The sequence below is a fragment of the Fluviicoccus keumensis genome (genome assembly GCF_004217445.1).
Classification (GTDB): Bacteria; Pseudomonadota; Gammaproteobacteria; order Pseudomonadales; family Moraxellaceae; genus Fluviicoccus; species Fluviicoccus keumensis.
Genome location: NZ_SHKX01000002.1, coordinates 1 through 46,693, shown reverse-complemented (window position 1 = coordinate 46,693; position 46,693 = coordinate 1). Strand labels below are relative to the sequence as shown.

33 protein-coding genes and 1 tRNA gene are annotated in these 46,693 nt (G+C 61.3%); 14 read left to right on the top strand and 20 right to left on the bottom strand.

Translation table 11 applies throughout. From position 1 onward, the window contains the following. The first annotated feature begins 163 nt into the window (after positions 1-163). Positions 164-862 carry a transposase gene (locus EV700_RS00555; RefSeq protein WP_130410416.1) on the top strand — a complete coding sequence of 233 codons (699 nt, stop codon included), beginning with the start codon at positions 164-166 and terminating at the stop codon, positions 860-862. Positions 863-1,019: 157 nt separating this feature from the next. Next, a complete protein-coding gene (locus EV700_RS00550) occupies positions 1,020-3,098 on the top strand; it encodes a hypothetical protein (protein ID WP_130410415.1) in 2,079 nt (692 codons plus the stop codon). Between the two features lie 126 nt (positions 3,099-3,224). Here the strand turns inward: EV700_RS00550 and EV700_RS00545 are convergent, their stop codons facing one another. From EV700_RS00545 to EV700_RS00535, 3 genes are read right to left on the bottom strand one after another with little or no spacing between them, the layout of a single operon-like run. Further along, on the bottom strand, positions 3,225-4,304 hold the full coding sequence (locus tag EV700_RS00545; protein WP_130410414.1) for a hypothetical protein: 1,080 nt from the start codon (positions 4,302-4,304) through the stop codon (positions 3,225-3,227). 13 nt (positions 4,305-4,317) lie between these two features. Then, entirely contained in the window at positions 4,318-4,764 is a 447-nt protein-coding gene (locus EV700_RS00540; RefSeq protein WP_130410413.1) for an SRPBCC family protein, read from the bottom strand. 48 nt (positions 4,765-4,812) lie between these two features. Then, on the bottom strand, positions 4,813-5,298 hold the full coding sequence (locus EV700_RS00535) for an SRPBCC domain-containing protein (RefSeq protein ID WP_207224534.1): 486 nt from the start codon (positions 5,296-5,298) through the stop codon (positions 4,813-4,815). A 146-nt stretch (positions 5,299-5,444) separates the two neighbouring features. On the opposite strand from EV700_RS00535, the gene ilvD reads away from it, so the two are divergent. Next, a complete protein-coding gene (ilvD, locus tag EV700_RS00530; RefSeq protein WP_130410412.1) occupies positions 5,445-7,298 on the top strand; it encodes a dihydroxy-acid dehydratase in 1,854 nt (617 codons plus the stop codon). 64 nt (positions 7,299-7,362) lie between these two features. Here the strand turns inward: ilvD and EV700_RS00525 are convergent, their stop codons facing one another. Together EV700_RS00525 and EV700_RS00520 are read right to left on the bottom strand one after the other, a co-directional pair. Further along, positions 7,363-8,070: an START domain-containing protein gene (locus EV700_RS00525; RefSeq protein ID WP_130410411.1), complete on the bottom strand. Its 708-nt coding sequence runs from the start codon at positions 8,068-8,070 to the stop codon at positions 7,363-7,365. 138 nt (positions 8,071-8,208) lie between these two features. Next, the gene (locus tag EV700_RS00520; RefSeq protein ID WP_165391279.1) at positions 8,209-8,823 is read right to left on the bottom strand and encodes a TetR/AcrR family transcriptional regulator; all 615 of its coding nucleotides are present in this window, start codon (positions 8,821-8,823) and stop codon (positions 8,209-8,211) included. 381 nt (positions 8,824-9,204) lie between these two features. Here EV700_RS00520 and EV700_RS00515 point away from each other — a divergent pair, with 381 nt between their 5' ends. The 10 genes from EV700_RS00515 (at position 9,205) to EV700_RS00470 (ending at position 24,156) form a co-directional block, all read left to right on the top strand. Beyond that, entirely contained in the window at positions 9,205-9,969 is a 765-nt protein-coding gene (locus tag EV700_RS00515) for an outer membrane lipoprotein-sorting protein (RefSeq protein ID WP_130410409.1), read from the top strand. Beyond that, entirely contained in the window at positions 9,969-11,225 is a 1,257-nt protein-coding gene (locus tag EV700_RS00510) for a hypothetical protein (protein WP_130410408.1), read from the top strand. Before EV700_RS00515 ends, EV700_RS00510 begins: the two co-directional genes overlap by 1 nt. A 12-nt stretch (positions 11,226-11,237) precedes the next feature. Further along, positions 11,238-13,577: an efflux RND transporter permease subunit gene (locus EV700_RS00505; RefSeq protein ID WP_130410407.1), complete on the top strand. Its 2,340-nt coding sequence runs from the start codon at positions 11,238-11,240 to the stop codon at positions 13,575-13,577. 174 nt (positions 13,578-13,751) lie between these two features. Then, positions 13,752-14,702: a UbiA prenyltransferase family protein gene (locus EV700_RS00500; RefSeq protein WP_130410406.1), complete on the top strand. Its 951-nt coding sequence runs from the start codon at positions 13,752-13,754 to the stop codon at positions 14,700-14,702. An 11-nt stretch (positions 14,703-14,713) separates the two neighbouring features. Next, on the top strand, positions 14,714-17,467 hold the full coding sequence (locus EV700_RS00495; RefSeq protein WP_130410405.1) for a phosphotransferase: 2,754 nt from the start codon (positions 14,714-14,716) through the stop codon (positions 17,465-17,467). Then, positions 17,464-20,175, top strand: coding sequence for a phosphoenolpyruvate synthase (locus tag EV700_RS00490; RefSeq protein WP_130410404.1), 2,712 nt, complete (start codon positions 17,464-17,466; stop codon positions 20,173-20,175). Before EV700_RS00495 ends, EV700_RS00490 begins: the two co-directional genes overlap by 4 nt. A 97-nt stretch (positions 20,176-20,272) precedes the next feature. Beyond that, positions 20,273-21,385 (top strand): hypothetical protein, encoded by a 1,113-nt coding sequence (locus EV700_RS00485; RefSeq protein ID WP_130410403.1) that lies wholly within the window; start codon positions 20,273-20,275, stop codon positions 21,383-21,385. Next, the gene (locus tag EV700_RS00480) at positions 21,382-22,995 is read left to right on the top strand and encodes a fatty acid CoA ligase family protein (RefSeq protein WP_130410402.1); all 1,614 of its coding nucleotides are present in this window, start codon (positions 21,382-21,384) and stop codon (positions 22,993-22,995) included. The genes EV700_RS00485 and EV700_RS00480 overlap by 4 nt, the downstream gene beginning before the upstream one ends. After that, complete coding sequence (locus EV700_RS00475) at positions 22,992-23,624, top strand: CDP-alcohol phosphatidyltransferase family protein (protein ID WP_130410401.1); 633 nt, start codon at positions 22,992-22,994, stop codon at positions 23,622-23,624. Before EV700_RS00480 ends, EV700_RS00475 begins: the two co-directional genes overlap by 4 nt. After that, positions 23,617-24,156 carry a CDP-archaeol synthase gene (locus EV700_RS00470; RefSeq protein ID WP_165391278.1) on the top strand — a complete coding sequence of 180 codons (540 nt, stop codon included), beginning with the start codon at positions 23,617-23,619 and terminating at the stop codon, positions 24,154-24,156. The genes EV700_RS00475 and EV700_RS00470 overlap by 8 nt, the downstream gene beginning before the upstream one ends. On the opposite strand, the gene EV700_RS00465 is transcribed toward EV700_RS00470, so the two are convergent. The 13 genes from EV700_RS00465 to EV700_RS00405 form a co-directional block, all read right to left on the bottom strand. Next, the gene (locus tag EV700_RS00465; RefSeq protein WP_130410399.1) at positions 24,153-24,653 is read right to left on the bottom strand and encodes a GDYXXLXY domain-containing protein; all 501 of its coding nucleotides are present in this window, start codon (positions 24,651-24,653) and stop codon (positions 24,153-24,155) included. The genes EV700_RS00470 and EV700_RS00465 overlap by 4 nt on opposite strands. Next, a complete protein-coding gene (locus EV700_RS00460) occupies positions 24,646-25,707 on the bottom strand; it encodes a DUF4401 domain-containing protein (RefSeq protein WP_130410398.1) in 1,062 nt (353 codons plus the stop codon). The genes EV700_RS00465 and EV700_RS00460 overlap by 8 nt, the downstream gene beginning before the upstream one ends. Then, positions 25,700-26,668, bottom strand: coding sequence for a DUF2157 domain-containing protein (locus EV700_RS00455; protein ID WP_130410397.1), 969 nt, complete (start codon positions 26,666-26,668; stop codon positions 25,700-25,702). The genes EV700_RS00460 and EV700_RS00455 overlap by 8 nt, the downstream gene beginning before the upstream one ends. Before the next feature lie 162 nt (positions 26,669-26,830). Further along, positions 26,831-26,907 (bottom strand) — tRNA-Val (locus EV700_RS00450). Between the two features lie 18 nt (positions 26,908-26,925). After that, positions 26,926-28,983: a transglutaminase TgpA family protein gene (locus tag EV700_RS00445; RefSeq protein ID WP_130410396.1), complete on the bottom strand. Its 2,058-nt coding sequence runs from the start codon at positions 28,981-28,983 to the stop codon at positions 26,926-26,928. Continuing rightward, on the bottom strand, positions 28,980-29,969 hold the full coding sequence (locus tag EV700_RS00440; protein WP_130410395.1) for a DUF58 domain-containing protein: 990 nt from the start codon (positions 29,967-29,969) through the stop codon (positions 28,980-28,982). The genes EV700_RS00445 and EV700_RS00440 overlap by 4 nt, the downstream gene beginning before the upstream one ends. After that, the gene (locus EV700_RS00435; RefSeq protein ID WP_130410394.1) at positions 29,956-30,873 is read right to left on the bottom strand and encodes an AAA family ATPase; all 918 of its coding nucleotides are present in this window, start codon (positions 30,871-30,873) and stop codon (positions 29,956-29,958) included. The genes EV700_RS00440 and EV700_RS00435 overlap by 14 nt, the downstream gene beginning before the upstream one ends. Before the next feature lie 199 nt (positions 30,874-31,072). After that, positions 31,073-31,594 carry a pilin gene (locus tag EV700_RS00430; RefSeq protein ID WP_130410393.1) on the bottom strand — a complete coding sequence of 174 codons (522 nt, stop codon included), beginning with the start codon at positions 31,592-31,594 and terminating at the stop codon, positions 31,073-31,075. A 321-nt stretch (positions 31,595-31,915) separates the two neighbouring features. Further along, complete coding sequence (locus tag EV700_RS00425; RefSeq protein ID WP_130410392.1) at positions 31,916-33,130, bottom strand: O-succinylhomoserine sulfhydrylase; 1,215 nt, start codon at positions 33,128-33,130, stop codon at positions 31,916-31,918. A gap of 21 nt (positions 33,131-33,151) precedes the next feature. Further along, the gene (purF, locus tag EV700_RS00420) at positions 33,152-34,696 is read right to left on the bottom strand and encodes an amidophosphoribosyltransferase (protein WP_130410391.1); all 1,545 of its coding nucleotides are present in this window, start codon (positions 34,694-34,696) and stop codon (positions 33,152-33,154) included. 9 nt (positions 34,697-34,705) lie between these two features. Continuing rightward, complete coding sequence (locus EV700_RS00415) at positions 34,706-35,227, bottom strand: CvpA family protein (RefSeq protein WP_130410390.1); 522 nt, start codon at positions 35,225-35,227, stop codon at positions 34,706-34,708. A 75-nt stretch (positions 35,228-35,302) separates the two neighbouring features. Continuing rightward, positions 35,303-36,325: a quinone-dependent dihydroorotate dehydrogenase gene (locus tag EV700_RS00410; RefSeq protein WP_130410389.1), complete on the bottom strand. Its 1,023-nt coding sequence runs from the start codon at positions 36,323-36,325 to the stop codon at positions 35,303-35,305. An 81-nt stretch (positions 36,326-36,406) separates the two neighbouring features. Continuing rightward, the gene (locus EV700_RS00405; protein ID WP_165391277.1) at positions 36,407-41,143 is read right to left on the bottom strand and encodes an NAD-glutamate dehydrogenase domain-containing protein; all 4,737 of its coding nucleotides are present in this window, start codon (positions 41,141-41,143) and stop codon (positions 36,407-36,409) included. A 151-nt stretch (positions 41,144-41,294) separates the two neighbouring features. Here EV700_RS00405 and EV700_RS00400 point away from each other — a divergent pair, with 151 nt between their 5' ends. Continuing rightward, positions 41,295-42,824, top strand: coding sequence for a mechanosensitive ion channel family protein (locus EV700_RS00400; RefSeq protein WP_130410387.1), 1,530 nt, complete (start codon positions 41,295-41,297; stop codon positions 42,822-42,824). Between the two features lie 36 nt (positions 42,825-42,860). Here EV700_RS00400 and pepN read toward each other — a convergent pair whose 3' ends face one another. Both pepN and EV700_RS00390 read right to left on the bottom strand, forming a co-directional pair. Continuing rightward, positions 42,861-45,494, bottom strand: a complete 2,634-nt coding sequence (pepN, locus tag EV700_RS00395) for an aminopeptidase N (protein WP_130410386.1) — start codon at positions 45,492-45,494, stop codon at positions 42,861-42,863. Next, complete coding sequence (locus EV700_RS00390) at positions 45,487-46,314, bottom strand: DUF2797 domain-containing protein (RefSeq protein ID WP_207224533.1); 828 nt, start codon at positions 46,312-46,314, stop codon at positions 45,487-45,489. The genes pepN and EV700_RS00390 overlap by 8 nt, the downstream gene beginning before the upstream one ends. Positions 46,315-46,693: the final 379 nt, after the last annotated feature.

The window sequence follows — 46,693 nt, the reverse complement described above, 5'->3', positions numbered from 1 at the left end:
CAAAACCCTATCCGATGCTGACAAAACCGAGGAAGATTGCGATTGAAGAGATCCGGCGAAATGGCCACCCGAAAAAGCTTAAGTAAGTGCCATTCGGGTCAGACACCTTTATTTTATTAACTCATCAATATAGAATTATGGTTTCAAATTACAAGGAAAGTTTATGGCACGCCTCCCCCGATATATTCTCCCCGGACAACCTCAACATATCATCCAGCGCGGTAATAATCGGCAAGCCATATTTGCCACCGACGCCGACTACCAGTTTTTCCGAGACGCCATCGTCGAAGCCGCCGACAAGCACCAATTGGCCATCCACGCCTACGTCTGGCTGACCAATCACATCCACCTGCTTGCCACTCCCGGCCGCGAAGACAGTATCAGCAAGGTATTCCAATCAGCCTGCAGGCGTTATGTGCAGTATTTCAACCAGACTTACCAACGCACCGGAACCCTCTGGGAAGGACGCTACCGCGCAACAGTGGTTGATAGCGACCGCTACCTGCTTACGCTGATGCGATACATCGAACTTAACCCCGTCAGGGCCGGAATGGTCGTCCAAGCCGCTGACTATTCCTGGAGCAGCCATGCCCGATATGCCGCTGGACAGACAGGCCTGAATGCGGACTGGCTGAAACCGCATCCTTTGTACATCAGCTTGGGAAACACTACGGAGGAACGGCAGGTGGCTTATCGCGCATTGTTCGGAAAACCCGTCGCCGATCAGGAGTTGCAGGATATCCGTGAGGCCACCCACAAGGGATGGGCGCTGGGCGGAGAGCGGTTTCAGGCACAGATTGAAGCGTTGACGCAACGGCAATCAGCCTCCAAGGGACGGGGGAGGCCCAAGGTAAAAGGATAATCGTGTCTGACCCCTTTTCCCTTCATTGTGTTGCCTAATTTTCAAGCGTAGATTGTTCTGGACGGTAGGAACAAAACAAAAAATCAGCGGGAGAACGGCCATGGCGGCGCATGCCGACACAGCTTTATCTGCGGTGGCCGCACGCTACCTCAGACGTATGAGCGTCCTTTGGGTGGTCCTGCTGATGGCAGCCTGCGGCGGCGGCAGTTCTCCGGAAGCCGACCAGACCATCGCCGCCCTGTCCGCCTGCGACCAGCCCGCCGAGCTCGACAAGTTCGGCAATGTGACGGTGCCGCCGGAAGCCACCAATGTCACCGCCCCGACCTACGTTGAAGAAAATCGCGGTTTGCTCACCGATCTTTATCCGGATATCGACACCTCAACGGACGCCTTCTACGCCAATCAGGTATGCGACCCGTCCATCGGCGGCGATGAACCCCCGGCCGAAGTACCGGAAAGCGATGCCGATAAAAGCGCGGAAATCGCCCTGGAGAAGTTTGAACAGAACGAGGTTCCCGCCCTGGTCACCAATGTGGCCGAGCACCCGCTGCCACCCCTGTCCGATTTCCCGGCCATGCCGGATGCCGTATGCTTCACCAAGACCGCCGGAACGGAAGTCAAAACCCCCACCCCCTGCAACAGCAAGATCTTTCTGGACAGCAGCCAGCCTTTTGAGGGCCGCGACATTATCTATGTCCATGGTCTGGCGACCGAGCACCTGACGGCCCGGCTGAATCATCCGCCATCCGCCATGGGACCGGTCTATCCGGCCAACCGGGTGTGGCCGCAGGACGCCTCGGAGTTCCTCAATACCGGCGGCTATTTCCGCACCTATGCCGAGGACTACTGGAAAAGCCATATCGAGGAACATCTGGGGCAAGGCTGGCAATGGACGCCGAACGATGCCGCGCCGGTCTATCAGCCCAAGCACAACCGCTATATGCTGGTGGCTTGGTCATCCAATCAGCGTTTGGCTTATGCGCAGGATGCCCTGATGAACCAGATCAGCCAGGCCATTCTGGCCAACAAGAACGTGGTAACCCCGCCGGGCTATCCCGCCAACTGGGACAAACCCTTCTGCGCCAACGGCTGCATCCTCATTTCCCACTCTACCGGCTCACTGATTGTCAGCACGGCCATGGCCAAGGCTGCCAGTGAGGATTACGGCAAAGGCGGCATCCAGATCGCTGAGCGCATGGCGGCCCATATTTCCTTCAACGGGGCCATCTCGGGAAGTCGCGTCGCAACCGTCGGCCTGGTGCTCGGCATGGCGATTTCCTTGCCGGTGGATGCATCAAACGTGATCTGCGATATGTTTAACGTTTTCCTTGGCATTACGGGTAATTCCACTAACAGTTGCAATGCGGATACCAGCTACCTTGCCAACAGCGTCTTGGTGGATCTGGTGCCGGCGGTAACCCAAACCGTCTGGGGACCGCTGGTCAACAAAACGCCCGTCCCCACCGTGACCTTTGCGGGCGGGCATCCAATTGGGGGTTATGTGGTGACCAGCAGATTTCTACCCGGAGTGGATGACGGCGTGGTCACCATGGATTCGGCCTGCGGCAATCCCAACCCGGTACAGCCCGGATTATTCGCGCCCAGCGGGGTCACGGTCTTCAGCATGATCAAGGCCTTTGACATGACCGGATTCGGGGGACGGCTGGTGCGGAATTCAGGAGTGCTCACGGCGGAAAAGAACCTGAAAGTGCCGTTCCCGACGCCGCTCTATCTGGCGGCAGCGTGCAGCCCCTGGCTGTCGCCGACCGGCATGGTATTGCCCGTTGTCTATGCCTGGGCCAGCACCCCGCACGATCCCCGGAACCGTTATCACAACCATTATTCCTTCGTGCAAAGCATTGCCGAGCACTCGCATGACGGCGGCAAGGCCGACTGGCCCAGCACCTTGGGTGACCCCGCTTCCACCCAGCGCCATTACCTGTTTTTTGGTGACGATAATCTGGAGGAAAGCCGAGCGGTGACCGACAGCACCATTTATACCCGCACGATCGATACTAACGGCACGCATCTGGTGAAGCCGGTTCCGGTGCGCGAATTTGTCCGCGGGCGTCAGGTTGGATTCAACTTGCCGTTCAAAATCAAGGGTTGCCGCCAGGATGGTCTTGCCAACTATTATTGCAAACGCTGGCTGTGGAAGCGGACATACCACCTGCTGGATAATTGGGAACAGAAGCAGAGTAGTCATTACGCCTACGAGTTTGTGGGCAGGCGTTAAGGGGTGAAGGCGCAGATGCGGGGCATTAACCGGCTTCCGCATTTTGCGCGCGGGAGGCGGTTTGCCGATTTACACGAGGGGCCGATTATAAAAGGCCGATTTAAACTAATGGTGGAGCCTGAGATCTTATACTAACGGCTGCACTTCTTCCCGTAAGTATTTAACCAGCTTTAGCCATTCGTCGCCCTTAATGGCGGTTATATTAGCCCCTCCACGTCTGGCCTCCCTAAGATTTACCGTCAACGTCTCAAAATCGGGATTTCCACTTAAGCGCGCAACAATCAGACAATTAGGCGCATATGAGCTATTCTGAATATAATCTCGCAAGTTTGTGTCAAAACAGCCATTCATTACTTGATCTATACCTCTAATATCACATGCTATATCCAAGAGAGGAAAGATCACTTTCTCTATAAAACCCAATCGCTCAAGAGCCAAATCATAATCAGAAATCATACTTCCTAGCTGCGCCGAATTTCCATAAACCGAATAAGCATCCAAATACAATGCGGGTAATCTCTGAAGGAAATTAAATCTATCATATATTTTGCTAACATCACGATTTATCACATAAAATCCAACAGGCAAAAAATAATCTCCACCACCACCCTGATAAACTATATTAATATATTGACCACCTCCCAACTGTTGACGTAAATAGCAATACTCGCCATCCAATGGATCCTTCACCTTCTTATTAAAGCCATGCCTTGCCAGCATCTCCTCAAACTTCGGATTGAACCACTTCTTGAACTCACTCAACCGCTTCGGAAACCCCGGCGCCTCCATCTCCCGCAAGGCCCCTTCCCAGACCTTCCGCATGTTCTCCGGCACCACCTGCCCGTCCGGCAGAAACGCCATCCCCAACTCATCATCCAGCATCACCAGACGTAACGCCCTTGCCTCCTCCGCCATGACCTTCAGCGCGGGTACCCAATCGTCCGATGGCAAATCCAGCGACAAGATGGCCTTCTCGTTTGCCAGCGCATCTTCTCCCAGCGTGCCGTAGTAGTTCTGGTAATCCTCGTTATCCGGATCTTCCGCCAACAAGCGTTCGCCCACCTTCCGAGCAAACACCAGCAGCTTCTCATTCGGCGCAGATACCTTCACTCCCAACAAGCGGTGAAAATCCGCCGAAACAGCGGCACGATCTTGCGGTTCAGCTCCAAAGGGTTGCGGGTCCCAGACCAACAGGGCGCGGATCATGTTATCTCCTTTTTTACCCGCAAACCTGCGCCTCAACCAGCTGCGCCAGCAAACACAGCGAATCCTGCCAGCCCAGATAGCACATTTCCACCGGAATGGCCTCGGGAATTCCCTCCTGTACCACTGTAATCTCGGTGCCGCCGGTCACCTCACGCAAATCCACCGTGGTCATCATCGACCCCGGCAGATTGGGGTCATCAAAGGTATCGGTATAACGCAGGCGCTGACCGGGAACCAGTTCCAGATAGGTGCCGCCAAAAGCATGGCTCCCGCCATTGCCGAAATTGGTGAACGACATGCGGAAACCGCCTCCAACCGTGGCGTCCAGATGATGCACCGTACAGGTAAATCCATTGGGCGGCAGCCATTTGGCCACGGCGGCCTCCGTGATGAAAGCGCGATAGATACGCTCGGCGGGAGCACGCAAAACGCGATGCAGGCGAACGGTTCCGGTCGTCATGGTTTTTTCTCCTTGGGGATGGCAAACATCATCTGCAGCGAGGCCGTCTCAAGACGGCTCCTGCGTCACCTCCACGGTCAAACGATCCAGGTTCTGCTCGTTGGCCGGTGTCACAATATGCTCGATCTGCCGCGCCAGATCGGCGCTTTCAAAGACCTGCTCCCAATCCACCCGGGTGGCCCAGTCCGACAACGGCGTCAGGGTCACCGTCAAGCGGAAACGGGGTTCGGAGACATGGTCGATGGTAATTCGGCGATCCGGTTCAATATCGGCGAAACGGCTGCGGTTCGGGTAATTCGCGCCATCAGGGCCGTGCATGACAAAAACCCAGTCGCCGCCCGGCCTGAAATCGCAAAGCTCGAAAGTATTGGTGAAGCCCGCCGGACCCCACCAGCGCGCCAGACGCCGGGCATCGGCAAAGGCCGCAAAGACGGCGGCGGGTGTGGCCGGAATGGCGCGGGTGGTTTCGAATTTCATCAAGGGCTCCTGGTCAGCGGCGTGCGCTTCCTGACGGTTCATCAAGGGTTGGGGCATGGTCTTGCCGGGACTAATTTGGCACGGTTGCCAACGCCGGGCAACCGCAAAAACCAGCCTCACCCCGCGCCTGACGTTACCCGCTGTTCCTGTTATTCTATGCGGCTGGTTTTGCGATTTATCCGGCGATCTTTCAGGAGTACATCATGCCCGCTTACCGTTCCAGAACTTCCACCCAAGGCCGCAACATGGCGGGCGCCCGCGCCCTCTGGCGCGCTACCGGCATGAAGGATGAGGACTTCCAGAAGCCGATCATTGCCGTGGCCAATTCCTTCACCCAGTTCGTGCCGGGCCACGTGCACCTGAAGGACCTGGGCCAACTGGTCTGCCGTGAAATCGAGAAAGCGGGCGGCGTGGCGAAAGAGTTCAACACCATCGCCGTGGACGACGGCATCGCCATGGGCCACGACGGCATGCTGTACTCCCTGCCCTCGCGCGAGATCATCGCCGACTCGGTGGAATACATGGTCAACGCTCACTGCGCCGATGCGCTGGTGTGCATTTCCAACTGCGACAAGATCACCCCCGGCATGCTGATGGCCGCGCTGCGCCTGAACATTCCCGTCATCTTCGTTTCCGGCGGTCCGATGGAAGCCGGCAAGACCAAGCTTTCCGACAAGTTCATCAAGCTCGACCTGATCGACGCGATGGTGGCGGCGGTCGATCCCAATGTCAGCGACGAACAGGCCGCCAACTACGAGCGCAGCGCCTGCCCCACCTGCGGTTCCTGCTCCGGCATGTTTACCGCCAACTCCATGAACTGCCTGACCGAAGCGCTGGGCCTGTCGCTGCCCGGCAACGGCACCACGCTGGCCACCCACGCCGACCGCGAGCAGCTGTTCCTGGAAGCGGGCCGTCGCATTGTCGCCATCACCCGCCGTTACTACGAGCAGGACGACGAATCCGTGCTGCCGCGCAACATCGCCAACGTCAAGGCTTTCGAGAACGCCATTTCATTGGACATCGCCATGGGCGGCTCCACCAACACCATCCTGCACCTGATGGCCGCCGCGCAGGAAGGCGAAGTCGATTTCGGCATGAAGGACATTGACCGCCTGTCACGCCGGGTGCCGCAGCTGTGCAAGGTGGCGCCGAACACCCCGAAATACCACATTGAAGACGTGCACCGCGCAGGCGGCATCATGAGCATCCTGGGCGAACTGGCGCGCGGCGGCCTGCTGCACACCGACGTCTCCACCGTGCACGCCCCGACGATGAAGGACGCGCTGGCGCAATGGGACATCAAGGTCACCGACAACCCGGATGTCCATAAATTCTTCCGCGCCGGCCCGGCGGGCATCCCGACGCAGGTGGCGTTCAGCCAGAACTGCCGCTGGGACACGCTGGACGACGACCGCGCCGAAGGCTGCATCCGCTCGGTGGAACACGCTTTCTCGCAGGAAGGCGGTCTGGCCGTGCTGCACGGCAACATCGCCGAGAACGGTTGCGTGGTGAAGACCGCCGGGGTGGACGACAGCATCCTGGTGTTTGAAGGCCCGGCCCGTATTTTTGAAAGCCAGGACGCCGCCGTGAAGGGCATCCTGAACGATGAAGTAAAGCCTGGTGAAGTCGTGGTAATCCGCTATGAAGGCCCGAAGGGCGGCCCCGGCATGCAGGAAATGCTCTACCCGACCAGCTACCTGAAGTCGAAGGGTCTGGGCAAGCAGTGCGCGCTGCTGACCGACGGGCGTTTCTCCGGCGGCACTTCCGGCCTGTCCATCGGCCACGTTTCGCCGGAAGCGGCTTCGGGCGGCGCGATTGCGCTGGTGCAACCGGGCGACCGCATCCGCATCGACATTCCCAACCGCACCATCGACGTGCTGGTAAGTGAGGCCGAACTGGCCGATCGCCGCGCCGCGATGAACGCCAAGGGCAAAGACGGCTGGAAGCCGGAACATCCGCGCGCCCGCAAGGTCAGCACCGCGTTGAAGGCCTATGCGGCCATGGCCACCAGCGCCGATCGCGGCGGCGTGCGTGATCTGTCGCAGCTCGACAAGTAAACCGGCGTCAAAATGACGGCGGCCGGGATATGTCCCGGCCGCCCGACCCTTATCCGAATCGCTCTTATTCACGCACCCTGAACGGCAGCGGCTCCTTGCTGTTCTTGAAACGTTCCGTCTGCACCACCCGCTGCAAGCCCATCACCGTGTAATACGGCGCCTGCCGCTGCACGGCATTGATGGCCCAGGCCGGAATCTTTCCGCCCGGATCAATGTAACCCTCCACTTCCTCGCGCGTGGTGCCATCCGGCTGCGGGGTCCATTTGATGATCATGTCCTCGGCGTTCATCCGCACCAGCGGCGGCCTGGGAGGCATGTAGTCCGGCTTGGCTTCCAGTTTGAACAACGCATAGCCCTTCTTGGCCGTGTAAGGTTCGATTACCGCGTGAATGATGGCGTCGCGGTCCGGCTGGCTGACGGGCGCGCGATGCACCACGTAATAGTAGAACTCGGTATCCGACACCTTTTTCAATATCCGGCTTTCCTGAACTTCCCAGAACCAGCGCGGGTAATACTCGATGTCAAAATAGGCGCGAGCGACCGTTTCCAGCGGCGCATCAATAATCAGGTCGAGCTTGAAGGAACGGTATTTTTTGTCATCGTCGCGCTTGTCCCACGCCTTGATGTTCTTGCGGGTATCGTTCTTGATCAACCGCCATTCATTGCCCAGTCCCGGGCCGCGTAACTCGTCGATATCCTTGTCGGCGAAGGCCTGTTGCGACATCAGGCCGATCAGGGCAGCCAGCGCAACCGCCGTTTTTGTTCTTGTCATGGTCTTCACCTTTGTGCAGGAATGCCTGCATAGCCGGGTGACTATACAGACAAGCCGACAATGTAACCACATTACATATATCAAAACAAGATAGCGGTCACAATCAAGCCTGCAGCGGACACGCCGACAGCAGGCCTGTCAGGCCAATCGCGGCGTTTCCCACTGAAACAGCATATCCAGCAAGCGCCGGAAAATTTCCTGGGTGTTATCCGCTTCAAAAACCTGCTGGCTGACATCCTGCATCGACAACCGGGTGGCGTGCATCAACAGGATCTGCGCCATGATTTCGCGGAACGGGGCATTGGCGGGCATGGGAGGGGTAATATCCTGCTTGACGAAGCGCTCAATCTCCGTCAACAGCGGCATGACGTATTCGAGCACCATCTGCTTGCCCATGCCCGAGGGGCGCAAGAACTCCGCCAGAGTCAGCGACAGCAGCCTCGGGTGGCCTGACCAGACATCAAACACCTGCTGCATGATCAGCGGCAACTTCAGTTCAACCGGCATGTCGCTGTCCAGCGCCCGACGAATTCCCACCCCGATCGGTTCAAACAACTTGGCGCGGATCACTTCGTCAAAAAGGTCTTCCTTGCTGGCGAAGTGATGGAGGATGGTTCGGGCGCTGATGCCGACATCCCGTCCGATATCCGCCAGCGAAGCCTGATGAAAGCCTTGCGCGGCAAAGGCCGTTGCCGCGGCATTCAGGATGTCGGCGCGGGTATTCCGGTTCTCGGATTTGGCGGGTCTGGCCATGGATAAACACAGGGCAAATTCAAAGGTTCCTATCATATCTCCCCTTGCAGACAAGCGGTTGCAGGGGTTTCGCTTATTTTGGCATCGATCGCGTTCAATTGTTTTTTCACGCCAGGCAGATGGCACCAATGGGCAAGATTGTCGGACAACGAACGATCATCCTATGCAAAGGCCATAATAAAATGGCGTTACATTATGCAGGATGCTCAGGAGCCGGATTACCCGGCAGCCCGTTTCGGGCTTCAATGGACGCTCAGGACAGCCACACGGTCAACCAAGCCGTGATTTCCCGAAAGAGATTTGACCCGTTCCGCCCAGCATCTACGCTGAGTTAAGGACGTGGGCAACATCATCATAACAATCCTTAAAAAGGTGGAAATCATGCGCACCGCCCTCATCGCCTCCGCGTTGGCCTTCGCCCTTACCAGTCCCTGCTTCGCCGACCAGGCCGACACCATCGCCCAGGAAGCCGACAAGCGCCTGCACGGCTTCGGCGACAGCGCCGCCACCCTGAAGATGACGCTGGTCAACCCGTCCGGCCAGACCGCCGAGCGCGCCCTGCGCGTGCAGAACCTGGAAACCGGCGACGGCGACCGCAGCCTGATGATCTTCGATACCCCGCGCGACGTGGCCGGTACCGCCCTGCTGACCCATACCCAGCCCGGCAGCGACGACCTGCAATGGCTGTACCTGCCCGCCATCAGCCGCGTCAAGCAGATTGCCGCCGGCAACAAGAGCGGTCCGTTCATGGGCTCCGAGTTCGCCTTTGAAGACATCGTGACGCCGTACTGGCAGAAGTTCAGCTACAGCTTTGTGCGCGAAGAAAAGTGCGAAGCTCTGACTTGCTTCGTCATCGAGCGCAAGCCCAAGGACGCCAATTCCGGCTATACCCGCCAGCAGGTCTGGATTGACAAGCAGGATTACCTGATCCGCCGCATCGACTTCTATGACCGCCGCAATACCTTGCTGAAAACCTATACCGCCACGGGATTCCAGAAGGTGCAGGGCTACTGGCGGCCCGCCTCGATGCTGATGGTGAATACCCAGAACTGCAAGCAGACCCGGCTGGACTGGTCGGAGTTCAAGTTCAAGACCGGGCTGAAAAAGGATGACTTCACCGAGAACGCGTTGAAGCGGGCACGCTGATGCGTACCGTCACTTATGGCGCGCTGGCCGCGCTGGGCCTGACAGCCACAGCGTACGCCGCTCCTGCGTTGAAGGCGGAAGTGGGTCTGGAGGCTACCGCCTATTTCCAGGATGGCACGCAGGATCAATCTTCAAAACAAGCGTCGTTGCGCCTGTTGGGTGATGCGCGTTGGGACTGGAACGGCCGCGATGACAGCTTCACGCTGAAGCCCTTCGCCCGCCTTGACAGCCAGGATCGTGAGCGCAGCCATGCCGATGTGCGCGAGGCCCTGTGGCTGCATGCGCGCGGCCCGTGGCAGACGCGCGTTGGCATCGGCCAGACTTTCTGGGGCGTCACCGAAGGCGCGCATGTGGTGGATATCGTCAACCAGACCGACACGCTGGAAACCCCGGAAGGCGATGCCCGGCTGGGCCAACCGATGCTGAATGTCGGCTGGGAACGGGAGGCGCATCTGGTTGATGTGTTCGTGCTGCCGGGCTTCCGTGAACGGCCGTTTGCCGGATCGGACGGACGCCTGCGCCTGCCCTGGGTGGTGAATACCGATGCCGCGACTTATGAATCCGGCGCGGGCAGGAATCATGTCGATCTCGCCGCCCGCTACCAGTTCAGCGCCAACGGCCTGCGGCTGGGCCTCAGCGGCTTCCGTGGCACTTCCCGCGAACCGGAACTGCAGCCGGTGGTGGACATGACGAAGGTGGGTCCGGGCTTTTTCGCTCCCGGCTACCAGCCGGAACTCCAACCGTACTACCCGCAAATCACGCAATGGGGCGTGGACCTGCAACTGACGCGCGGCGACTGGTTGTGGAAACTGGAAGCGATCGACCGCGACGGTTTCGGACCAAAACGCTTCCACACGGCCGACGCCGGGTTGGAATACACGCAGGTGGGTGTTTTCGGCAGCCGCTGTGACCTGGGCTGGCTGCTGGAAGGCATGTACGACAGCCGTCAGGAGCAGGCCACCCATCCTTTTGAACACGACGTGCTGCTGGGCTGGCGGCTGGCTTTCAACGACGAGGCGTCCAGCGACCTGCTGCTGGCCGTATTGCGCGATACCGAACATCCGGAAACCTATGTGCGCCTGAAGGGCAGCACCCGCCTCAACGACCGGCTGAAGCTGGCGGTGGAAGCGCGCGTGCTGGCCACCCGCGACCCGCAAACACCGTTCGCCGTACTGGCTTCACCTGATCTCGATTACAAGCTGCGCAGTTTTGGCGATGACAGCCATCTCCGCGCCGAACTGACCTGGTTTTATTAAGGAACACCGTGAATGACGACTTCCACACCTTCCAAGACTGACGCCTTCTGGCAGGCCCTGGCCTGCTGGATCGTGACGCATCCGTGGACCAGCATTCTGGTGTCGCTGCTGGTGACGCTGGCTGTCTCGGCCGGTAGCGCCGGTTATATCTATTCCACCGACCATCGCGCCTTTTTCGGTAAGGACAATCCGCAACTGCTGGCTTTCGAGAAGCTGCAGGAAGACTACACCAAGACCGATACCGTGCTGATCGCGGTGGCGCCGAAGGACGGGAAAGTCTTCAGCCGCGAGTTCCTGGCCATCCTGCAAGCACTGACCAAGGAAAGCTGGCAGGTACCCTATTCCCAGCGCGTCGAGTCCCTGACCAATTTCCAGCATGTGAAAGTGGATGGCGACAGCATCGCTACGGAAGATTTGGTGACCGATGCCGCGGCACTGAATGACGCGACGCTGGCGGACGTGAAGCAGGCCGCGCTGGCGGAACCGTTCCTGGTCAATTCGCTGGTCAATCCGCAAGGCACTGTCGCCGGGGTGCGCATCACCCTGAACATGCCGGGCAAGGAACCGCTGAAGGAAATCCCCGCCGTGGTCGACCAGGTGCGGAAGATGACGGCGGATATGGCCAAGGCGCATCCGGGACTGGACTTCCATCTGGCCGGGCAGCCCATCGCCAACAAAGCCTATCCGGAAGAGTCGCAAGCCGATGGCGTGCGGGTGTGGCCGTGGTTCCTGCTGACCATGATGGTGATGCTGACGGTGCTGTTCCGCAGCCTGAAGGCGATGCTGATCACGCTGGCAGCCTGTCTGCTGGCGGTGTTCGGCGGTGCGGGCTTTGTCGGTTTCTTCAAATTCGTGGTCAACGACGGCGTGATCGTGGCGCCGGTTATGATCCTTTCGATGGCCTTTGCCGACGGCATCCACGTGGTGGTGAACTGGATCCAGGCCGTCAACAACGGCATGAACAAACGCGACGCCATGGCGGAAAGCCTGGCGCTGAACATGGGCCCGATGACTGTTACCTCGGTGATGACCGCTGTCGGCTTCCTGACGCTGCTGTTCAACGATTCCCCGCCCTTCCAGGTGATGGGTCTGATTGTCTCCGCCGGGGTGGTGTTCGCGCTGCTGCTGACCTTCTTCTTCACCGCGCCGTTGCTGGCGGTGCTGCCGGGCGAACCGCCGCGCAAGATCTCGCCGCTGATGCGCGAGGATTCGCCTGCGGTGGCCCGCTTTGCCGACTTCCTGATTGCCAACCACAAGGTGATCCTGACGATCTGCCTGGTGCTGGCCGCCACCCTCAGCCTGTTCAGCCTGAAAAACCAGATCAACGACGACATCGTCAAGTACTACACCCCGCAGGCCAAGTTCCGGCAGGACATGGAGTTCGTCAACGCCAACCTGACCGGCATCGCCGAAGTGAACTACTCCCTGCCCGCCGGCGGTCCGGACGACATCGCCGATCCCGCTTACCTGAAGCAGGTGGACACCTTCAGCCAGTGGCTGAAGACCCGGCCGGATGTGACGCAGGTGAACTCGGTGGTGGATATCGTCAAGCGCATCAACCAGGTGATGCACGGCAACGACCCGGCCTTCTACCGCATTCCCGACAGCCGCCAGGAAATCGCCCAGTACCTGCTGCAGTACGAACTGTCGCTGCCGCAAGGGGCCGACCTCAACTACCTGATCCGTTTCGACCGTTCGGAAAGCCGGGTGCGGGTGGCGGTGGGTACGTCCAGCGGGCAGAAGATCATTGCGCTGGATGAAAGCGCCCAGCAGTGGCTGAAGGCCAACGCGCCGAAGGCGATGCAGGTGCAGGGCAGTTCGTTGAACCTGATGTTTGCCAACATCGGCGCCCGCTCCATCAACGGCATGTTCGGCGGCATGCTGGGCTCGCTGATGGCGGAGTCGCTGTTCGTGATGCTGGTGTTCCGCGCCTTCCGCCTGGGCCTCACCAGCTTCATCGGCAACCTGATTCCCATCGGCGCCGCCTTCGGTTTCTGGGGCATCCTCAACGGCAACATCGACGTCGGCCTGACCGTGGTGCTGGGTATCTCCTTCAGCGTGGTGGTGGACGACACAATCCATTTCATCGCCAAGTACGAACGCGCCCGGCAGGTGGAAGGCAAGGATCCCGCCGATGCGGTGCGCTACGCCTTCAGCCATGTCGGCTTCGCGCTGCTGTCGACCACGGCGGTGCTGGGAACGGGTTATGCGTGGCTGGCCAATTCCGCGATCCAGCTGACGGTGAATACGGCCATCGTGACCTGCGCCACCATCCTGATCGCGCTGGTGATTGATGTGTTCCTGCTGCCGTGTTTGTTCCTGGTGATGGACAAGCGGCAGGTGAAAGCGTAGCGATTTTCCCTCTCCCAAGGTCTGGGAGAGGGTGGCGCGCGGCGCCGGGAGAGGGTTCGGCGGTGGTGGCTTGAAGGTGTGTGTTCAGGCTGAGTATGTCCCCCTCTCCCTAGCCCTCTCCCCCCTGGGGAGAGGGAATTTTACTTAACAATTTACTTTTGAGAATGACTGCAAATGACTGACCTGAATATCAATTCTCCCTGGCCTGCCCGCTTCATGGCCTGGGTGCACCAGCGCTTCGCACTGCCGAACGCGCTGCTGTTCTTCATCCTCTACATCACCGCCGCCGTGGTGGCGCGCGCCGCTGCCGGGGGCGAAATCGCGCTGGGCGGACTGGACGTGCTGGCCTGCGTGGTGACCTGGTCCTTCTTCCTGCTGCTGCGCGTGTTTGACGAGCACAAGGATTACGAACTGGATTGCAAGAACCACCCGACCCGCGTGCTGCAAAGCGGCCTGATTACCCTCGACCATCTGAAGATCGTCGGCGGTGTGACGCTAGTGCTGCAGCTGGGTTTCTCGCTGGCGCGCGACGGCGGTTTCGGGCCGACGATGATTGCCTGGTCGGCGATGTTCGCCTGGACCTGCCTGATGGGAAAGGAGTTCTTTATCGAGGAATGGCTGAACAAGCACCTGACCTGGTATGCCGTGTCACACATGCTGGTGATGCCGCTGATCGTGTGGTGGCTGGCCAACATGGCCGTGCCGGGCGTGACGCTGACGCCGCAACTGGAGGCGCTGATGCTGCTGGCCTTCATCAGCGGCTTCTGTTTCGAGATTACCCGTAAGACCAAGGGGCCGGAAGAAGAACGCGACACGATCGAGTCCTATTCGCGGATTTTCGGCACTCAGGGCTCGGCGATGGTGGTGATGGGCCTGGTGACGGCGATGGTCGTTAACCAGATCTGGTTGATCAACCTGCTGTCCCCTGAGAAGTTCCCGATCTGGTCGGGCGTAGTGCTGGGCCTGTTCTGGTTGATGGGCATGAAGCAACTGCTGGCCTTTACCAAGGCCCCCTCGACCGAAGGCCGGGAAAAGAATGAAAAGTCGGTGGCGCTAACGCTGCTGGCGGGTTACGCCGTGGTGATCGGCGTGGTGTTGTCGCTGCACGGTGCGGTTCTGGTATGAGGAGCATGGAAATGTCAAACGTTCGTCCCTACGCGTTTACCCCCCACTACCTGTTCGGTGAAGAACACGCCGGGCTTTGCCAGTTCCAGCGTGAAGGCGTGGCCTATAGCGCCAATCCGGTGGATGTCTCCCGCGAGCACCTGTGCGTGGCCATTGACGAGTCGCTGACGCCGCCGGAAGTCGGGGAAACCATTCCCGATATCCGCATCCGCGTCCTGGATCGTGATTTCACTTTCCCCTGCCTGACCGTCAAGGCGGTGCGCCAGGAACCGTGGTGCCCTACCGAAATCGATTTCTGCACGCTGCATTGCGAGAACAGCATCCAGTACCTGTGGGAAATCAGCTACCTGCTGCGCAGCGCCCCGGCCCTGTCCAGCGATGTCAGCTATGACGACATCAGCCTGCCGAAGGTGCCCGCGCGTGGCCTGTACACTGAGGAAGCGCGGCAGGCGCGGCTGGAGTTCGTGCGCGAGGAAACCGGCGCGGCCATGGAAGAGGTGTCGCAAATCCGCCTTGACCCGCGCAAGCTGGTCAGCAACATCGAGGCGCTGATCGGTTCCGTGGAAGTGCCGGTGGGTGTCGCCGGGCCGCTGCACATCAAGGGCAGCCATGCGGGCGGCCTGTTCTACGCGCCGCTGGCCACCTCTGAAGGCGCGCTGGTGGCCTCGGCCACGCGCGGCGCCACCGCCCTCTCCCGTTCTGGCGGCGTCACCACCCGCGTGCTGGGTCAGCGGATGATGCGCGTGCCGGTGTTCGTCTTCGAAACGATGGCGAACTCGCTGTTCTTCGCCGAATGGATCAAGGACCACTACCGCGAACTGGCGGATGAAGTCGGCAAGTATTCCAACTACGCCTCGCTGGAAGAAGTGCAGCCCTATGTGCTGGGGCGCGCCGTGCACGTGCACTTCATTTACGAAACCGGTGATGCCGCCGGCCAGAACATGACCACGACCTGCACCTGGCAGGCCTGCCAGTGGATCCTCAAGCACATCAAGCGTTTTGAAGGGTTGCGCATCGAGAACTTCCTGATCGAGGCCAACCTGTCCAATGACAAGAAGGTGACTTACCAGACCTTCCTGAAGGGCCGCGGCGTGCGCGTGGTGGCGGAAGCGCTGCTGACCAAGGACACCTGCGAACGCATCCTCAAGATCAAGCCGCGGCAAATGGTGGCGGCCTACCAGTACATCGCCTCCGGTTCCATCGCGGCGGGCATGATCGGCATGAACATCAACGTCGCCAACATCATCGCCGCCATGTTTACGGCGCTGGGCCAGGACATCGCCTGCGTGCACGAGTCGTCGCTGGCGCACCTGCATATGGAACTGACCGACGACGACGACGTCTATTGCACCATGATGCTGCCGTCGCTGGTGATCGGCACCGTCGGCGGCGGCACCAACCTGCCGCAGCAGCGCGAATGCCTGGAAATGATCGGTTGCGCGGGTCCCGGCAAGGCGCACAAGCTGGCGGAAGTGATTGCCGCCTACTGCCTGGCGCTGGACATTTCGACGCTGTCCGCCGTGGCGTCCGACCAGTTCGCCCGCGCCCACGAGAAGCTGGGCCGCAACCGTCCGGTCAACTACCTGAAGATCGGCGACCTCAACCCCGAGTTCGTCAACCTGGCCGTGGCCAAGACCGGCCTGGCGAAGTTCCAGGTCAGCGAGATGACGGCGCTGAGCAAGAACATGGGCGGCTCCAGCATCATCACCGAACTGACCGCGCACAAGATCAACAAGCTGGTCGGCCACTTCCCCTTCCGCCTCGATACCGATCAGGGCGTGAAGGAAGTGATGATCAAGGTCAAGCCGCTGGATGCGGAAGTGATCCTGATGGTCAACAGCATGGCCAGCATGTGCAACCCGCGTCTGGCGCAGGAGTTCAACAACTTCCGCGACCACGTCGGTTTCAAGGGCTGCCACGTGCGCGAACTGGCGGTGATGAGCCAGGCCGACCCGCGCTTCACCCGGCACGCCCCGACCACCTACGGCGTGGTCAACGATCCGGAACGCGAGGCCTACATCATCATCCAGGAGAAGCTGAGCGGCATGGAGCACATGGACTCCGCCGACAACACTTCCGGCTGGACGCGTGAGCACATCGAGGCCGCCATCAAGGGCATCGCCGAAGTGCACAGCATCTGGCTGGGCCGCGAGGAAGAACTGAAGCAGCAGCCGTGGCTGGTGGATTACCCGACCACACAAAACATGAAGGAAAAGCTGCGGCTGTGGGAATTGCTGGGCGTGCATTCGCGCGAGGAGTTTCCGGAATGGTTCTCGGAGCAGGATCTGGCTTATTACCGCGACATCGTGCACAGCATCGGCGACTGGTGGTCGCTGATTGAAATGATGCCGCGCACGCTGATCCACAACGACTTCAACCCGCGCAACATCGCTTTCCGCCGCGACGCCGACGGCAAGCTCTGCCTGTGCGCCTATGACTGGGAACTGGCCACGCTGCACCTGCCGCAACACGACCTGGTCGAACTGATCGGCTTCACGCTGTACGACCCGCTGGATCCGGCCGAGGTGGAACATTACATCGAACTGCACCGCACCGAGCTGGAACGCCACAGCGGCATGACGCTGGACTCGGTGATGTGGAAGCGCGGTTATGTGCTGGCGCTGATGGACATGCTGGTGAACCGCCTGCCGATGTACATGATGGCGCACACCTTCCGCCACTACGAGTTCATGGAGCGCGTCTACCGCACCTTCCGCGCCATGCTGGACATTGAACAGGTCGGCCAGCCGGGAGTGAAGCCATGAGCCGCTGCCTGTATGCGCAGGAAGAGGCGCTCTTCCTGAACCCGGAACTGCTGGGCGGCAAGGCGGCCAACCTCGCCTGGCTCAGCCGCGAGGGCTTGCCGGTGCCGCGCTGGTGGGTGGTGACGACCGATATCTTCACCCGCTTGCTGCGCGAAAACGGTCTCAGCGAGATGGTCGTCCGGGAACTGGCCGGTATCGGCCCGGACACGGACCCGGCGGCGATTGAACCGATTGCGTCACGCATCCAGACGGAAGTCCTGCGCGCCAAGCTGTCCGGCGACCTGCTGCAGGCCATCGGCGAGCTGGTGAAAGGTCGCGAGGAACAGTTCTTCGCCGTGCGCTCCTCGGTGCTGGGAGAAGATGCCCAAGGCGCGTCCTTCGCCGGGCAGATGGACAGTTACCTGTTCCAGCGCGGCCGGGCCGATATCGGCGCCAGCCTGCTGCGCGTCGCCGCCTCCGCCTTCAACGCCCGCGCCCTGCAGTACCGCATCGCCAAGGGCATCGCGCTGGATGATATCCGCGCCGCCGTCATCATTCAGGAAATGATCGAGGGCGAAGTTTCGGGCGTGATGTTCACCGCCCATCCGCTGACCGGCAGCCGCCGCCATGCGCTGATTTCCGCCGCCTGGGGCGTGGGTGAAGGCATCGTCGCCGGCATCTGCAACACCGACGAGTTCAGCGTCGGCCTCTTCGATAACACCATCGACAAGCAGCTGGCCGACAAGGACCAGGCCGTGGTCTTCGACCGCGAAGCCGGACGGGGCACCAAGGAAATCCATCTGGACGGCGAACAGCGGCACATCGCCTGCCTGTCCGACGCACACATTCTCAAGCTGCGCGACATCGGCCTGAAGATCGCCACGCTGCAACATTTCCCGCAGGACATTGAATGGGCCATCCGTCAGGATCAGGTCTACATCCTGCAAACCCGGCCGGTGACCCGCCTGCCGGAGCCGAAGGAGCCGGTCGGCCGCCGCATCGTCTTCGACAATTCCAACATCCAGGAATCGTACTGCGGCGTCACCACCCCGCTGACCTTCAGCTTCGCCAACCGCGCCTACGCCACCGTCTACGAACAGACGATGCGCGTGCTGGGCGTCAGCGAAAAGCGTATCGCCGAGCACCGCGATATGCTCGACAACATGCTGGGGCTGGTGCATGGCCGGGTCTACTACAACATCAACAACTGGTATCGCGGCCTGTTGCTGCTGCCCGCCTTCAAGACCAACAAGGCGGACATGGAGCGGATGATGGGTCTCACCGATCCGGTCGATCTGGTGCAGGACCGCGAGTTCAGCTTCGGCGAGAAACTGCTGCGCCTTCCGCAGGTATTGCGCGCGCTGTTCAACCTGCTACGCGGCTTCCGCCAGATGGGACAGCGCGTCACCGAGTTCCGCGCCCTGTTCGAGAACGCCTACCGCAGCATCGACCGCGACCACCTGCACACCCGCACCCCTGGTGAGCTGATTGATGAAGCGCGCCGCCTCGACCGCGACCTGCTGCAACGCTGGACTTCGCCGATCATCAACGACTTCTACGTGATGATGATGAACGGCAAGGTGCACCGCACGCTGGTCGACGCCGGCTTCACCGAACCGGCGGTGTTGCAGAACAACCTGCTGTCCGGCGAGGAAGGCATCGAAAGCACCGAACCGACCAAGATGCTGCTGCGCATGTGCGCCTACATCCGCACCAACCCCGCCTTGCGCGCGCTGGTCGAGAGCGGCGACAACCACACCCTGCTCGCCCGCGTGCAGGTGCAGGATGCTGACTTTTATGCCCAGTGTCTGGATTACATCGAGCGTTACGGCGACCGCACCATCGGCGAGTTGAAGCTGGAGTCGGTGACGCTGCGCCAGGACACCGCCTTCCTGTTTGCCGTGCTGAAGAACTACCTGACCCGCAACGACCTGACGCCGGAAACGCTGGCCGCCAAGGAAGCGCAGTTCCGCGACTCCGCCGAGGAAGAAGCCTTCACCGCCATCCGCAACAAGCTGGGCAGCCGCGCGCTGGCTAACTTCAAGAAGAACCTCGACAAGCTGCGCGACGCCATCCGCAACCGCGAGAACATGCGCCTGGCCCGCACCCGCGTCTTCGGCTTGTACCGCGACCTGTTCCTGGAAATCGGCAGCCAGTTCGCCTTCAGCGGCCTGCTGGACGACAAGCGCGACGTGTTCTATCTCTCCGTGGATGAACTGTACGCCATGCAAGACGGCCGCGCCGTGCAACTCAGCCTGAAGGCGCTGGTGGCCGGGCGCAAGGCCGAGTTCGCCGAATACCAGAAGGCCGATTTGCCGCACCACTTCTGGACGCACGGCATGGTGTATTACCAGAATAGTTACCGCTATCCCTTTGAAGTGGAAGAAGAAGCCACCGGTAATGAATTGAAGGGAACCGGCTGCTATCCAGGCGTGGTGGAAGAGAAAATCCGCTTGATTTTCAGCCCGGACGACGAGTTGTCGCTGAACGGCCAGATCCTCTGTACCGTACGCACCGATCCGGGTTGGGCGCCGCTGTTCCCGACGGCGGGCGGTATTCTGGTCGAACGCGGCTCAACGCTGTCTCACTCGGCGGTGGTGGCGCGTGAACTGGGCATTCCGGCGATTGTCGGTATTCCCGGCATTACCCAGAAGTTGCAGGATGGGGAGAAGGTGCGCATGGACGGGGCGAAAGGGACGATTGTGCGGTTGGATAGCCAAGAGCTTTGATAGTTCGTAGGGGCGCACGGCGTGCACCCTTTTGAATCAAACAGATATTGTGTTCGTTGACGAGGGCGCACGCAGTGCGCCCCTACGGTGACTCGAAATGACCGGCATCATGACTTCGTGGAATCCTTCCGCTGTGCTCCCCGACGCCTTCCTCGACCTGCCCGCGCGGATCTACGCCAACGACCCGTTCTGGCTGGGCGAGGACCCGGCTTCGGTGCGGCAGCAATTCAGTGCCCTTAATCCGTGGTTCGACGAGGGCCAGGCCTGGGTCGGCGTGGTTCCCGGTAAGGCGCGGCTGGCGGGGTTCGTGGTGCCGGGCCAGCTGGTGGATGGCGAACAGGCCGCTTTCTTCGGTTTCTGGGAAACAATCAATGAGTTGGAAGCCAATCTTCAACTTTTTGACGAACTGAAGTCCTGGGCGCGCGTGCACGGCGCGACCCGCCTGTATGGTCCGATCAACTTCACCACCTTCGGCGCGAACCGGGTACGGCTGGACGGTTTTGAGCACGGTGCGTTTCCCGGCGAGCCGTGGAACCCCGATTACTACCCGGTGTTGCTGGAACAACTCGGGCTGGATATCCGCTACCGTTATATTTCCACTTTCGCCAAGGTGGACGAGATCATCCCGCCGGTAAAGCGGGACTACCTGCGCGTCAAACCGCAGCTGGAACAGGCCATCCGCTTCAAGCCGATGACCGCCGACTACTGGGTTGATCACCTGGACGAGCTGTACGGTTTTGTCGGTCAGGTATTCGGGGCCAACTTCGCCTATACCCCGATTTCCCTGGAAACCTTCCGGCAGGTTTGCGGACCCGACTTTGCCCGCAAGTTCTGTCCGCAAACCTCGGTGCTGGCGGAAAGCCTGGACGGACGCATCGCCGGGTTCTTCCTGGTTTATCCGGATTACGGGCCGCTGATGCGCCAAACATTGCCTGCCCCCCTTCCCACCGCGCTCGTTGACTACGATTCCTGCGCCGCGCTGCTGCCGCAACCGCGTCTGGCGCTGGCGAAAACCGGCGGCGTCCATCCCGATTTCCGGACGTTCGGTCTTTTTACCGCCATGAGTTGCGAACTGACGTTGAGGGCGGAAGGTGTGTATGATGAAATAGCCGGCGCGCTGGTGCGCGAGGATAACGCCTCGCTCAACTTTGCCGCGCGACACGGGACTGCCCGGCATCATCATTATGCGTTGTTTGGAACCCCTTTATGAGCGGAAGCAATCTCGTCCAGCCCCTCTTCGCCGCCTGGGATACCCATCCCGACAAATCCGCCCTGCGGATTCCGCGCATGCGCGGGGTGGAATGCCTGTCCGAGCAGCACCTGACCTTCGGCCAATTGAAAGACGAAGTCGGCCGCTATCAGCGCGCCCTGGACGCCCTTGACCTGAAGAAAGGCGACCGCGTCCTGGTGCTGTCCCGGGTGCGCGCCGAACTGTATGTCCTCATGGTGGCGTTGCTGGGACTGGGGCTGGTGCCGGTACTGATTGACCGCGGCATGAGCGCGGGCCGCATCCGCGCCGCCATCCGCCTGAGCGGCGCGCAGGTCGCCATCGGTGAAAGCGATATCCTGCGTTACTGGTGGTTCTTCCCGCCGATGTGGTGGATGAAACGCCTGGCGCTGGACGGCAAGACCCTGGGGGTCGAGGATTTCAACACCTGGCTTCCCACCCACTTCGAACCCCGCATCGAATTGCTCGCCAAAGACGCCCATGGCCTGATCACCTACACTTCCGGCAGCACCGGTGTCCCCAAGGGGGCCGACCGCACCCATGACAGCCTGATCGCCCAGCATCACGCCATCCGCGAACACTGGCAGGACCAGCCGGATGATATCGACTGCCCCAGCTTCCCGGTGCTGGTGCTGCACAACCTTTGTTGCGGTATCACCACGGTATTGCCGAAGGTCGATCTGGCCACGCCCGGCCGTTTCGACCCTGTGGAACTGGTCAAGCAACTGCAGCAGGAAGGCGTTACCCGTCTGTCCGCTGCGCCCGCCTTCATGCAACATCTTTGCGACTACGCCATTGCCCATCAGGTGCAGCTGCCCGGCATCCGGGCGGTCGCGATCGGCGGTTCGACCTTGCCCTCCCGACTGGTCAACCGGTTATCGGTGGTATTTCCCGCTGCGCATATCGTCGGCGTCTACGGCTCTACCGAGGCGGAACCCATTGCCGATGTGCAGCTGGACGAACTCCTGCGTGAGGGCGACAGCCACGACGGCCATCTGGTCGGTTATCCGGCGCGATCCGCCACCGTCTGCATCGTGCCGATAGGACAGGTGTTGAAAGACGACGCCAAGGTACGGCGCGTCCAGTGTGCGGCGATGACCATCGGTGAAGTGCTGGTTTCCGGCAAGCATGTATTGAAAGGCTATATCGACAATCCGGATGCCACCCGCGAAAGCAAGATTCCCCGCGCCGACGGTACGGTCTGGCACCGCACCGGCGATGCCGGTTATATCGACGAACGCGGCCGCCTGTGGCTGGTGGGGCGCATCAAGGACGGCATCAAGGTGGGCGACCGCATCATCTGGCCCTACCCGCTGGAAAAGGAGCTGGATGACCTGCCCGGCATCCATCGCGCGGCCGCCATTGCCTGGGATGGCCGCCTCCTGCTGGTGCTGGAGTCCGCCTCCGCCACACCGTTGGACATGAGCGCCATTGTTGAACTGATGCGACAATCCGGTATTTTCCGGGTCAGTTGGGCCACGGTTCCCGCGTTGCCGGTCGATGGGCGTCATAACAGCAAGATAGACCGCCTGCTGTTGCGGAAATGGCTGGAGCAAGCCAAGTTGCGGCCTCAGGATCTGGAGCTGTCATGAAACACAGCGATCGTTACATCATCAGGCTGAACCCTGTCGATTGCCTGACGCTCAGCGGCGTTGTCACCAGCCTGGGCGCGCTGGCGCTGGCGCTCAAGGGGCAGTTCTATCTGGCCGCCGCGCTGCTGTTCATCGCCATGCTGGGCGACGCGCTGGACGGCATGCTGGCGCGCAAGTACCGGCTGGAGCGCCCCTTCGGACGCTATCTGGACGGTTTCATGGACGTCCTGATTTACCTGGTCACCCCCGCCTTCATTCTCTACACCCACGGCATGGACGGCTTCTGGTCGATCCCGATCCTGATCATGGTGGCCAGCGGCTGCGTGCGGCTGGCGGTATTCAACGATATCGGCAACATCCAGGAAGAGACCGGCGGACTGGCCTATCTGGGCATGCCGGTGTTCTGGAGCGTACTGTTGCTGGCCGGATTCCTGCTGGCCGACTTTACCCTTCCCGCCCTGTGGCTGAACGGGCTGATGACGCTGGTGCTGCTTTCCTTCAGCCACAACATGCTGCTGCGCCGTCCTTTCTTCAAGTTCACGAAGCTATGGCAAATTCTGGCCATTACGCTCGGCGGCGCCGCCATTTTCCTGGTGCTGCATGTTTCCGGACGCATCCCCCTTGTTTGACGCACTGCTGACCGCCTGGTATCTGCAACTGCCGGTGATTGTCGGCGGGGTGCTGCACATGGTGGTGGTGACACGCAACCTGTGGCCATCTTTGTGCATTCCGGTGCATCAACCGCTGTTTGGCGCGAACAAGACCTGGCGCGGCATCATTGCCGTTCCCCTGCTGACCGCCTTCGGCGCCATCCTGTTATGGCCGCTGGAGTGGCTGTTGCAGGCACGATCGCCGTTGCACGGCAATGCGCTGTGGCTGGCCGGGATCGTGGCCGGGCTGGGGTATGTGCTGGCGGAGCTGCCCAACTCCTTCCTCAAGCGCCGTCTGGGCATCGCGCCGGGCGCCACGCCGAACCGGGCCAAATACCTGTTCATCCTGCTGGATCAACTCGATTCCGGCATTGGCGTAGCGCTGGCCTACCTGTTGTTCCTGCCAACGTCGTGGAGCGTATTCACCGCTTTCGTACTGTCCTTTCCGCTGACCGCACTGCTGGTCAAACGCCTGCTGTTCTGGGCGCGCCTGAAGAAATCGGCGGTCTAGCGCGTTCCCAGCCGCCGATATCCGGCATCGTAAAGCCCCGTCAGCAGCAAGCCGCCGGCTTCATTCACGCGAAACTCCCCGTAACGCGCCGGCTGAAATACCGCCGCCTGTCCTTCAGGAAAGAAATAGGCATTGCTGGCCAGTTTCAACTGACCGCGCCGGACCCGGTATTGCAGGGCCAGCTCGCCCGGACGCAGCGTGTCGGGACGTGTCCGCTCTACCTGTTTCAAGGTCGCCACCGCATGCTCATCCAGCTGCACCAGCAGGAAACCGTCGTCCGTATCACGTTGCGCGCCGGAGCGCGTTTGCATCAGTTCACGTTCCAGCGCATAGCGCAGGCGCATGTAATCTCCCTGCATCAAGGATCGCGGGTCCACCGGCGCCAACGGCAGCAACACCCATGCGCCGTCTCGCAGCTGCCGTTCCTTGTCCAGCACCGCCTGATTCACCAGCAGCAGGATCAATATCCCGAAAACCGCCATCAATCCTCTACGCATGGCGTTCATCCTCCCGGCCCAGCCAGTGCAAGACCGCATAGGCCAGCAGGAACACCAGCCCCCCGCCCCCCAGAATCGCCGACTTGGTCAATAACGGGGTTTGCATCAGGTAGTAGTAGCGAAACAGGAAACCCCAGAACACGGTGGTGCCCAATCCCGCCAGCACCGGGTTTGAACGGGCGAAACCCAGCACCAGCATCAGCCAGGCCACCGTCAACCCCTGGGCCTGCGTCGACCACAGGGCGACTGCCACGATTCCCGCCCAGGCCAATCCGCGCATGCGCGCCGACATCATCGCTGCCCGCTGATGCAGCAACCAACCCGCCGTCCCCATCCAGACCAGCGCCACCAACGCCTCATTCAGGTTGCGCAAGAACACCGTCGGCGGCTGCACCTCCTGATGACGCAGCATTTCCGCCAGCAAGGTCGGCCCCAGCAAAGCCAGACCATACGTCTGCAAAAGCGCAATGGCGATGGCGGCTGTTACCGGGCTCCAGATGGCCGCCTTTGCCATCCGGTGATTTTCCGTGAGCATCACCCAGGCCAACGCCGCCGACAAGCATCCCGACACCAGCCACAGCAGGGGCGTATGGGCGGAAGCGAACGTCAGCGCATAAATCACCGCCATGGCGCTGATGAAACGGTGTACCGGCAAGGGAATCCGGAGCACCAGCACCACCTGCAAACCCGCCCACAACAGCCAGAACACGCTTGTGTCCCAATAATCCTTGAAACCGCCCAGCAGCATCACCTGCCCGGCCAGACTGAATACCAGCCCGAACTGCGCCCGGAAGTCGGAGCCGGATGGCCGATGCAGCAACGCGGCGGCCAGCGCCGTCAGCAAGCCGCCCAACGCCAGCAGCGACCCGGACTGACGGAACAAATCGTGAAACAAGGTTCCCAGAAAAATCAGCAGGCAGACCGCCGCTAGCCAGCCGGACAGGCCCTGCACCGCCCGCACATACCAAGGGGCCGGCCGCTCTTCCGACGGCATCTCGCCTTGAACCACGCCCGCCGCACGCAGGCGCTCCCACAATTCCCGACCGTCATTCATGGGGAACCTCCCGGAAAACCGCCTTCAACCAGCGTACCGCCGCGGCGGAGCACACCATCATCCACAGGCTCATGGTGAGAAACGCGAATAATCCGTCGCCGTGAAACAAGTACTTGCCCAACGCCGATGTGCTGACCACCATCACCGAAAACACCATTCCGGCCAGCATGAACAGATCGTGCAGCCGATAGCGGTAAACGGCCAATATCGCACCCGCCCAGGCCAGATAGACCGTCAGCACCGGCAACAGGCCCATATCCGGATTCAGCACCTTTTCCAGCGTCTGCAGGCTGACCGCCGCTCCACCCGCCAACGCCAGCAAACGGGGGCCGGAACGGCCCGGCAACCAGTCCACTTGGCGGGTTTTCCATTCCCATAACGCCAAACCGGCGTTGTTCAGCAGGAACAGCAACCAGACCGGCTCGTCACCGCGCGCAAACCAGCCCGACAGCACGCCGCCGCTGCCGTAATACAAGGGTACGGCGACATTCACCAGCACCGCCAGCAACAACCATAGCGACGCGGCGCGCCCCAACAGGGCCAGGGGCAGAATCAGGCCCGCCCAGGTTGCAAACAACTGCCAGGTATCCGCACCGGTCTGGTAGGTTTGCCCGAAATAGGCCAACAAGACGCCGGTGAGCACCCCGGCGGCAGTCAGGGCCATTTTCCCGGCGGGCCGGTCAAAGCGCAGCCACGCCGCCGCCAGACTCAGCGCCAGACCCAGTTCAATCAGGCCAAAGCGCGCGAAACGGCCCAAGGCATCCCAGTTGGCGGCAAAAAAGAAAGCGACGCTGGCCAGCAGCAACGCACCGGCATTGAACAGCAGGAAGCGTTCCAGGAAGCGACGCCACTGGGCCGGCGTGGGTTCTATACCGGCAATGCCGAAAGCGGTATCCAGGTGTTCCGGGGGCAGGACGCCGCTTTCCAGCCAGTGACGGAGGCGGGTTTTGTCGAGGCTCATCAGGATATCCGTAATGTCGGGAGTGCTGACAGCATAGGCGCAGAGGGGGTTGCGCCTCTAGCGGATATTGTTTGATTTTGGATGAAGGGGAAATCACGGCGCTGAAATGGTCGCCAAAGAAAAAGCCCCTTGGCTTTTGGGCTCAAGGGGCTTTTCCGAAGATGGTAGACGCAACTGGACTCGAACCAGCGACCCCCACCATGTCAAGGTGGTGCTCTAACCAGCTGAGCTATGCGTCTGTTTCTGTGGGGCGTATATTAGGGGGAATCTTTTCCTTCAGCAACAGAAACTTCAACCAATTGCGTCTTTTGTGGTCGATACGCGGGCCATGTGCGCATTAATTGGGCAAGTTGCCGCACCGACACTGCATCTCCCGCATTCCTGGGGGCATAACGCAGCCGTTCATACTCGGCGGCAAAGGCTTTTGCGTGCGCTTCCCACTGCGGCTGGGCGACGCCGACACGCGCCATCCACGCCAGCACGCCTTCACCCGGATGACGCTGCAAGCCCCGCCGCGCCCAGCGGGCTGAAAGCTTCAACACCAGCGCATCGGCCGGGTCCACCGGACGACGGTGACGCACGATGGTCCACGCGGCCAACAGCAACGCCACGGCCACCAACGCCCCGAACATGACGCCCAGTTGCCGCCACATGGAGGAATTGCCCAGCAGGTGATAGAGAAACTCTTCCTGACTGTGCGTGTCATAACCCACCACATCGCGCTGCCAGCGGTAATTCAGATAGTCCACCATGTTGCGCAGCTTGCCGAGCAGGCGGTAATTGTTGAAACGCACCGCGCTCATGGCGGAATTGCCCCACATCGCCTGGTTATCGGCAACGGCATTCATCCCCTGCTCGATCCGGGTAGGCGCAACCGCAGAGGTCGGATCGAACTGCACCCAGCCACGATCCGGCAGCCAGGCCTCAACCCAGGCATGCGCGTCCATCTGGCGGATTTCCCAGGAGTCGCCGGTCGGGCTGGGTTCGCCGCCCTGATAGCCGGCCACCACGCGCGCCGGAACGCCGCCCGCGCGCAGCAGGAAGGTGAACGACGACGCATAATGCTCGCAGAAACCGCGCTTGGTCCGGAACAGGAAGTCATCAATACGGTTATTACCCAACGGCGGCGGATCCAGCGTATAGGTGAACGGCGAATTGCGGTACCAGCGCAGAATGGCGTTAATGTATTCCCGTTCACTGCCATAGTGCTGACGCCATTGCTTCGCCATCTGCCTTGCTGTCGGGTTTCCCAACGCGGGCAATTGCAGGTTTTCGCGCAGCAACCATTCAGGCAGCACCGGATCCAGCGCCACCACATCATACCGGTCCGCTTCATAGGTCAGCCGCTGGAAGACCGGGTCGCGGCTCAGCAACATGAAATCGCGGGTAAGGCCAATATCCTGCACCCGCCCGGTGGAAACCACCAGCGAATAGAGCCAGGGCTTGTCACTGGCCTCCATGATGACCCGGTAATGCAGCGGGTTCAGGCTGCGGATCTTGATGCTTTCCTGCACCCAGTAGGGGAACTCGACCTGACTCCAGGCGACTGTTCCGCCATTGGCCATGCGGGCATCCGTGCTGGGGCGCCAGGTCTTGCCGTCAAAATGACTGAAGGTCAGGCCGCGCCAGTACATTTCATTCTTGGGCGGCGGATTGTGATCGGGGAACTCCACCCGGAACGCCAGTTCGGTGGAACGCCCCAGGCTGACCATGTCACCGGGAGACATCGAGTCCGACATGCCGATCTTGCCGCTACCCGCGGACAACTTCATCGTCCATAACGGCGGCAGACGGGGAAAGAACATGAACAGGATCAGCATCAGCGGCACGGCCTGTCCCAACATGACCATCGCCTTCCGCAAGCCAACCTGTGCCGGAATGTCGCGCAGGTTATTCACCACCAGCGCCATGGTCACCACCAGCATGGCCAGCAGGCAATACGCGGAAGCAAACAGCCCCTGTTCGAACAGGAAGGCCGTCGCCAGCACAAACAAGGACAGCACCATCAGGATGTAGTAATCGCGGTCGTTGCGGTATTCCAGCAACTTCATCGCCAGGCAGAAGATCAGGAAGGCGACCCCGGCTTCCGGGCCGAACCAGGTATGAAAGGTGGCGCCGATTCCCGCAGTGCCCGCCAGCAGGATCGGGGCCAGCACCCATTTGCCTGGCAGCGGGATGCGCCCCTCCACCATCGGCAATCGCCATAGCAGCGACAAGGCCAGCACGGCGGACAACCACCCCGGCAGGCGGGTCAGGTGCGGCGCCAGGGACACCGTGAGCGCCAGCAGCAGCCAGTAGCGGATGCGTGGATTCATGGCTCGCTTACCTCAAACAGGGCCAACGCCTCCAGACATTCCAGCCGGTGCCGGGGGCCGTGCGCCACCGCAATCTGCCGCCCGGGCAGATGCAGGGCGTAGGCTTGATGCGTTTGATGCAGCTTTTCCACCCACCAGGCCAATCGCGATAACCGCGCTTCACGATCCAGACCCGGCATCGCCATGTAATCCAGCGTGTCGCTGCCGGACACCGGCTCGCTATAGGTCTTGACCTGCATGCCCTGGCCCCGCGCCAGATGCTTCCACGAAACATGCGCCAACGGATCGCCGGGCACAAAGCTGCGCAGGCCTTCAAAATCGTCCTGGCCGGGACGGCGGCGGCGGCTGGATTCCGCTTCATCGGCCTCACCGGCTCCCACCGGCATGGCGTCGGACGCTACCGGCCTGGGATATACCACCGCATCCAGATCCAGATCCAGCCAGGTCCAGGCCCGCAGCAAACCCAAGGGATAGGTAGTGGTAATCTTCAGTCGGGGCGGATGAAAACGGCCGCGCCGCTCGGCGTGCAGGTATAGCGTCACTTCACGCGGCTGATCCACCAGCGACACCATTTCATGCGCATCCGCCCAATCCAGCATCAGGCTGTAATACAGCCTGCCGTTGGGATTGGACAGGCTGATCGAAAACCCCGCCGGTTCTCCGGCAAAAGCGGGCACCGTGCCGCGCGTGGTGATGCGCAGACCCGACAGGTTGGCGAAGGTATGGTGCATGGCGATGACCAGCAGGCTGCCCAGCAGGAAGCACATGCCCAATAACAGGTTGTTGGCGTAATTGATGCCCGCCACGAACAGGGACAACAGCAGCAGCGTGAAAATGCCGCCATGACTGGTCAGGAAAATGAACACCCGCCGCTGGTTGAGCACGATGTCCCGCGTGGGCGGAATGCGGCGGCGCAACCAGGCGTTCCACCGGTTCCGGTATGCGGCTTTGAGGGCGTCGGAAATGGCCATGTCAGGGCAGGACATCCACCGCTTGCATCAGCTGGTGGGTTAATGAATGCACCCGCCCCTGATCTTCGATGCCGCCGCGCAGCCGGTGTTCAGCCACCGGCGGCAGCACGGCCTGGACGTCTTCCGGTTGCACAAACTGGCGCCCTTCAATGAAGGCCCAGGCTTGCGTGGCGCGTTTCAGGGCCAGCAACCCGCGCGGGGACAGACCGTGCGGGAAATCATGGTTCTGGCGGGTATGCGTGACAAGCCGCAGCAGGTAATCCAGCACGGCATCGCTGAGATGCACCTTGTCAATCTGCTGCTGCCAGGCCTCCAGGCGGTCGACATCCACCATCGGTTGCAGCGTGGCCAGAATCTTGCGGCGGTCGGTGCCGGTCAGCAGTTCGCGCTCGGCGCGCAAATCCGGATAACCCAGCTGGATACGCATCAGGAAGCGGTCCAATTGGGATTCGGGCAAGGGAAAGGTTCCCATCTGGCTCATCGGATTCTGGGTCGCAATCACAAAAAACGGTTTCGGCAGCGGACGGGTTACGCCATCCGAGGTCACCTGCCCCTCTTCCATCGCTTCCAGCAAAGCACTTTGCGTCTTCGGCGAGGTCCGGTTGATTTCATCCGCCAGCAGCACCTGACTGAAAATCGGGCCGGGCCGGAACACGAATTCCTGTTCTGACGGGTTGAAGATGGAGACGCCGATAATGTCGGCGGGCAGCATGTCACTGGTGAATTGCAGGCGTTGATAGCTGAGTCCCAGTACACGGGCCAGGGCTTCCGCCAGTGTCGTCTTGCCCATGCCGGGCAGGTCTTCGATCAGCAGATGGCCACGGGCCAACAGACAGGCCAGCGCCAGCTTGATCTGGGTCTGCTTGCCCAGAATGACGGCATTGACGGAGGCCAGGACTTCTTGGACGGGAGAGCTCATGCGCCTTTCCTGAGTTTATTGTTGGCGTCTACCTTAGCGGAGTCGGGCGTGAAGGGGAATGTGTTAAAACGTGAATCTGCGCGGGAGACCGCGCTTTGCAGGCAAACAAGGGAAACACCGCAGGGACAATGCAAACAGAGCAGGGGCAGCACCGGGCCCGTTCGGCGGAGTCTGCTGAACGGGCCCAAGGTGTGAGGACTTAACGGCAGGATGCCGGAGCGAACTTGGCCTGCAAGGTTCCCGGCGTTGCGTTCATGCCCGCTGCCGTCGCTGTCATTTGCGTGTCCGACGCGCACGCCCATTCCACCACACCGGTTTGACCCAGAAACAGCGCGTTGTCCAGGGGAATCGGATTGGTGCTGCCGTCAGGATGGACCCACGGGCGCAGCATCAGGGTGTTTTCAGTGGCGGCGAGACCGATCGCCGTCGGATCATAGGTCACCGTCAGTTCACCGGTCGCGGCGTTCATCGCTACCGACTGCACGAACTTGGTCTTGGTGCCGATAGTGCTCCAGGTCTGCACGACCGACAGCATGTCATCGGTACTGGTGACACCCGCCAGCATGATTTGCGCATTGGCGGCAACGGCCAGACCTTCGGTGACCCGCGAACGGATGGTGTATTCCTGATACGCCGGAACCGCAACGGCTCCGAGAATGCCGATGATGGTAACGACGATCATCAGCTCGATCAGGGTAAATCCCTTTTGCATGGCGTTCATCTTGTAGCTCCCAACGTTCAGGGGTTTGACGTTGTTATTGTTACGACCCGACCGGTCGCCCTGAACGTCATAGAGCAGGAAGCATGCCAACCATGCGATTTTGTGCGCAAGCGTTTGCCGCGCAAGGGAAAGGATCTCTTTGCCACGAAACCGAATCGAGAAGCAGATCACAGAATAATGACAGGAATTGTCATTATCTGCCCGTGGCGGACGACCGTTCTGTCCGGAGCTAACCGGCGCAAAGGCGACAACCACCTGCTGCGCACCCATAAAAAAACGGGGTTAATCGCTTAACCCCGTTTCCTTGAACGCACCGCCTTTTCAGGGCGACAGCAGCGCAACCGCCGCCAGACCGCGTTCGCAGTCGGCGATCAGGTCATCACGCTCTTCCAGACCCACCGCGATACGGATCAAGCCTTCACTGATGCCCGCCAGCGCCTTGGCTTCCGGACTGACGCGGCCGTGCGTGGTGGTGGCCGGATGGGTGATGGTGGTCTTGGTATCGCCCAGGTTGGCGGTAATCGACATGATGCGCGTGGCGTCAATAAAGGCCCATGCGCCCTCGCGACCGCCCTTGACCACAACGGACAACACCCCGCCAAAGGCGCGCTGCTGGCGGGCCGCCAGCGCATGCTGCGGATGTGACTCCAGCCCGGCATAATTGACTTTTTCCACCTGCGGCTGCGCCTCCAGCCAGCGCGCCAGCGCCAGCGCCGAGGCGGAATGGGCCTCCATGCGCAGGCGCAGGGTTTCCAGCCCCTTCAGGAACAGCCAGGCATTGAAGGCGCTCAGGCTGGGACCGCAGGTGCGCACCACGCCCAGCACTTCCTCCATCAGCTTGGCATTGCCGACCACGGCCCCGCCCAGCGCCCGGCCCTGACCGTCCAGATACTTGGTGGCCGAATGGATGATCAGGTCCGCGCCCAGTTTCAGCGGCTGCTGCAAGGCCGGGGTGCAGAAACAGTTATCGACGGCCAGCAGGATGTCATGGCGATGCGCCAGTTCCGCCAGAGCGGCGACATCCGCCACTTCGCACACCGGATTGCTGGGCGTTTCCAGGAAGAACAAACGGGTTGTCGGACGCAGCGCCGCTTCCCATTCCCCCAGATCGGTCAGACTGACAAAGGTGGTGTCGACGCCAAACTTTTTCATGTACTTGTCGAACAAGACATTGGTGGTGCCGAACACCGACCGCGAGCACACCACATGATCGCCCGCCTTGAGGAAGGCCAGACACACGGCCAGAATGGCCGCCATGCCCGAACTGGTGGCGATGCAACGCTCGCCCCCTTCCAGCGCCGCCAGCCGGTCCTCGAAGATACGGACGGTGGGATTGGTGAAACGGGAGTAGATGTTGCCCGGCTCCGTACCGCCGAAGCGCGCGGCGGCCTGCGCGGCGTTCCGGTAGGCAAAGGACGATGTCAGGAACATGGGTTCGCTGTGTTCACCCTCGTTGGTGCGATGGTGACCGGCGCGAACGGCCAGCGTGTCAAACCCGGCTTCCGCCAGGGCGTCTTCCTCGAATTCCGGAATCATCGTCGGTGCTCCTGGGCGGCCCTAGATGGGCAGCTCGACTTGCAGGTCGTTGGGCAGGTCCACAATGGTGGGAGCGCCGCCCTGACCGGGGTTGTTCTTCTTGCGCTGGGCGCTGTCGTTGCGCGAGGCGGCCAGACGGTCCAGATAGTCCTCGTCGATGTCGCCGGTCACGTACTCGCCGTTGAACACCGAGCAATCGAACTCGGTGATCTCGGGGTTGCCTTCACGGGCGGACGCAATCAGGTCGTCCAGATCCTGATAGATCAGGCCATCGGCGCCGATCAGGTCGCAGACTTCCTGTTCGGTGCGGCCGTGGGCGATCAGCTCGGTCTTGGCGGGCATGTCGATGCCATAGACATTCGGATACTTCACGGGGGGCGCGGCCGAGGCGAAATACACCTTCAGCGCACCGGCGTCGCGGGCCATCTGGATGATCTCGCGGCAGGTGGTGCCGCGCACGATGGAGTCGTCCACCAGCAACACGTTCTTGCCCTTGAACTCCAGCTCGATCGGGTTCAGCTTCTGGCGCACCGATTTCTTGCGCTGGCTTTGACCGGGCATGATGAAGGTGCGGCCGATGTAACGGTTCTTCATGAAGCCTTCGCGGTACTTCACGTTCAGCTTGTTCGCCAGCTCGATGGCGGCGGTGCGGCTGGTGTCGGGAATGGGCATCACCACGTCGATGTCGTGGTTCTCGCCCATCACGCGGCGGATCTTGTTCGCCAGCTTCTCGCCCATGCGCATGCGCGCCTTGTAGACGGAGATATTGTCGATGGTGGAGTCCGGACGGGCGAAATACACATATTCGAAAATGCAGGGCGCATATTGCGGATTGTCCGCGCACTGGCGGGTGAACATCTGGCCGTTGTCGTTGATGAAGATGGCCTCACCCGGCGCCAGGTCGCGCACGGTATGGAAGCCAAGGGCGGTAATGGCCACCGACTCGGACGCGATGATGTATTCCTTGCCGTCCGGCGTATCACGCTCGCCAAACGCGACCGGGCGGATGCCGTGCGGATCGCGGAAGCCGACCAAGCCGTAACCGGTAATCATGGCCACCACGCCGTAGGCGCCCTTGCAGCGGCGGTGCACGCCCTGCACGGCCTGGAAGATATCGTCTTCATTGGGACGCAACTTGCCCTGGGCTTGCAACTCATGGGCAAACACATTCAACAGCACTTCCGAATCGGAGTCGGTGTTGATGTGGCGCAGGTCGGTGCGGAACAGGTCTTCAGCGATATCGTTGGCGTTGGTCAGGTTGCCGTTGTGCGCCAGCGTGATGCCGTAGGGCGAATTGACATAGAACGGCTGCGCCTCGGCGGAACTGGACGAACCGGCGGTCGGGTAACGCACATGGCCGATACCGTAGTTGCCGGCCAAGCGCGTCATGTGGCGGGTGTGGAACACGTCGCGCACCATGCCGTTGTCCTTGCGCAGGAACAGGCGGTCGCCCTGACAGGTGACGATGCCGGCGGCGTCCTGGCCGCGGTGCTGAAGGACTGTCAGCGCATCATACAGGCTCTGGTTGACGGCTGACTTGCCGGCGATGCCAACGATACCGCACATGGTTGCACCTCAATGATCGGGATTGGCTGTTTGAATCTGGATTTTGGGCAAATGTTTCATTTCGGCCTTGAGCTTGTCGGTCAGCGACAGGGCTTCAGGCACATAAGGCAAGGCGGCGCGCGGCAATTCGGCCTCGCGCCACCATGGGTCATTCTGGAAAAAGCGTGAGACCAGGCCGACGGACAACAGCACAATCAGCACGCCGCGCGCCAGCCCGAACAGTCCGCCCATCAGGTGGTCGGCCGGGCCCATGGCCAGGGCCGACAACAGGCTGCGCACCAGTTGGCCGATCAGGAAAACCACCGTGACCACGCTCAGGCAAATCAGCACGAACGCGGCGGCCATGCGCAACGACGGGGTTTCAATGAACGGGGCCAGCGCCGGCGCCACGCGCTGATAACTGTTGACCGCCATGATCAGGCCGATGATCCAGCCCGCCAGCGCGATGGCTTCGCGCACCAGTCCGCGGCGGAAACCTTTCCAGATGGAAAAGGCGACTACGGCAAGAATGAGAATGTCTGCCGGATGCATAGGCGTCGGTAATCTCTGGGCGGATGAAAAGGAGGTTTGTGGGGGCGGATTATAGCAAACCGCCCCCACCGGCGGCTATTCCTGAATGGCGGCGATAGCGCGCACGGAATCGGCAATCAGGCCCGGACCGCGATAGATGAAACCGGTATAAACCTGCACCAGGCTGGCCCCGGCGGCGATCTTGTCCGCCGCCGTGGCTCCGTCCAGGATGCCGCCGACGCCGATCACCGGAATGCGGCCGTCCAGCGCCTGCGCCAACCGCGACAGCGTGAAGGTGGAACGCGCCTTCAGCGGCTTGCCGCTGAGGCCGCCGGCTTCTTCGGACACGCTCAGGTTTTCAATGCCGGGACGCGTGATGGTGGTGTTGGTGGCGATCACGGCATCAATGCGGTAATCCAGCAGTTGCGAGGCGATGTCAGCAATTTCATCCTCGTCCAGATCGGGTGCGATCTTGACCGCCAGCGGCACGTAGTGACCCTGCTCCTGCGCCAGGCGGATCTGGGTTTCCTTGAGACGGCCCAGCAACTCGCCCAGCGCATCGCCGGTTTGCAGGCTGCGCAGACCCTTGGTGTTGGGAGAAGAGATATTCACCGTCACATACGAGGCGTGCTCGTAAACCTTTTCGAGGCAGAGTACATAATCGTCGGCGGCGTTTTCCACGGGGGTGTCGAAGTTCTTGCCGATGTTGATGCCGAGCACGCCGTCAAACTTGGCCTTCTTGACCTGCTCCACCAGATGGTCAACGCCCAGGTTGTTGAAGCCCATGCGGTTGATGATGGCTTCCGCCTCGGGAATGCGAAACAGGCGCGGCTGCGGGTTGCCCGGCTGCGGACGCGGGGTGACGGTGCCGATTTCGATGAAGCCGAAGCCCAGCGCCGCCAGCGCGTCGATGTAATCGCCGTTCTTGTCCAGACCGGCGGCCAGCCCCACCGGATTGGGGAAATCGATGCCCATCACCTGAACCGGTTGCTGCGGCGTCCGGAAGCCCATGCTCAGCAAGCCCATGCGCTTGGCCAGCGCCAGGGACTCCAGCGCCAGATGGTGCGAAGTTTCAGGCTTGAAACGGAACAACAGCGAGCGGATCAGGGAATACCACATGAAAAAGTCCTGGCTGGCGTGAAGGGCCGCGATTATACATGGATTGGCGGAGGATGTGGCCAACCCTCCGCCGCCCGTCCGTCAGGCCAGGAGGGCCGCCAGCACGCGGTCAAAGCGCGCGTAATAGACCACAAAGGGGGCATAGCCGGTCATGTCCTCGGGCCGCAGGCGATGACAGAACAGAGACCAGTCATCCAGCGCCGATTGACGGGCCGCCACCCAGCCGTCCAACCAGATGGCCGGGGCGCCGCCTTTCGCCTTCCAGCCGCTCAGGGTCTGGCGACACAGGCGGGCCATGGACTGCTGCAACGAGGCGCGCATGCCGTCACGGGCCTCGGCTTCCCAGACACTGCCCACCGCCAGGGTTTGCAGGGCGCGCTGCATCTGCGTCAGGCATAACAGCGATTCCACCGTGACATAGTAATGCGCCGCCACCGCTACCGGCGCATCCAGCTCACGCGCCAGGGCGCTGATATCCAGCATCGGGACAATCTGGTCCAGCACCGACAGCCGGGCCGCCAGATTTTCAGGCATCCCGGCGGTCATCAGGGCATCGCGACCGGCGGCCCAGTCCTGACGGCGCTGTTCGTTCAACAGGTCCGGCGCCTGCTGCAACAATTCGCCCAACTCGGCCATGGCGGAAATCTGCCGGAACGCCGGCGCATCGCCCTGGGTGTGCAGCAACCATTCGCAGGTGCGGCGGGCGGCGCGCTGCAGCACCACGTACTGTTGCAGCAATTGCGCACCGGGCAACTGACCGGCCATTTCATCCAGACGATCCCACCACTCGTTCAGGTTGAGGATTTGCCGCGTCACCACCCAGGCGCGGGCCAGCCGCAGCACCGTGACGCCGGGCTGGCGGAACAGCCGCATCATCGCTCCCATGCCCAGCCGTTCCGTCAACTCGCCCGCCAGACGGGTGGCCGCCAGGGCCAGCGCCAAGGGATGCTGCCGCAGTTGCTCGTCGAAACGCTCCCGCGCCGAAACAGGGAAGGCGCATTCCATTTCCGCCAGCAGCAGGCTGTCAGTCGCCAGCTCCGGGGTCGCCAGGGAAGACTTCAACCAGTTCTTGGCGTACGCCAGCAACACCGCCAGCTCGGGCCGCGTCAACGGCCGGTTGTCCCGACCGCGCTGTTCCCAACCCCGACTGTCGGGCAGAAACTCCAGCTTGCGGTCCAGTCCGGCATGCTGCTCCAGGAAGTCGGCCAGCTCGCCGTATTCGCGATGACGACGGACGGCCTCATGCGAGGCAATAGCCAGGCAAAGCGTCTGCGCCCGATTGTTGGCCAGCACGCAACTGCCGACTTCGTCCTGCCATTCGCGCAGCACCAGCGCGGCATCCTTTTCGGACAGTCGGCCGCCATGGATTTCGCGATGCAGGAAGATTTTCAGGTTGACCTCATGATCGGAGCAATCCACCCCGCCGGAGTTGTCGATGGCGTCGGTATGGCAAAGCCCGCCGTTCAGGCTGTATTCAATCCGCGCGCGCTGGGTCAAACCCAGATTACCGCCCTCGCAAACGATCCGCGCCTGCAATTCGGACGCATCCACACGCACGGCATCATTGGCACGGTCGGCCGCCTGGGCGTGCGTTTCATCCGAAGCCTTGACATAGGTGCCGATGCCGCCGTTCCACAACACATCCACCGGCAGGCGCAGAATCGCCTTGACCACGGTATCCGGATCTGTTTCGTCTTCAGCAATGCCCAGCAACTGCCGGGCCTGCGGCGACAGGGTTATTACCTTGGCATTACGGGCATAGACGCCGCCCCCCGCCGAAATGCGGTCGCTGCGGTATTGCTCCCAGGAACCGTTGCCGTCGACAAACAGGCGGTGACGCTCCTGATAAGAGGCATCGGGATCCGGCGTCGGATCAAGGAAAACATGACTGTGACTGAAGGCCGCCACCAGCCGGACCGTACGCGACAGCAGCAAGCCATTGCCAAACACGTCGCCGCTCATACTGCCGATACCGGCCATGGTCCAGCTGTCCGTGCGTATGTCGATGCCGCATTGCTGCGCCAGCAGGTTCAGGGCGACAAAAGCGCCACGGGCGGTAATGCCCATCTTTTTATGGTCATAGCCGTTGCTGCCGCCGGAGGCGAAGGCATCGCCCAGCCAGAAGCCGTATTCCGCCGACAGCGCATTCGCCGTATCCGAGAAGGACGCCGTGCCTTTGTCGGCCGCTACCACCAGATAGGCGTCGTCGGGATCATGGCTGACCACGCCCAAGGGTGGCGTCAGCTTGTCCTCGACCCGGTTGTCGGTCAGCTCCAGCAGTCCGCGGATAAAGCTGCGGTAGGCATTGACCCCACGCGCCTGCCGGGTATCGCCGGGACAACTCTCACGCACCACAAAGCCGCCCTTCGAACCGACCGGCACGATCACCGCATTCTTGACCTGTTGCGCCTTCACCAGCCCCAGTACCTCCGTACGGAAATCCTCCGGACGCTCCGACCAGCGGATGCCGCCCCGCGCCACCGGACCGAAGCGCAGGTGCACCCCGGAAACCTCCGGCGCATGCACAAAGATTTCCCGCCACGGGCGCGGCTCGGGCAACTCCTGGATTTCACGCGAAGCCAGCTTGAAGCTGAGGCGGTGATCACGCTGGGCGTCCGGCTGGAAGTACGAGGTGCGCTGCATGGCCAGCAACAGGCTCATGAACAGGCGCAGGATGCGGTCATCCGACGGATTACCCACTTCGGCCAACGCGGTATTCAGCCGCGCCACGGCCTCGGCCTGGCGGATAGCCCGATCGCCATTGACAGCAGGATCAAAGCGGGCGTGGAACAGCTCCAGCAGCATGCGGCCCAACTGCGGATAGCGGGTCAACGCCTCCGCCTGCGCGCGCGGCGACAACGGGAATCCCGCCTGTTGCAGCCAGGCCGACAGCGCCCGGAACAGGTTGGCTTCCCGCCAGCGGCATGGAACCAGGGTCACCAGCCGGTTGAAGATATCCGCCTCGGCATCGCCCCGCCACACCACCTGCATGGCGTCACGCACGCAAGACAAGGCGTGGGCCACAAACTCCCGGGGCAAGCCCTCGGGCAATTCGGTGCGGAAGTCATGCAGCCACAGGCAACTGTCCTGCAACAACAGCGCATAGGATTGCTCATTCAGCACTTTCAGGCCGAAGCTTTCCAGAATGGGCATTACCCGCGACAGCGACAACTGCTGATGCCACTGCAAAAGCTTGAAGCGGGCGGCGCGACCATCGGCGGAAATGACCTCCACCGCCAGCGGCGTATCCGGACGCTGGGTTTCCAGCCAACCGATATCGATAGCGGCGTCCTGCGGCCGGTAAGCCTGCTTGTAGCTGTCCGGGAAAACCATCTGGTAGCGGCGGAACAGCTGGTTGGCCAATACGGCCGGATATTTCGCCATCAGCACCGTCAACAACTCGTCGTCCCAGGTGCGCGCCAGGCGCTTCAGCACCGCCTCGGTTTCCTCCATGTTGATGTGCGGCGGCGACTGGTGGGCGAATACCAGCAGGATGTGCAGGCGGATCCAGCGATGCTCGGAAATGAAAGGCGTGACTTCCACGTCGGTGGCGTTGAAGCGCGCTTGCAGGAACTCGGCGGTGCGACTGACAAAGACATCGTTGTAGATCGGCTTCGGCACATAGATGAACACCGATACGAAGCGGTTCCACGGGTCCTGACGCCAGATGAAGCGCAGTTCGTTGCCGTACTTCTGCTTCACCATCGGCAGGAAGGCGTTCAGCAGATCCTGATCGGAGGCCAGCAGCAATTCGTCGCGGGGATGGGTGCGCAACAGCCGGTCGAAATTGCGGCCTTCATGGCTCAGCTTGCGCAGACCGGAAGTCAGGTCCAGGCTGGACAGCTTGTGGCGCAACACCGGCATGGTCATCGGGTCATGCTGCTGCACGCGGCTGGTGTACAACCCCATGAAACGGTAAACGTCGCCGTTCGGCATCAGCAGGATGATGACATCGGCGTGGCGGTCATGATGAATCGGCGAGCGCGTCAGCGACTTCGAGAAAACAATGCCCTTGTGACCGCGCGGCATCGGCTGATCCACCAGCCAGTCCGGCTCCATGCCCGGCCAGGCCGCCAGGCCGCAGCGCTCGGACGAGCCGTCCGGTTTTTCGTGAACCGCCGCCACGAAGGTGAAATGACCGCGCATCAGCCATTGCAGGAAGGCGTGGCTTTCCATGCGGTTGACCGACTCATCGCCGCTATTGGGAAGGTTTTCGATCAGCTGCTGACCGGCCTCGCGGCATAGCGTCTGCATGCGCGGAAAGGCTTCCACCACCTTTTGCAGCATGCCCAGCGAATTGCGGATGTCGGCGTCCAGCGCGGTCAGGTCGTCACCCTCATACAGTCCGGCCAGCTCGATATGGATCAGCGTGCGGTATTCGGCCGCCTGGGCGTCGCCGGGCGCGGGGATGGACTGGATGCGGTTGTAGCGGTCGCGGCGCAGCGGCAGGTTCAGGTCCATCAGCGTCTGTATTTCGCAGTCGCTGTGCTGCAGCACAATGCGCAGGGTATTCAGCAGGAAGGGCATTTCCCGCGCCACCACTTCCACGACCGTGCCATCGGGACGCCAGCCCACCTGTGTCAGGTCCGGATTGAAAACGCGCACCTCGACTTCCTGCCGCCCTTCCTCGGCAAAGCGCCACAGATCCAGCAGGCAGGCGCTCAGGGAATGGGGGGTATAGCGGCGCAGTTCATCCACCAGCAGGGCCTTGAGGGCAAATTCCCCGAATTGCCGAAAGGCCGGACTTCCGGCGACGGCGCAGGCGTCCAGGCACGCCTGCCGGGTTTGCTGCAGCCAGGCCTCGGTGGTGGTGATCATGAATCCGCTCCTTGTCGGTTGTTGTTTTCGGAATGACGACTGACGAATGGTGCCGATAAATATAGCCCAACTCCATGGGAAAAATCGGGTTATCTTTGTGGACTTGCGCAAGCTTTGCTTTAATGAACGGATAACCAGAACGGACCCGACCATGCCCGACGTATCGCCCCTCAGCTTTGGTGACGCCCTCCTCGCTTCCTGGCATGCCGATTTTGCCAACGCCTTGATTCTGATTGCCATTTCGGTGCTGTTGCTGGCCAAGTTCCGGGCGGAAGGTTGGGGCATCCTCAAGAACTCGCTGATCTTCGCCTCCCTGTGCCTGGTGCTGGGCGTGGCGGGCGGCGTCTGCCGGTTCCTGGGGCTGGAACTGCCGGCGCGCGTGCTGGATGAAATGGCGGTAGTGCTGGTCGGCGTGCTGGCGCTGCGCGTGTTCGGCCTGACCCTGTTCCGCGTCGGCCTGCCGCTGATCCGCATCACCCCGCCGCGCATTCTGGAAGACCTGATCCTGGTGTTCGCCTATATCGCCTGGGGCATGGTGCGGATGAGCCAGGCGGGGGTGAATCTGTCCGGACTGGTCACTACCTCGGCGGTCATCACCGGGATCATCGCGTTTTCGATGCAGGAAACGCTGGGCAACATCCTGGGCGGCATTGCGCTGCAACTGGACAACTCGCTTAGCATCGGCGACTGGATCAAGGTGGACGACCTGAGCGGCCAGGTGGCGGAAGTGCATTGGCGGCATACGGCCGTGCGCACCCGCAACGGCGAGATCGTGGTGCTGCCCAACAGCCTGCTGATGAAGGCGAAGGTCACCATTACCGGCAGCGACGATGTGCCGCAATGGCGGCGCTGGGTCTGGTTTTCGCTGTCCAACCGCATTCCGCCGCAACATGTGATTGATGCCGTGGAAAGATCACTCGCCGACGCCGAGATTCCGCTGGTCAGCCGCCAGCCCCTGCCCAATTGCGTGCTGATGGATTTCAAGGACGGCCTGGCGCAATACGCCGTCCGCTACTGGCTGACCGACGCCCGCATCGACGACCCGACCGATTCCACAGTGCGCGTCCACATCTTTACCGCCCTGCAACGCCACGGTTTCGTCATCGGCACGCCGGTGATGGACGTGAACATGACCGCCGAATCCGCCGAACTGGAAGAGCGCCGACGCAATGCCGACCTCATGATGCGGGTGCATGCGCTGCGCGGCATGGAGCTGTTCTCGACACTGGAAGATGAAGAGCTGAAACACCTGGCCAATACGCTGACCTGGGCGCCGTTCGCCAAGGGCGACGTCATCACCCGTCAGGGGGCGGTGGCGCATTGGCTGTATGTGCTGGTCAGCGGCGAAGTGGATATCTGGTACGAGGTGAACGAGCACGAGCGGCGGTTCCTGACCACCCTGCCCGCCGGACGCGTGTTCGGGGAAATGGGCATGCTGACCGGCGAGCCGCGCCGGGCCACCGTGATCGCGCGCAGCGAGGTCGAGTGCTACCGCATCGACAAGCCCAGTTTTGAATCCATTATCCGTTCACGGCCGGAGCTGGCCGAGGAACTGGCCAAGATCCTGACGGAGCGCAACCAGCAACTGGTGGCGGTGAAGGAAGGCGCGGGCAATCACGCCCAGCATCAGGCGAAAATCCTGGACGGTATCCGCCGCTTCTTCCGTCTGGACGGCAAATGAAACACGCGGGGAGCCGAAGCTCCCCACCCTGCTGTCTCAGCCCAACAACCTGCCCAAGGTTTCCGACGTATCATTGGACAAGGCGCGGCCCGCCAGCCCCTGCAGCACTTCCCGCGCCAGCGCCTGACGACCCGGCTCCAGCCGTTTCCAGCGGCTGAACGCCCCCAGCAAGCGTGAGGCGACCTGCGGATTCAACGCATCCAGTTCGGCAATCTTTTCCCCGATCAGCCGGTAACCGGCGCCATCGGCGCGATGGAACTGCACCGGGTTGGCGTTGGCGAACTGCGCCAGCAGCGAGCGCATCCGGTTGGGATTGGTCAGCGTGAAGGCGGAATGCGCGGTCAGGCGGCGGACTTCCTCCACACCGCGCAGCGGATTGGTGGCCTGCACCGCAAACCAGCTGTCGATCACCAGTGCTTCCTTGGCAAAGCGACCGAAGAAATCGGCCAGGCAAACGGCCGCATGCGGCGCATCATGATGCACCAGCGCCCGCAGCGCGCTCATGCGCTCGGTCATGTGCGGAGCCTTGCGATAATTCTCGCCAACGGCATCACGCAAGGTAAAGGACGGCGTGCCCAGCAAGGCGTAGTGCAGACTGACGTCGCGCCAGGTGCGGGCGGCAATCGCCTCGCTGGAATACTGGTAAGAGGACTCATGTCCGTTGAGATACTGGTTCTGGAAAAACGCCGACAAATGCTTGGCAATCGCCTTCTGCAAGCCCAGTCGCACATCGTGGATGCGTTGCGGGTCAATCACGCCAACCTTGTCCGCCAGATAGTTCTCCGTCGGCAACTGCAACAGCTTGGCCGCCAGTTCCGGGTCGGTTTCCACCAGCCCCGGCAGCAAACCGGCCAGCGACTCCAGCACCGCCGCCAGACCCGGCAACTCCGCCGCACCGCCCTCGATCACCGCCAGCATCATGCGCTCGAACAGCGTCTGCGCCGACAGCCAGCGGTTGAAGCCGTTGTTGTCGTGGCGCATCAGGAACAAGAGCTCCTCGTCACCGGCGGCGTAGTCCAGAATCACCGGCGCGGAGAAATCGCGCAGCAGGCTGGGCACCGGCGCTTCCGTCACCCCGGTGAAGACCCAACGCTGTTCAGCCTGATCGGCAATCAGCACGCGTTCAACACCAACCGCCGCGCTTTCACCGGTCAGTTGCAACGGCAAGGGCTGTCCATCCCGTGCGAACAGGGCCAGCTTCACCGGAATCGGCAACAGTTTCGGCTCGGGGAAACCGGTCTTGGCGGGCACCGACTGGCGCACGGTCAGGGTATAGGTCTGCGCCACGGCGTCGTGCGCCGTGCTGACATGCAGCACCGGCGTGCCCGGCTGGCGGTACCATTGCATGAACGGCGACAGGTCACGGCCGGAAGCATCGGCCAGCGCCTGCACAAAATCCTCCACGGTCACGCCCTGCCCGTCATGACGGTCAAAGTACAGGTCGGTGCCCTTGCGGAAATCCGCTTCACCCAGCACGGTGTGCAGCATGCGCACGATTTCCGCACCCTTCTCGTAAACCGTGGCAGTGTAGAAATTATTGATCTCGATGAAGGACTCCGGACGCACCGGATGCGCCAGCGGCCCGGCATCCTCGGCGAACTGCGCGTTGCGCAGCACCGCCACATCCTCAATGCGCTGCACGCTGGCCGACAGCTGGTCGGCGCTGAACTGCTGGTCGCGGAAAACGGTGAAACCTTCCTTCAGGCTGAGCTGGAACCAGTCGCGGCAGGTGACGCGGTTGCCGCTCCAGTTATGGAAATATTCATGCGCCACCACCGATTCCACGCGCTGGAATCCCAGATCCGTGGTCGTTTCCGGATGCGCCAGCACGCAAGATGTGTTGAAGATGTTCAGCCCCTTGTTCTCCATCGCGCCCATGTTGAAATGGCTGACGGCGACAATCATGAAGATATCCAGATCGTATTCACGACCATAACGCTCTTCATCCCAACGCATCGAAGCTTTCAGCGACTCCATGGCGTGATGGCACTGCCGCAGATCGTGCTGTTCGGCAAACAATTTCAGCGTCACCTTGCGTCCGGACCGGGTAACGAAATGGTCCTCCAGACAGGCCAGATTGCCCGCCACCAGGGCGAACAGGTAACTGGGCTTCGGGAACGGGTCTTCCCAGGTCGCAAAATGACGGCCATTCGCCGCGTCACCCCGGGTGGTGCAATTCCCATTGGCCAGCAGTACCGGATAGCGCTTCTTGTCGGCGGAAATGGTGGTGGTGAACAGCGCCATGTTGTCGGGGCGGTCCACGAAATAGGTGATCTTGCGGAATCCTTCCGGCTCGCACTGCGTGCAATACATGCCCTTGGACAGGTACAGGCCTTCCAGCGCGGTATTGTGCTCCGGATCAATCTCGACTTCGGTATGCAGCACAAAGTCCGCCGCCTCGGGTACGGCGTGGATTACCAGTTCCTCACCGGCCACGGTATAGGCATCCGCCTCCAGCTCGGCCCCGTCAATGGCCAGCGCCTTCAGCGTCAGGTTGACGCCGTGCAGCTTCAGCGGCGTCCCCACGGGGGTGCTTTCGGCGCGCCGCATATTCAGCCCGGCCGTAACCCGCGTTACGCCATCATGAATGTCTACCTGCAGCCGCACACGCGGAATGCCATAGGCCGGGGCCTGGTAATCCTTCAGGAACACCGTGCGCGGATCAGTCATTTTTCTCTCCAAATTCAATTTCGTAGCCGCCGTATTTGCGAATATTGATAACGCCGGTATCCAGGATCAGGTATTGGCCCTTGATGCCCATCAGCTTACCGCTGACGGCAGGATCGGTGTCCAGATTGAAGGCCTTCACCTTGGTCGGGTACTGTTGCACCGGGTAACTGAACTCACGGGCATTTTCCCCGGTCAGGATTTCCAGTTCGCCCGGATACTTGGCCTGCAAGTCGCGCAACTCATCCGCGCACAGCAGCAGCAATTCGTCGCGCAACAAGGCCAGATCCAGCTCCGGCGCTTCTTCCTTCAGCAAGCGCTGCCAGGCGGTCTTGTCGCTGATGTGGTTGGCGAAAATCACTTCCGCCAGACCGGCCTGCAGCCGGGTTTTCACCGCCATGATCGGCAACGCCTGACGCGCGCCCTGGTCCAGCCAGCGCGTCGGTACCTGCGTGCCACGGGTAATGCCCACTTTCAGGCCGGAAGAATTGGCCAGATACACCACATGCGGCTGGAAGCAATGCGTCAGCGCCCATTCCGGCTCGCGGCAGGTGCCCAGATGGAAATGGCAGGTTTCCGGCTTCATGATGCACATGTCAGCGGCGGCGGAACTGCGGAAGCACTTGTAGCAGAAGCCCTGACTGAAGGATTTGCTGGTCTTGGCCCCGCAATTCAGACAGAAAATGCGCCCGGTGTAGCGCAGGCGCACCGGCTGGCCGATGTAGTCGTTCAACGGCACCAGGAAGTCGCCGACGGGCAGTTCGTAACAGACGGGATTCTGGTCCCGGGTGCGCATCTTTTTCAGGATACCCTGATAAAACATAGGTTTGGCTCTCGTGGGCTGCCGTCGCCGGTAGGACGGCGGCGGGCAAGGTATCCGTGGCGCGCGCCCTGGGGGGCGGCGCTTGGCAGGCGGATAGTGTAGGTCTGGAACGGGGGTGGTTACAACGGAACATTCGGGGGGATTTTGCTAATGTTCGTATGTCTGGTTGTGGGGGAAAGCGGGTTGCTGTTTGACTAGGTTCGGTGGTTTTGGTGAAGGCGTTGGATGGGGGCTTTTCGCGCTTGACGCTAAGTTAGAGAGCGTTGAACTTATTTACATGATAAATATGTGTAGTGATGGTATTCACCTGACAGTAGGCCGCTGAAAGCAAAGTGGCCATAGCCGTCCCCGACGGGTTATAGATCGAGTGTCTGACGCT

Excerpts from the sequence above, each read along its gene's own strand:
- EV700_RS00555 (WP_130410416.1), top strand. The coding sequence starts at position 164 with ATGGCACGCCTCCCCCGATATATTCTCCCCGGACAACCTCAACATATC.
- EV700_RS00550 (WP_130410415.1), top strand. The coding sequence starts at position 1,020 with ATGAGCGTCCTTTGGGTGGTCCTGCTGATGGCAGCCTGCGGCGGCGGC.
- EV700_RS00545 (WP_130410414.1), bottom strand. The coding sequence starts at position 4,304 with ATGATCCGCGCCCTGTTGGTCTGGGACCCGCAACCCTTTGGAGCTGAA.
- EV700_RS00540 (WP_130410413.1), bottom strand. The coding sequence starts at position 4,764 with ATGACGACCGGAACCGTTCGCCTGCATCGCGTTTTGCGTGCTCCCGCC.
- EV700_RS00535 (WP_207224534.1), bottom strand. The coding sequence starts at position 5,298 with ATGCCCCAACCCTTGATGAACCGTCAGGAAGCGCACGCCGCTGACCAG.
- ilvD (WP_130410412.1), top strand. The coding sequence starts at position 5,445 with ATGCCCGCTTACCGTTCCAGAACTTCCACCCAAGGCCGCAACATGGCG.
- EV700_RS00525 (WP_130410411.1), bottom strand. The coding sequence starts at position 8,070 with ATGACAAGAACAAAAACGGCGGTTGCGCTGGCTGCCCTGATCGGCCTG.
- EV700_RS00520 (WP_165391279.1), bottom strand. The coding sequence starts at position 8,823 with ATGGCCAGACCCGCCAAATCCGAGAACCGGAATACCCGCGCCGACATC.
- EV700_RS00515 (WP_130410409.1), top strand. The coding sequence starts at position 9,205 with ATGCGCACCGCCCTCATCGCCTCCGCGTTGGCCTTCGCCCTTACCAGT.
- EV700_RS00510 (WP_130410408.1), top strand. The coding sequence starts at position 9,969 with ATGCGTACCGTCACTTATGGCGCGCTGGCCGCGCTGGGCCTGACAGCC.
- EV700_RS00505 (WP_130410407.1), top strand. The coding sequence starts at position 11,238 with ATGACGACTTCCACACCTTCCAAGACTGACGCCTTCTGGCAGGCCCTG.
- EV700_RS00500 (WP_130410406.1), top strand. The coding sequence starts at position 13,752 with ATGACTGACCTGAATATCAATTCTCCCTGGCCTGCCCGCTTCATGGCC.
- EV700_RS00495 (WP_130410405.1), top strand. The coding sequence starts at position 14,714 with ATGTCAAACGTTCGTCCCTACGCGTTTACCCCCCACTACCTGTTCGGT.
- EV700_RS00490 (WP_130410404.1), top strand. The coding sequence starts at position 17,464 with ATGAGCCGCTGCCTGTATGCGCAGGAAGAGGCGCTCTTCCTGAACCCG.
- EV700_RS00485 (WP_130410403.1), top strand. The coding sequence starts at position 20,273 with ATGACCGGCATCATGACTTCGTGGAATCCTTCCGCTGTGCTCCCCGAC.
- EV700_RS00480 (WP_130410402.1), top strand. The coding sequence starts at position 21,382 with ATGAGCGGAAGCAATCTCGTCCAGCCCCTCTTCGCCGCCTGGGATACC.
- EV700_RS00475 (WP_130410401.1), top strand. The coding sequence starts at position 22,992 with ATGAAACACAGCGATCGTTACATCATCAGGCTGAACCCTGTCGATTGC.
- EV700_RS00465 (WP_130410399.1), bottom strand. The coding sequence starts at position 24,653 with ATGCGTAGAGGATTGATGGCGGTTTTCGGGATATTGATCCTGCTGCTG.
- EV700_RS00460 (WP_130410398.1), bottom strand. The coding sequence starts at position 25,707 with ATGAATGACGGTCGGGAATTGTGGGAGCGCCTGCGTGCGGCGGGCGTG.
- EV700_RS00455 (WP_130410397.1), bottom strand. The coding sequence starts at position 26,668 with ATGAGCCTCGACAAAACCCGCCTCCGTCACTGGCTGGAAAGCGGCGTC.
- EV700_RS00445 (WP_130410396.1), bottom strand. The coding sequence starts at position 28,983 with ATGAATCCACGCATCCGCTACTGGCTGCTGCTGGCGCTCACGGTGTCC.
- EV700_RS00440 (WP_130410395.1), bottom strand. The coding sequence starts at position 29,969 with ATGTCCTGCCCTGACATGGCCATTTCCGACGCCCTCAAAGCCGCATAC.
- EV700_RS00435 (WP_130410394.1), bottom strand. The coding sequence starts at position 30,873 with ATGAGCTCTCCCGTCCAAGAAGTCCTGGCCTCCGTCAATGCCGTCATT.
- EV700_RS00430 (WP_130410393.1), bottom strand. The coding sequence starts at position 31,594 with ATGAACGCCATGCAAAAGGGATTTACCCTGATCGAGCTGATGATCGTC.
- EV700_RS00425 (WP_130410392.1), bottom strand. The coding sequence starts at position 33,130 with ATGATTCCGGAATTCGAGGAAGACGCCCTGGCGGAAGCCGGGTTTGAC.
- purF (WP_130410391.1), bottom strand. The coding sequence starts at position 34,696 with ATGTGCGGTATCGTTGGCATCGCCGGCAAGTCAGCCGTCAACCAGAGC.
- EV700_RS00415 (WP_130410390.1), bottom strand. The coding sequence starts at position 35,227 with ATGCATCCGGCAGACATTCTCATTCTTGCCGTAGTCGCCTTTTCCATC.
- EV700_RS00410 (WP_130410389.1), bottom strand. The coding sequence starts at position 36,325 with ATGTGGTATTCCCTGATCCGCTCGCTGTTGTTCCGTTTCAAGCCTGAA.
- EV700_RS00405 (WP_165391277.1), bottom strand. The coding sequence starts at position 41,143 with ATGATCACCACCACCGAGGCCTGGCTGCAGCAAACCCGGCAGGCGTGC.
- EV700_RS00400 (WP_130410387.1), top strand. The coding sequence starts at position 41,295 with ATGCCCGACGTATCGCCCCTCAGCTTTGGTGACGCCCTCCTCGCTTCC.
- pepN (WP_130410386.1), bottom strand. The coding sequence starts at position 45,494 with ATGACTGATCCGCGCACGGTGTTCCTGAAGGATTACCAGGCCCCGGCC.
- EV700_RS00390 (WP_207224533.1), bottom strand. The coding sequence starts at position 46,314 with ATGTTTTATCAGGGTATCCTGAAAAAGATGCGCACCCGGGACCAGAAT.